The organism is Microbacterium sp. sgz311019 (assembly GCF_056135325.1).
In genome coordinates, this window is sequence record NZ_JBWAXO010000004.1 from 1 (window position 1) to 56757 (window position 56757).

A 56757-nucleotide genomic window follows, 5' to 3' on the forward strand; every position below is an offset into this window, starting at 1 on the left:
CCGACGAATGGGTCGAAGGACGCCGCTACCTCGGCCTCGAGATGCTCGCGAAGTCCAGGCTCACTCTCGTCGCCGACACCGGAATCGAGGTGAACACCGACACCCTCCTCGAACTCAGCGCCTAACCATCAAACGAAGAAGGATCACCGACCGCTACACCACGCCCCGGGGCTTGACCGCGTTCCACCGTCGCACGACGATCCAGGAGCAGGGTGGGTACCACTGCCGAACCGATGGGGCTCCAGTGGTCAGCGATTCTCCGGGCCACGACGAACTCGGTCCCGGGAATCGGGGGGAACATCGGAGTGAATCGGGCCGTGCCGCCCACGACATCCCACGACCCGGCCGTCGGGACCGGTCGACTGTCGAGCGCGAACGCGGATGCCGGGGCGACGACGAGCTCGCCGGGCTCGCTGATGCCCGCCAGCATCAGGACACCGGCATCCCAGCGAAGGGCGACCTCGGTCACAGCTCCTCGGCGCGAAGGGTCCGCAGATTTACCTCTCCGTCGATGCTCTGCACCACGACCACACTGTCCCGGCCAAGGCTCGCCATCCACGTCACCCCGGGGTGGTCGAGACTCTCGCGCGGCACACCGCGCGAGGCGCCCTCCTGGGACGCGGGGACATCGAGGTGCGGCTGCGAGGCGATGGACGCGGCCGGGATCTTCAAAAGCGGATGCCGCGTGTTCGACACCAGAAGGAACTCCTCACCGTCGCGCTCGTAGGACACGATGCTGAACGGCTGGTTCATCGGACCAAGTTCGGCGACGGTCCTCCCGCGCACGAGCCCGCCGTCGTTCAGCTCGTCGATCGCGAAGCTCACGACCGGGGTGCACGTGTAAGTGGCGAGGACACTCCTGCCGGAGTCGAAAGGAGTGAGCGCACGGATCGGCGATCCCGTCTCATACCGGCCGTGGTCCACGTGGAAGATCTCGACAGACGTCTCCACCGCAGGCTCGTCGAACGGGTAGTCGATCAGTCTCAGCCGTGACGAGAACTCTTCGTTGCTCATGCCGGCCACGATGAGACGGCCATCCGTCCACGCGAGGCCGGTGATCGTCGACCGAGCCACGGGAACCTGAACCACATCGAGCATGACGCCGTTGATCTCTCGGGGCGCTGAGCCCTCGTCGCGACCGTCGAGCCAGAAGTCCCTGCGGTCGTCCTCGTCGCTCGGGGCATCGTCCAGGACGAAGGACGCCATGGGGAGTCCTTCCAGATCCACGATCTCAACCTCGCCGCTCGCATTGGCCCGCACGACGACGGCAGCAGCTTCGGCTCCACGACCGCGCGCGATGGACAGATAGACATCGTGCGAGACGGGATGCGCGGCGATTCCGCGAATGACCACGTCATCCGGATCCACGCCCACGAGCGACGCGAGCTTGGCGCCCAGTCGATCGATCCGAATGGTTTCGGATGCCACGGTGGCGGTCTCGGCGGGGAGCTCGAAAGCATGAATGGTGGCGGCCGCGACATCTGCCGCGAAGAGCAGAACTGCGCCGCCGGGCGCGGCGTCTGCCGCAATGAGCAACGGGCCAGCCGACTGGAGGGTGGAAGTGTGGGCAATGGGCACGGCGACGCCCCCTTCTCTGAATAGTCCCTGGTGCGATCGCGCCGCCAGAGCCAGGTGGGCGGTTGAACCAACCAGTTACCATCGCAGTCTGAACCTCGACCGGCGCAACGTCAATCGACGTCGACCGACGCTTCCGGATGTGAGTCAGGACCTTCGGTCGAAGCCCCGAACGCGGTAGGACACCGCGCTGCGCCCCGGCGCCTTCTTCAGCACCACGCCACAGTTCTGACTCCGGTGCGCCGCACCCAGACCCCGATAAGCACAATCGAGCCGCCGAGCGCCTGACCCATCACTGCCCGCAGAGCAATCGCCATCGAACTCGACGTCCCCCGCCCGCCACCCGCCGGTAAGGGGCAATGCCCGGTTGGGGATGGCTGTCGGGCGTCGACTTCGTTGAGCAGGTCGCACGAAGTACTGTCGAAAACAGACTAAAGTTGCAGCGAGTCGCTCGGAAGGTGGTCGGAGCGGCTCGGGGCCCTCTACTTTGGAGTTTTGATGACGACGATTCCCACGCTGGAACGCTCCGGTGATCATGTGCGATTGCTGGTAGACGGCAAGCCGTTCTTGTGCCTCGGTGGCGAGCTGCACAATTCCAGCTCGTCGGATGCGATCCACATGGCACCGATCTGGGACGGCCTCGGGCGCTCGGGGATCAGCTCGGTCATCGCGTCCGTCGGCTGGGATCAGGTCGAGCCCGACGAGGGACGCTTCGACTTCGGGGTAGTCGATGACCTTCTGCATGGGGCGCGGTCGGCCGGGGTGCGCCTCGTCCTCATCTGGTTCGGAGCGTTCAAGAACGCGTCGTCCACGTACGCGCCGACGTGGGTCCGGGCCGATCGGGAACGTTTCCCGCGGGCGGACCGCGGCCCATCGCCGTATACGGCGCCCTTCACGTACGACGGGTCGATGCCACGACCCGTGCTGTCCGTCTTTTCCGCGGAACTCCGACGGGCGGACCTGAGCGCCTACACCGCGTTGATGCGGCATCTCCGCGAGGCGGATCCGCAGCACACAGTCGTGATGATGCAGGTGGAGAACGAAGTGGGCCTCCTCGGCGCGGCACGCGACTACTCGGCGGCCGCCGTTGAAGCGTGGAACTCTCCGATCCCTGCCGCACTGCTCTCCGCAATCGAGGAGGACAGCTTCGGCTTCCATGAGGACATCCTCAGCCTGTTCGCCGGTCCGGCCGAGCGGAGCGCGACGTGGGAGGAGCGATTCGGACCGGGAAATCCTCTCGCCGACGAGGTGTTCATGGCGTGGGGCTTCGCTCGCTACCTCGGTGCGCTCGCCGACGCCGGTAAGACCATCAAGCCGCTTCCCGCGTACGCGAATGCGTGGCTCGGCCCGCAGCCGGGGCAGGACTTGCCCGGGCAGTACCCCAGCGGTGGACCGACGGCGCGGATGGGCGGCGTCTGGCGCGCCGCGGCACCATCACTCGACTTCATCGCGCCCGACATCTACGTATCGGACAGCGCGACGGTGATGGCGGAGTATGCCTCGACAACCAACCCCCTGTTCGTTCCCGAAGCGCGCGTCCACACAGGTGACGCGTTCTTGGCCATCGGCGGATTCAACGCGATCGGCTACCACGCCTTCGGAATTGACGACGTCCGGGAAGACAGCCAGTACTTCGGCGCGATGAGGCAACTACTCGCGCTCATGCCCGAAATTCTCGCCGCACAACACGACGGACGGATCATCGGATTCGCCCTAGGCGATGAGGTCGACGCCGTCACCGCTACCGTTCAGGACGTCACCGTCACCGTCCGGAACGCCCCCAAATTGTTCGCTCGAATGCTTCTTGACGTCGGAGTTCAATTGCCGGTCCCGGCTGCACTGCCCAACGAGATGACCTCGAACAGCCACGGCGAGCAGCCCGCCGACGACCGCGCGTTCGGGATCCTCATCGCCACCGGTCGGCTGGAGTTCATCGCAATCGGCCAGAACGCGATGATCGACTTCTCCCGGAAAGAAGCCGCACTGGAAATCGACAGTGTCCGCGAGCTCCGACTAACGAACGGCTCCTGGACAGACGGACGCATCCTCAATGGCGACGAACGCCTCAACATCCTCGGCAACAACTCGATCACCGCCGCGCGTATCACCCTGCTTGCGTCCTGACGGAAGAGCCCCAAGGGTCGCAGCGGTCGTTTCCCGCCCCCGCAGGCCCATTGTCCGGAGCGTGGCGTTCTTCGTCGGCTCGCGTCGGAGCGACCGCGTGCAGGCGGATGGCAATCCTGCAGGTGACAGCTGCGCGTCCCGGGCCCGCTTGCGTGCAGTGCCCGGATACGGATGGTGTGGTGCCGCTGCGACGAACGCGATTGGATGGCGAACGTGGAGACAAGGCATCCGTGGAACCGGGTGTGGCTCATGTGGGCGGGCGTCGCAGCGGCGGCCGTCGCTTCGTTGTTCCTGGGACCGCTGATCTCGGTCGGCTGGTGCGTCCACTCGCCCAAGCCGGGACCCGTAAAGGACGGTGAGCTCTAGATTTCTTCGTTGCCGCCCGCACGCTGACCGATCGCTCCGAGCGGCAGCTCCACCTTGGGAGCCGCTTGCGAACATCGCGCGGTGTCGATCATGTTCTGACCTCGGGGGCTGTACGGAGAGCTCAAGAGGGGACTTCTCGTCGCTAATGTGACGATAGGCAAGCGTGGTTTGCCGTGCGGTATCGCGAAGGAGCGCAGGGATGCTCGAGACCACTGCCTCGGATGGGATCGATGTCGAGGCGTTCGACGAGGGCTCCGGCCCGATCATCCTTGTCGTGCCACCGGGGATGGACGACGGCTCCGGCTATGCCAGGGTCGCGGCAGCCCTGATCGACCGCTTCCGCGTGCTGCGGCTGCGCAGGCGCCAGTACCGCCTTGACCTGCCCGCACCGGTCACGATCGCCGACGAGGTGCGCGATATCGAGGCGCTGGCTCACGCCGTGGACGAACGGATGCTCCTGGTCGGCCACTCCTCCGGTGCCGTGGTCGCGCTCGAGGCACTGGTGGCGATGCCGCACGCCTTCACCGGCGCCGTGCTCTACGAGCCCCCGGTGGTCACAGATCTGCCGCTCGGCGAGCCAGCAGCCGAGGCAGCGGCCCGCGCAGCGGTGGACGCGGGCAAGCCCGGCGTGGCGTTGGCGATCTTCCTACGAGACGTCGTCCGCATCCCAACGACGGTCGCGTGGCTGACCCGCGCCGCCCTACCGTTCATGCCGAAATACAGGGCTCTCGTCCCGCGCCAGATCGACGACCTCAGCGCGCTCATCGCACTCGGCGACCGCCGTGATGTATACCGCGGCATCGCCACGCCCGTGCTCCTGCTCGGCGGGGCGAAGAGCCCCTCCCATCTCGCCGCCAGGCTGGACGCGCTTGAGCAGATCCTGCCCCATTGCAGCCGCGCCCTCATGCCGTCCCAGGGCCACACTGCAAACACCCAAGGCGTTGACGAACTCGCCACGATCATCGCCCAGTATGCCGAGACCCGCGACTGAGCGGACGAACACCTCGCCGACTCCGATTTCGGCGCGGGGCAGGTACGGCTCGCGGCGCGCTCGTTCGACATCCGTATACGGCCGTCACGGCACCTCCGGCCGGGGTGGCCCGGCCCAGCGGGGAACGGCTCAAAGAATGGATATCACACCGAGGATTGCGGCGATCGCGGCGATGGTCCACGCCATCGCGAGCCCCACATGGTTACTTACCGCTACCGTTGCGCTCCGTCACCGCCTGGCGAGCCGAGCCGCACTTGCCCACCTCGATATCCTCTCCTTGTGACGCTGCGTGACGATGTCGCTCCCGAGCGGACCAGTATGGGCCGCGGGATGGATGTGGTGTCCTGCGTCGCCGAGCTGACGGCGGCGAGCGGGCAAGGGGTGTCCGTGCAAACCATCGCCCGAGCTCTGGAGCGCGATCGGTCGCAGGTCTCTCGCACTCTTGCGGCGCTGGCGGCGGAGCGGCTGGTGGCGCGAGGACCCGACGGTCGCTACCGACTGGCGTGGGGCTGGTACGCCTCGGCGGAGCAGCTGGTCGAAAGGCGTCTCCGCAGCGAGGGCCTCACGATTCTGGACGAGCTGTCAGCGGACGTGGGGGAGGCGTGCTTCCTCGGAGTCCTCGAGGGCGATGCGACGGTCACTATCGTCGAGAGCGTGCCGCCCTCGGCTCGGTTGATCGGTTCCTGGATCGGGCGAGCGTATCCGGCGTTCTGCAGTGACGCGGGTCAGGCCGTGTTGTGGGATGCCTCCGATGAGGAGGTTCGCGGCGTATTCAGTCGCACGAGCTTCCGCAGCGCCGGCCCCAACGCCGCCGCATCGGTCGACGAGTTCCTCGTGCGCCTGACGGAGTCGCGGGCCAGGGGCTACGCGATCGTGGCGGAGGAGGCCGAACCGGGCCTGTACTCAGTGTCGGCACCGGTGTGGGACTTCCGGGGCGAAGTCATCGCTGGTCTGCAGATTGTGGGGGAACGGCACCGCCTGGAGCCGAGGTCGGAGGATCTGGGAGCGGCGTGCGCCGCGTCTGCGCAGCGTCTGTCGGCGATGCTCGGCGGGGGCGAGGCTCGGGGCGAGTGACGCGGTCCGGGTTGCTCACGAATCCTGGATGAGTTCGCTCAGCCGTGCGCAGGCGTCGTGGAGCGCACTCTGCGCTTCGGGCGCGCGGCGCTCCGAGAGCCCGACGCTGCTGATGCCGATGGACACCACGATGCCGCGCTCATCGCGGATCGGCAGCGCGAAGTCCTGCACCCCTTCGACGTATTCCTCGCGGGCATCCACCATGCCGAGCTTGCGGTCCCGCTCCAGCAGCTGCTGGAGCTGATCGACCGATCTCGCCGCACCCGGTCCGCCGACTCCGACGAATTGCACGTCGGCGAGGAGGGTTTCGAGTTCATCGCGCGTGTGGTCCCAAAGGAGGGCCCGGCCTGGTCCGGTGCACCAGATGGGGGTCAGGATGCCGGGGCGCAGGTAGTCCGCGGAGACGCCCGGGCCCTTCTCGGAACGGAGCAGGATCGCGCCCGGCCCCTCGGCGGCGACCAGTTGCGCCGAAACCCCCAACGTGGAGGCGAGCACGCGCAGACTCTCGCGTGCCGCTCGGAGCCACGGTCGGCTCAGAGCCCCGGCGGCGCGGAAGTAACCGTCGCCCGCTTTCAGCACCGCAGCGTTGTCGCGATCGAGGTAGCCGAGTTCTCGCAGCTCGCGCGTGAGTCGCGAGACGCGGCTGCGCTCGATACCCGTGGTCTCGGCAAGGCGTGAGACATTGTGTCCTTGCCTTCCCGATCGCTCCTGGGCCACCGCCGCGTCAAGGAGCGCGAGACCCTGCAGGAGTGAGGACGGGGCGCTCATGATCTGGGGTGCTTTCTGGGCCGAGGGGTGGGGCCGGTTACCGGATGGGGACGGCTTCGGGAGCCGGCACGTCGACAACGACGCGCGGGTTCAGCCGAGCCCAGGCGGTGTACGAGCCGGCGGCGATGGTTCCGCTTGCCCGTTCGATGTCCGCGGAACAGATCTGTGCGGATCCCTGCCGCCCGTAAAGTACCACTTCGTCGCCGACCTGAGCCGACGGCAATTGGGTCACGTCGATCACCAGACTGTTCATCGCCAGTCGATCGATCACGGGCGCGAACGCGCCGCGCACGAGAACCTGCGCCCGTCCGCCCAGCGTGCGCGGGTACCCGTCGGCGTAGCCGACGGGTACGACGGCCACGCGGCTCGTGCGATCGAGGCGTGCGGCCCTGTCGTATCCGACCGTGCTGCCAGCCGGATACGGGTTGATCGCCGCGATGCGCGACACGAGCCTCATGGCGGGGCGCAGGTCAGGAATCGAGGCCGAGGTGTCGCCGTAGAGCGCGGCCCCGATCCGGACCATGTCCATGCGCGAGTCGGGGACGGCCAGCGCCGCGTAGGAGGTGGCGCAGTGCTTCTCCAACCGGCCGCGCGGAGCAGCCAGCACCCGTTCGGCCGCGTCGGCCTGGTTCCGGAAGTCACGGGCGCCGGCGCGCACATCGTCGGCGTCTTCGCATGGGAAGTGCGAGCAGATTCCGACGACGCCGAGCTCGGGGCTCGCTGCGATGCGTTGCAGGTGAGACTGCGACTGAGGGTCGTCCCAGTCCATTCCATCTCGACCGAGCCCCGTGGAGTTGAGGGAGAGATGGACGCGAAGAGGACGCCCGAGCGAGCGGGCGGCTGCGGTCACCACACGCGCGTGATCGCCGCCGCCCACCCACTCTTCGATATCAAGCAGGCCACCCTCCTGGATCTCTTCGTGCAGTGCCGCCCGGAGGCGGATGATGCGTCCCGGGAATCCCAGCCGTCGTGCCTGCTCGGCCTCCTGGTTGGAGGTGATCCCGATCGTGTCGATACCGGCCGCCATCAGGATCGGCAGGACGACCGGGATGCCGTGGCCATACGCATCCGCCTTCACCACCCCGCAGAGCCGCGCGATGCCGAGCTCGCCTCGCACGACGTCGAGGTTGTGGGTGATGGCGCCGGCGTCGATCTCGACCCAGACGGGACTCGTGGTGCTCATGCGTGGCAGTCGCCTGGTCCGCGCGGTTTACCCGCGGGGCTGACCGATGGGCTCTTCGGCGGCGGGGTCGTCGGCCGGATCGACGGGAGCTTCCTCCGACACGGCGACAACCGGGCGGGCGCCACGGCGTCCGTAGCGCCACCAGAAGAACAGGTAGCACAGCCCCACGAACGGAACCCCGAAGTACAGGGCGGCGACCTGGTTCGGGTCGAACGCGATAGCCACAAGCGAGATCGACAGCAGCACGAACGCCACAATGGGGAGTGCCGGGTAGAACGGGGTTCGGTACGGCAGCGCCATGATGTCGCCACCTTCGCGCACGAACCGGCGGCGGTGGAAGAACTGCGACGCCACGATCGACATCCACACGGCGACCACGGCGAAACCCGCGATCGACACCAGCACCAGGTACACCGTCTGCGGCGCGATCACACTGGAGATCAGCGAGACGAGGCCGAGCGCGAGGCTCACCGTGAGCGCCACGAGCGGGATCCCGCGGCGGGTGAGGCGCTGCAGCACCCGTGGCGCGTGACCTTCCTCTGCGAGGGAGAACAGCATCCGGGCGCACGAGAACAGGCCGCTGTTGCCGGCGGAGAGCAGTGCGGTAATGATGACGAAGTTCATGATGTCGGCGGCGTAGGGGATGCCGACGTGCTCGAACACGTCCACGAACGGGCTGCTCGTCAGGCCGGCGTCCTCGTAGGGGACCAGCGCGGCGATGACCGTGATCGACCCCACGAACAGGATCAGAAGGCGCAAGACCGTCGACCGGATGGCCCGGGGGATGTTCTTGCCCGGGTCTTTGGTCTCACCGGCGGCGACGCCGATCAGCTCCGAACCGCTGAACGCATAGAAGACGGCGAGGGCGGTGACGACGACGCCGGCGACGCCGCCCGGGAACAGGCCCTTCGGGGTGACGAAGTTGCTGAAAAGCGGGGCGGCGGGGTGTTCGGTCGATAGCGGTGTGAAGCCGAAGATCGCCAGGCCGCCGAACACGATGAGCGCGACGATCGCGACCACCTTTATCAGCGAGAACCAGAACTCGGTCTCACCGAAGACTCGCGCCGAGATCGCGTTGATGGTGAACAGCGCCGACGCGAAGATCAGGCACCATACCCACACGTCGACGCCGGGGAACCAGCGCTGCATCAGAATGCCGGATGCCGTGAACTCCGAGCCGAGGGCGACGACCCAGCAGAGCCAGTACAGCCACGCGGTGGTGAAGCCGGTGGCGGGGCCGATGGACCGCGCGGCATAGATGTGGAACGCGCCCGAGACGGGATAGGCCAGCGCCAGTTCTCCGAGGCAGGCCATCACCAACCAGACCACGAACGCGCCGATGAGGTAGGCGATGATCGCACCGAGCGGGCCGGCTTGACTGATGGTGTAGCCCGAACTCAAGAAGAGTCCGGAGCCGATCACTCCGCCGAGGGCGATCATGATCAGGTGTCGCGCATCCATCGAGCGCTGCAGTCGGCGCAGCGGCACTTGGGTCGCGGTGGTGTGTGGGAGCGCGTTGGGAAGCGCAGCCTGTTCGGGCAGCGGGCTCATGACTTCTCGCATTCGAGTCGGAGTCGGGTGTTGTGACGGTGCCGTGCCAAATGATCACAACAATGTGTCTATGGTGCACGACATGTGTGTCGGGCAGATTACGGGGCGTCGGGGTCAGGGCACAAGGCATCCGGCACAATTCGCGGCGTGTGGGGGCGGTTCGGGCACATCTTCCGGACCATGGTCAGTGTGACATCCTTCGCGAGCGATCCGTCAGGCGCGGGCTGACGCGACCGCTGGGGATGCTGAGTCGAACCTCTTCCCGATTCTTTGAAGGAGCTCGACGTGGACCGTCATGACATTGCGCTGATCGGCTTCGGCGGCGTGAACCGCGCGCTGGCGCAGATCATCCTCGACCGTGGCGATGAACTCGCCGCCGACCTCGGCTTCGCTCTGCGTGTCGTGGCGATCACTGACCTCCGTCTGGGATCGCTCATGCAGACCGAGGGCATCGACCTCGCAGGGGTCTTCGCCATGGCGGACGGCGAGACCTTCGCCGGCACGCCCGGCGGGACAGCGGTGCCGCAGAACGATTACGTGATCCGCAACAGCACGGCCGACATCGTGGTCGAAGCCACATTCACCAACCCCATCGACGGGGAGCCGGGAATCTCGCACGTGCGTGCCGCACTGGAGAGCGGGAAGAGCGTCACCACGACCAACAAGGGCCCGGTCGCGCTGGCCGGGCTCGAGCTGAACCGCCTCGCGGCTGCGAACGGCGTCACGTTCCAGTACGAGGGCTCGGTGCTCAGCGGCACGCCGATCGTGCGGTTCGCGTCCGAGACGCTGCGGGGTCTGCGCATCAACGCGGTCGAGGGCATCCTCAACGGCACCAGCAATTACGTGCTCGGTCAGATGGAGTCGGGCATGACGCTGGACGCCGCGGTCGCGGAGGCTCAGTCGCTCGGTTACGCGGAAGCTGATCCGACGGCCGACATCGAAGGCTCCGACGTACAGCTGAAGGTCGTGATCCTCGCCAACGAGCTCCTCGGTGCCGACATCACCACGGCCGACGTGACCCGGCGCGGGATCTCCGAGGTCTCGGCCGCCGACATCATCGACGCGGCGGCGCAAGGCAAGCGTTACAAGTTGATCGGCTCGGCGTTCCGCAACGCCGCTGGAACGGTCACCGCCAAAGTCGAGCCAGTGGCGCTGCCGCTCACCCACCCGCTCGCCAGCGTCACCGGCCCGACGAACGCGGTGTCGTTCGACACCGATCTGCTCGGCACGGTGACCGTCTCGGGCCCGGGTGCGGGGCGCATCGAGACCGCCTACGCCCTGCTGTCCGACATCATCGCGATCGACGCGCATCAGCGGGCTCGCGTCGAGGCCGCCCTGTGAGCATCGTGGAGGGCACGCAGGACCTCACGTCCGGGTGCCCCGACCTGATCGTCACGAGCCCGTTCGATGGCGAATTCATCGGCGCCGTCCCGCAGAACGGTCCGAGCCAGCTCGAGCAGATTCTGCAGCGTGCTCGCACCGGGTTCCAGCTGTCGAGGTCGTTGTCGCGATTCTCACGGCACGAGATTCTCCAGCGGGCGTGTGCGCTGCTGCGCGAGCGCGCCGAGACCGCCGCCGACCTGATAGTGCGTGAGGCGGGAAAGACCGTCCGGCAGGCACGGAAGGAGGTGTCTCGTGCGGTCATGACGCTCTCGCTCTCGGCCGATGCGTCCCGCTCCGATGCCGGAGAGGTCGTCCCCTTCGATGCGTTCCAGGGGTCCGAGAACCGCCGCGGGTGGTTCACCCGCGAGCCGCTCGGCATCATCGTCGCCATCACCCCTTACAACGACGCGCTGAACCTCGTCGCGCACAAGCTGGGGCCGGCCATCGCCGGCGGCAACGCAGTCGTGCTCAAACCGTCGCAGCAGACCCCGCTGACCGCGCGGTTCCTGGTCGACCTGCTCATCGACGCGGGCCTGCCCGATGAGATCATCACCGTGGTCCACGGCGACCGTGAACTGGCGCAGGCGCTCATCTCGGCCCGCGAGGTGCGCATGGTCTCCTTCACCGGTGGGTTCGCGACCGGCGAGGCGATCGCCCGCAACGCCGGTCTGAAGAGGCTCGCGATGGAACTGGGCGGCAACGCGCCGGTCATCGTGTTCTCGGACGCGGACATTCCCGCCGCGGTCGAGGCGTGCGTGTCGGGTGCGTTCTGGGCTGCCGGGCAGAACTGCGTGGGCGCTCAACGCATCCTGGTGCAGCGCGAGGTGTACGAGGAGTTCCGCGACCGCTTCGCGGCGCAGACCATCGCTCTTAAGGCCGGCGACCCGCGCGACGAAACCACCGATGTCGGTCCGATGATCTCCATCGCGTCCGCCGAGGCTGCTGAGCGGCTCGTGGAGGATGCCGTCTCGGCGGGGGCGCGCGTGCTCGCGGGGCACCGCCGAGAGGGGGGCGTGTACTGGCCGACCGTCGTCGAGGGAGTGCCGTTCTCGTGCGAACTGTGGGCTGACGAAGCGTTCGCGCCGGTGGTCGTGCTGTCGCCGTTCGAGACCGAGGAGCAGGCGATCGCGCAGGCGAACGATGTCGACTACGCGCTGCACGCCGCCACCTTCACCCGCGACATCACACGCGCGCTGCGCGTGTCGGAGCAGCTCGACGCCGGCGGCGTGATGATCAACGATTCCTCCGACTACCGCGTGGACAGCATGCCCTTCGGCGGCTCGAAGTACGGCAGCATCGGTCGCGAGGGCGTGCGATTCGCGTACGAGGAGATGACCCAGCCCAAGGTCGTCTGCATCAACACATGAACCGCCTCGAAACCCGACTCGAGCGCGATTCGCTCGGCGAGCTGGCGGTGCCTGCCGACGCATACTGGGGCATCCACACCGCCCGGGCCCGCGTGAACTTCACGATCAGCAGCACGCCTATCTCACAGCATCCCGATCTCATCGACGCGCTCGTCACCGTGAAGGATGCTGCCGCCGCCGCCAACCATGAGCTCGGGCTGCTGCCGCCAGGCGTGGCGGAGGCCATCGCCGTCGCCTGCCGGAGGGTGCGCGACGGAGAGCTGCACGATCAGTTCTGTGTCGACGTGCTGCAGGGCGGTGCCGGCACCAGCACGAACATGAACGCCAACGAGGTGATCGCCAACGCCGCCCTGGAGCACCTGGGGCTGCCGCGCGGCCGCTACGACCAGGTGCACCCCATCAACGACGTGAACCGGAGTCAATCGACCAACGACGTATACCCGACCGCGGTCAAGATCGCCGTGGCGAGGGGCCTGCTGCGGCTCATGCCGGCGCTGGAGGAGCTCGCGGCGGCGTTCGATGAGCGAAGCGTCGCGTTCGGCTCGATCGTCAAGATCGGCCGCACCCAGCTGCAGGATGCCGTGCCGATGACGCTCGGCGACGAATTCGCCGCGTTCGCCGTCGCCATCCGCGAAGACGTGGCGCGCATCGGCGACACGGTGCCGCTTCTGCTGGAGTGCAGTCTGGGCGGGACCGCCGTGGGGACCGGAGTGACCGCCCCGGCCGGCTACCGCGATGTCGCGCTGGAACGGCTCCGCGAGCGGTCCGGGCTCCCGATGACCCCGGCGGCGAACCTCTTCGAGGCGAGCTGGGACGCCAGCGCCTTCCTTCAGTCGTCCGCGGTGCTCCGTCGCAGCGCGATCAAGTTGTCGAAGATCAGCAACGACCTGCGGCTGCTCGCCAGCGGTCCGCAGGCGGGGCTGGGTGAGATCCGCCTGCCGGCCCGGCAGGCCGGGTCGTCGATCATGCCGGGCAAGGTGAACCCCGTGATCCCCGAGGTCATGAACCAGATCGCTTTCGCGGTCATGGGCGCCGACGTGACGATCGGCGTCGCCGCCGAGAGCGGCCAGCTGCAGCTGAACGCCTTCGAGCCGATCATGGCCCACTCGCTCCTGCAGTCGCTGAGCTGGGTGACCAACGGCGTCTCGGCACTGCGCCGGTTCTGCGTGGCGGGCATCGAAGCCAACGACACCGTGCTCGAGCGCTACGTCGCCTCGTCCGTCGGTACGGTGACGGCCCTGGTGCCGTCCATCGGCTACGAGGCGGCCGCCCATGCGGCGCAGTATGCACTTCGCGCCGGCATCCCGATCGTCGACGCGGTCGCGCAGCACTCGGCGCTGTCCCAGGAAGAGGCGGCAGCGCTGCTGGCGCACTGAGACGCTGCCGCCCGGGTGCCCTGGCGGCAGCGTCATCGGCGGTCGATCGCGCGCGACAGGGAGACCGCAGTCACAGTGTCGGCCACGCCGGGCAGGGCTGCGATCTGCTCCCAGATCTGACCCACGCGGTCCATCGAGTCGGCTTCCAGCGTCACGAACAGGTCGTAAGCTCCCGACAGCACGTCGCAACGAGTGACCTCCGGGATGCCCCGCAACGCGGCGATCACCCGATCGTCCCGCATCCTGTCGACGCGATAGACCATGACCATCGCGGTCACGCGTGCCCGCGACGCGGTTCCCCTGATGACGCTGTAGCCGGCGATGACGCCGTCACGCTCCATGCGCTCGATCCGCTGCCGCACCGCATTGCGCGAGAGATGCACCTTGCCGGCCAGAGCGACCATCGGCATCCTCGCGTCCGCGGTCAAGGCTACGAGCAGCTGCTGGTCGATGTCGTCGAGATGCGATGCGGCCACGATGCCTCCGTGCAAGATTGACAATTGCAAGTGCTAATAACACACACTACTGTAGATCCGGGATGCCGTCGAAGATGGCTACCCGTGATGCCACGTCTCTTCGCCGGACAGTAAGGAATGAAGTGTCGCAACGGCCGGACCGCCGACGGGCTGAGACCCTGTCAGACCTCACCCTCGCCGTGCACGGCGGCAATCGCCTCGACTCCACGAAGGCGCTCCGGACGCCGCTGGTGATGGCGAACTCCTACGAGCTTCCCGACGACCCGAGCGACATCAGCTGGTCCGCCTCCGCGCCGGGCCTGTACACCCGCAACACGGGTGTCAACCAGGCGGGACTGCAGGACAAGCTCGCCGCCCTCGACGGCGGCGAAGACGCCGTCGCCCTGGCCTCCGGTGTCGCCGCCCTCCACGCCGTCTTCTTCACGCACGTCCGCGTCGGCGACCACGTCATCGTCAGCGACGTCACGTACGAGGCGACCTGGAGGCTGTGGACAGAACTGCTGCCGCAGCGGTACGGCATCGAGGCGACGTTCGTCGACGTCGGCGACCTGGACACGCTGCGTGCCGCGTTCCGCCCGAACACCCGGCTCGTCTGCATCGAGGCCATCGCGAACCCCACCACCAAGGTCGCGGACGTGAGCGCGATCGGCGAGATCACGCATGCCGCCGGAGCGATCCTGATGGTGGACTCCACCTTCACGCCGCCGCCCTTCTACCGTCCGATCGCCGACGGCGCCGACCTCGTCGTTCATTCCCTGACGAAGTACATCAATGGCCACGGCGACGCCATGGGCGGCGCCGTCATCGGCTCGCGCGACCTCATCGAGCCGATCAAGGCCGATGCGATGGTCGATGTCGGGGGGGTGATCTCGCCCTTCAACGCCTGGCAGATCCACCGCGGCTCGGTGACTCTCCCGCTGCGGCTGCGCCAGCACCTGACGTCGGCGCTCGCCGTCGCGGAGTTCCTGGAGAGCGATCCGCGAGTCGAGTACGTCTACTACCCCGGCCTGCCGTCACACCCCGAACACGACCTGGCGACGCGGCAGTTCGGCGGTCGCGGGTACGGTGGAATGGTCGCGTTCGCGGTCGCCGGCGATCCCGGCACACAGAACCGGTTCGTTGCCAACCTTCGGCTCATCACTTCGGGCTTCTCTCTCGGGCACGACGACTCACTGATCGTGCACACCGGGACCGAGGGCGGTCGGGTGGCCACCTACCCGCTGCCCTTCCGCACGTTCGGTCATCTGCGTCTCTCGGTCGGCATCGAAGAGACAGCTGACCTGCTCGCAGATCTCGAGGCGGCCCTCGAGGCGACGTTCCCCTCGTCGATCCACTTCTTCGAGTCGCGTGCCGCAGACTCCGCCCCGGCCCGATCGGGGAGGATGAGCGGGTGACGAACGCCACGATGCCGCCCGTGGTCGTGCTCGACGGCGGCCTCTCGAACGCGCTCGCCGAACGTGGTCACGATCTCACCGACGAGCTCTGGACCGCCAGACTGCTGCGCGATGCTCCCGGTGAGCTCGCAGCGGTGCACCGTGCGTACTTCGACGCGGGTGCTCAGGTCGCCACCACCGCCAGCTATCAGGCGAGCGTCCCCGGATTCGAGCGCAGCGGCATGACGCGCACCGAGGCGGAAAGCCTCATCACACGGAGTGTGACGATCGCCCGCGAGGTGCGCGACGACGTCGCCGAGTCAGCCGATGACGACGTAGTGCGTCTGGTGGCGGCATCCGTCGGTCCCTACGGAGCGGTGCTCGCCGACGGATCGGAGTACCGCGGTCGGTACGGGTTGACCCGCGCCGCGCTTCGCGACTTCCACGCCCCACGACTGGAACTGCTCGCGAGCGCGGGGCCCGACCTGCTCGCCTTCGAGACGATCCCGGACCTCGACGAGGTCTCGGTGCTCCTGGATCTCGCTGACGAGTTCGCGATTCCCGCCTGGTTGTCGTGCACGGTTTCCGGCGATCGACTTCGCGACGGCCGGCCGGCAGTCGAAGCCTTCGCCCTCGCGGCCGGCCATGATTCGATCGTGGCCGTCGGGGTGAACTGCTGCGCCCCCGACGATGTGCTGCAGGCGGTGCGGGCGGCGACTGCCGCGAGCAGCAAACCCGCCGTCGCCTACCCCAACTCGGGCGAGACGTGGGACGGCGCTGCACGTCGATGGATCGGCGACCCGGAATTCGACCTGGCGCTCACGACGGCGTGGGCCGAGGCGGGCTCTCAATTCATCGGTGGATGCTGTCGCATCGGGCCGTCAACCATCGCGGCGATGGTGCGCGCACTGGGTTGACGATGCGGCTCGCAGGACGGCGGCGTGGCGCCGCGGCCCGTCGCGGGCTGGCCTGCACTCTTTGCTGGTGGGATCGTGATCGAGCTCGGTGATCACGTCATGTTCAGCCCGGTGTTCAGGTCGTACATTGACGCCCGCCGCGCGTCGAGCGGTTGATCCCGCCGATCTTCGGTCGCGTGGAGCGCGTGGCACTCGTGCGCTGTCTGCGTCGGTTGATCAAGCTGCGAAACGATCACCTGATCTCGACGCTGTCCTGAAGTCTCCGGAACCAGTCCGCTGAGGGACCGGCTTTCGGTCACGTGGTGCCCCATCGACCTTGGTTATCACGCGGCCCCCTACGCTACGAGTCGGCGATGTCGCTGAGCAGCGCGCAGGCGCGGGCGATCGCGTTCTGGTCTTCAGTGCTGAGTGCGTCGAGTTGAGCGTCGAGCCAAGCGTTGCGTTGGGTGCGGGTCGCGGCGGCGAGTTCGGCGCCTTCGGTCGTCGTGCTGAACAGGACCTTCCGGCGGTCGCTGGGGTCCGGGGTGCGCACCGCGTATCCGGCCGATGTCAGCCGGTTCACGCTCTGACTCATCGACGCGGGAGCGACCTGGGCACGCTCGCTGAGCTGCGTCAGGGTATGCGGACCGTTCTTGTGCAGGAAGGTCAGAACCTCCAGCGCGGCGTCTCCGAGTGCGCCTTCGGCGCGTTCGCTGCGGAACCGCCGGTAGAGCTGCCCCACCGTCGTGCGCACGCGCGCCCCCAGCACGGACTCGTCGGCGGTGCCGAGCTGGCCTGGACTTGCACCCGTCTCCACAAGTAGTTAGTGTACCTAAAAGAAAGTCTTTAGTACACCTAAACAGTGATCGGGTTGTCGATCACGGGAGACGGGGAAAAGGAAGGACCAGATCATGCCCGCCAACCCCCTTGGCATCCTGCTGCGAAACCGGCACGCCGGAGAACAGGCCCTGGTCTGGGCCCGCCCCGACCTCGAGGCGCCCGAGAGCTTCACCCTCACCAGCCCCGCCTTCCACCATGGAACGCCCATCCCCGAGCGACACCGCGGCCACCTCCGCGGACCGAACATCTCGCCCGCCCTCGCCTGGACGCCCCCGCCGCCCGGCACCGCCGAACTCGTCCTCATCGTGCAGGACCCCGACGCGCCGACCGGTAGACCCGCCACCCACGCCCTCACCATCGGCATCGACCCGACGCGTGACGGCATACCGGAGAACGGCCTCGCCCACCCCAGCCCGATCCCAAGTCTGAAACACGGCAGGGGCGCCCTCGGCCACCGCGGCTACGCCGGCCCCCTACCCCTGCGGTCCCACGGCCCGCACACCTACGTCTTCCAGCTCTTCGCTCTCGACCAGCAGGTCGAACTCCCCGACACCTACACCCTCGACGACACCCTCAAAGCCATCAGCGGACACGTCATCGCCCGCACCCGACTCGACGGCACCTACGAAATCCGCTGAGCGCGGCACGCAGTGGCACACGGCAGACCAGAGCACCGATGTCACTCCGACCTCCCCCTGACGTTCGAGGCCCGCAAGCGGACCGTCAGCGGCGTACGCGGACTACGGTCCTGCCCGTGCGGCGCGCCGGGATCGGCATCGGGTCGCACACGAACGAGTCGGGGCATGGGTTACGGCTTGCGGGGGAGTCAATCGCTGCTCTCGCGCATTTCGAGTCCGACGGCGTCGCGCAGCTCGGCGGCCTGTGTGTCGAGTCCTTGCGCGCTCATCAGGTGGCTGAGCGAGTCCGCGATCGCGTTGAGCTTGTCTTGCGTGGCGGCATCCGAGCGTTCTTGGGTGTTCTGCAGGAGAGCGACCAGCAGGAACGTGACGATCGTGGTGAGCGTGTTGATGATCAGCTGCCACGTGTTCAGGTCACGGAAGATCAGGATCGACGGTGCCCACACCACCACGAGCAGCACGCAGCACGCGAAGAACCAGGCGCGACTGACGAATTTGGATGCGGCGGTCGCGAACCGGTCGAACCAGCCCAGCCCAGTGCCGTTCTTCGTTGTCATGTCCGCTCCGATCCTCATCGAAATGGACATGCTCGACCATGCCCGTCCGGCGCGCGAGACCCTTGACATGTGCCGTCCGGCAGGCTCCATCAGGATGAGCACTCCAGGACGGGCGGAGTCCGCCACGGCCTCCCGCGCGGGGTTGGGGCGAGGCTGCACCTGCGCGCGGCTAGCGCACCGACGCCTAGGATCGGCGAGTGACCACCGGATACGACCGATCGCGCCCCGCCACCGATCACCCCCGCGATCTCTCGCGACCATTGCCGGCGGCGCTGAGCTGGTCTGTGCTGGGCGCGTTCGTCGTCGTATTCGCAGTCGCTTTCGCCTTGCTTGAGCTTCCCTGGTGGATGCCGGTGCTGTACGGCGTCCTGAGCGTCGTAGCCTTCGCTGCATACGGGATCGACAAGGCTTCGGCCCGTGGTGACCGCCATCGGATCTCCGAACAGATGCTCCTCACGCTCGGCCTGTTCTGCGGCTGGCCGGGCGCGCTCATCGCGCAGCAGCTGTTCCGGCACAAGACCCGCAAACGCTCGTTCCGCCGCGCGTTCTGGGGCACTGTCGTGATCAATGTCGCCGCCTTAGCCGGGCTTGTCACGTTCGCGACGATCAATGGCCTCACGCTAGAGCTCCCACTGGGGGCGCTGGGGTCGCACGGGATTCCCTGATCGGTGCCTCAACCGAGGCGCAGAGTGCGATCGGCCTCCGCGCCAGAGACGTTCTCGGCGCTCAGCACCTCGGCCGCGGGCGGGAGGATGGGGGTGTGCCTTCCACGTTCACACTCGTCACGGTGACACCGTTCGCGGTCGAGGACATGTTCGACGTCTCCCTCGACATCGATGCGCACATCGCGTCGATGTCCGAGTCCGGTGAGCGGGCCATCGCCGGTGTGACGACGGGCAGGATCGGTCTGGGCGAGACGGTGACGTGGCGGGCGCGCCACTTCGGGATCTGGTTCACGATGACCTCGGAGATCGCAGAACTCGACCGGCCCTCCCGATTCGTCGATCGGCAAGTCCGCGGTCCTTTCACGTCCTTCATCCACGAGCATGTCTTCGTCCCCGACGGCAACGGATCGCGGATGACGGACAGCATCACCGTCGCGTCACCGATCTTCGGTCGCGTGGCGGAGCGCGCGGTACTCGTGCCCTACCTGCGTCGGCTGATCAAGAAGCGAAACGATCACTTGATCTCGACGCTGTCCTGAAGCCCCCGAAGCCAGACCGGTGAACGACCGGCTTGCGCCCGGTCGAGGCGGAACCTCGCGCGGAGGGTCACAGTGCGTGAACATCGAGAAGCAGGTGACGTCCCGCTGGTTGGTGGAGTTTCTCGACACCGTGCGGGTCAGCTGATGTGATTATGCCGCGGTGAGTTCGGGGATGGCCACCTCCTCTGGTTCGGCGAGGAGGAGGGCCATGGAGTGCTCGGAGAAGTAGCGGCGGTCGGCGCCGTCCCATTCGTCGTGCTGCTCGATGAGCACGTGGCCGGCCAGGCGCAGCAGCGCGGCGGGGTTGGGGAAGGTGCCGACGACGTCGGTGCGGCGTTTGATCTCCTTGTTCAGCCGTTCCAGCGGGTTCGTGGACCAGATCTGCCGCCAGTGCGCGGTCGGGAACGCGGTGAAGGCGAGCAGGTCATCGCGGGCTGCTTCGAGCATGTCGGCGATCTTCGGGTGCGAGCGGGTGAGCATCCGGACGACCTCGTCGAACTGGCCCAGGACGTGGTCGGTGTCGGGTTGGGCGAAGATCGTGCGGATGATCGACGCGACCATGGGACCTGCGGTCTTTGGGACGTTCGCGAGCACGTTGCGCATGAAGTGGACCCGGCAGCGCTGCCACCCGGCGCCGGCGAACACGGTCTGGATCGCGGCGATCAGCCCGGTGTGCGCGTCGGAGATGACCAGCTGCACCCCGCCCAGCCCGCGGGCTTTCAACGAGCGCAGGAACGTGGTCCAGAACGGCTGCGACTCGGTCTCCCCAACCTCGAACCCGAGGATCTCCCGCCGCCCGTCCGCGGCCACACCGACCGCTACCACGACCGCCTGCGAGACCACCCGCCGGCCGACACGAGCCTTGCAGTAGGTCGCGTCGAGGAAGACGTACGGGTAGGCCTGGTCGGCCAAGGGGCGGTCGCGGAACGCGGCGACGTCCTCGTCCAGGTGCGCGCAGATCCGCGACACTTCCGACTTGGAGATGCCGGTGTCCGCGCCCAGTGCCTTGACGAGGTCGTCGACCTTGCGGGTGGACACGCCGTGCACGTAGGCCTCCATCACGACCGCGAACAGGGCCTGATCGACCCGGCGGCGCCGTTCCAGCAGCGACGGGAAGAACGACCCGGTGCGCAGCTTCGGGATCCGCAACTCCAACTCCCCGGCGGTCGTGGTCAGGGTCCGGGGACGGGTGCCGTTGCGGTGCGCGGTCCGATCGGGCGAGCGTTCGAACGGGGCTGCGCCGATGAACGCGGCAGCTTCCGCGTCGATCAGCTCCTGGTAGAGCGTTTCGGTCGCCACCCGGATCCGGTCGGTGACGTCGGTGAGCTTGAGTTCCCCGAGGAGCTCGAGGAGGGCAGACTGGTCAAGAGCCATCGTGCGTTGTGTCTTTCTGTGAGTGACTTGGTCGTTGTCTCACTGACCATCGCACGATGGCTCACCACGTCCTCGACGTGACATCGAGCCCGAGATCTACACCACCCCAGGGGACGTCACCGAGAAGCAGCCACGATGCCCGAACAGTCTGGGCCTGAATTGGCGTCGTTCTTGGCGCGTGGACGGTCTATGTTCCTACCATGACCAATGCGCCTGTCGTTGCAGGAGCGATTTCGACGCCCGTGATGGGCGCTCGACGGAACCCAACCGTCGCGCTGCTGTTCGTGCTCGGCGTAGCGACCGTGATCGGGGGCGTGAGCGTCGTGCTCGTCGCGAAGCTGTCCATCGTCCATCAGCTGACGACGTCCTCTATGCCGACGCTCTCCGTATTCGGTTCCCAGTTCTCCTTCCCACCGCATAGCGCATCCGACTACCCAACCCTCGCTATTGGCCTTCTCCTTGCCGGCGCCGGAGTAATCCTTCTGCTCGCCAGCGCGATCTCCGCATTCAGCAGGCCAGGTGCGGAGTGAGGCATACAGTCAGGCGCTGCGTCGACGTCGCGTCGCTCGACGACCGGAACAGGCTGGATGCCGAGACGCGGACGTCGACGACGGGCCGGATCAGCGGATAGCCATGTACACGACGCGGCTGCTCACCGAGGACACCTGGCCCGACTTCGTCCGGCTCGTGGAGGCGAACGGCGGCGTGTGGGGCGGGTGCTGGTGCATGGGATTCCATCCGGCCGGCGTGGGCAAGCCCGGCCAGACGTACGAGCACAATCGTGAGGCGAAGCATGAACTCGTCCGCGCGGGCGCGGTGCACCAGATGCTCGTCTACGACGGGGACGACGCCGTGGGTTGGTGCCAGTTCGGCACCCCAGTCGAACTCCCGAACATCAAGAGCCGCCGCATCTACGAGCAGGCGGACGCGCCGCCCCCGGACTGGCGGATCGGGTGCGTGTTCACGTCGTCCCGGCGCCGCGAGCGCGGCATCGCGTCGGCTGCCGTGGGCGCTGTGCTCGACGAGATCCGCGCCCGAGGCGGGGGGACGGTCGAGGCATACCCGGAGCAGACCGTGGACCGCAAGCGGCAGCGCGGCGCGTTCCTCCACACCGGCCCCGAAGAGCTCTTCGCTCGCCACGGATTCACCCGCGAGCGGCAGATCGCGAAATGGCGATGGGTCATGCGGACCGAGGTTCCCGCGGCCTGACGGTGAGCTTGGCGATTGGGCCCGTCGCTCGTCCGACGCGACAACCAGGGTCTGACCAAAGCGTTCGGCGCCCGCTGCGAACGTTCCGCACCTGACTGCGGTGCGCTCATCAAGGAGAGGATCGGCCCGTCGTGGGAGGACCGCTTCGGGAGGGATGCGGTGACGGAGGCGTAGCGGCGGTGCGGCGGCAGCAGATGCTCGTTCACCGACCGAGCGTGCGCACCGCGGGGGACCGTAGGATCGCAGCGTGAGCGCCGATCACATTGCTCATCGGGTGTTCGACGGACAGCGAAACCCTCGCGACGGTTCGGTCGTCACACTGGGGTGACCTGTCCTCTTTCGTCCGGGAGTAGTGAGGCCGTCGTGCGAGGATCGGATCCATGAGCATCCTCGTCAACGTGGACAACTTCGCCCTCGCTGAAACGCATCGCATGATGCGCGATCTGCAGGCGAACGCAGGAGGCGCGGGCCGATTTCTCCATAATCGTCAGCCGGCTGCGATCGACGAGCAGACGGTGATCCGCCTGAACCGAGACACGCTGTACAGCTTCGCCGTGGTCGACATCACCGCCGGTGCCACGCTCACTCTTCCCGAGCATGGTGAGCGGTACCTGTCCGCGATGGTCGTCAACGAGCACCACTACATCGATGCCGTCTTCCACGACGCCGGCCAGTACACGCTCACCCTCGCCCAGTTCGGTACGCCTCATGTCGTGCTCGCGGTCCGCATCCTCGTCGACCCCACCGATCCGGCGGATGTGGCCGCCGTCGCCCACCTGCAGGATCAGATCGGACTGGAAACCGGCTCATCCGAGCCGTTCGTCATGCCGGACTACGACACCACGACCCTCGACGAGACGCGGGATGCTCTGCTCGCCCTGGCACGCAACCTCACCGGTTTCGACCGGACCTTCGGCGCGCGGGAGCAGGTCGACCCCGTTCGCCACCTCATCGGCACGGCCGCGGGATGGGGCGGACTGCCCTCCACCGAGGCGAGTTACATCGGCGTCGACCCGCGCCTTCCCGTCGGGCGGTACGAGCTGACCGTCGGCGAGGTCCCGGTAGACGGGTTCTGGTCGATCTCGGTGTACAACGCTGCGGGGTTCTTCGAACCGAACGATCGCGGCGCGTACACGATCAACAACATCACCGGCGTCCGCAACGGCGACGGAACCATCACCGTCCGCTTCGGCGACTACCCCGCAGACGTTCCCAACGCGTTGCCCATCACCGAGGGATGGAACTACCTCGTGCGGTTGTACCGCCCACGCCCGGAGATCCTCAACGGCGAGTGGACCTTCCCCACCCTCAGCCGATAAGCCCGCAAGGGACCGGCTCGCGCGCGGGCTGGGGTACTCCTGGGGCGCCGTACGCGGATGTGCGGCGATAGGCGCCGCGGAACCGGCTCTGGTCATTCGAGTGCGCTCCACGGCTCCGTGCGCGGGACCCATCCCCGCACGTGGCTCCGATACTGCCGATACTCATCGCCGTAAGTGCGCTCGAGTGTCGGTTCTTCATAGAACCGCACGAACAGCAGCACCGCGACGAGCACGATGCCGGCGTAGAGCGCGGTCCACCAGCTCGCGAAGAGCAGCGCCTGTCCGAGGATGATTGTCAGGACCGCGAGATACATCGGGTTGCGGACGTACCGATACGGCCCGACGACGACAAGGTGGGCGGTCGGCACGGGCGGCGCAGGCGTACCGTCGGCACGCGCGAAGCGGATGAAGGCGTCGAAGAGCACAACGATTCCGCTCAGGATCACGAGGCTCGCCACAACCGAGATCGGGAGGATCCACGCGCCAGACCACGGGATCTGCCATCCGGTGATGAGCCACGGGATCAGCCCGGCCACGATCCCGGGTGCGATCGCGAGGAAGACGATCGATCCGACCCACGCTCGAACACGCACGCGATTCATGGCCAGAGCGTACGCGCCACTGACGGTCCAGCGGCCTGTGCCGAGGTGCACGCGCTGGCGCCCAGGCGAATTCGGCCGCGTACCAACGGGAGCACGCCGACCCACTTCTGCGCGCCCTCCCCGACGCGTACCGTGTGGGTATGTTTGCTCGACTGGTCCGCACGTTCGGCCGATTCCTCGCGTGGGTCGCTGACGTGGTGGGGCAGCTTGGTGGGGCGCTTAACGGTGGCCGCAGCGCGGACAAGTACGCGACGAAGCTGTATGAGCAACCGCGAGACGAGTACCGCCCGTAAGTGTTCGCGGCCTACTCAAGGTGCCCCGTAGCGGACCGACTTAAGCGCGGTGATCGAGCTCTCAACGACCGGCTGGCACAGACTTGGCTTTCCTGCCGGGCGCGTTGGCCATCAGCATTGCGCACAGAAAGTCTCACCGATCGCGTGGAATGTGTGCAGCAGCGAGATTGCTTCAACACGTGTGAACAACGACGTCAACACGGCCCTGCACCGAAGTCAGCTCATCGACTTGACGACGACCGGTCGCCGGAGCCGGCTACCTCGCCGCATCGAGATCTTCCTCCACGATGAGGACGGCGTGCTGTTCATCACCGGGATGCCGCGTCGAGACCGCATACGGGACTGGATACACAACATCACCGCAGACCCCCAGGTCATCGTGCATTTGAAGAACGGCATCGAGGCCGACGTTCCTGCCACGGCGCGGGTCATCACCGATCCCGACGAAGCACGGCCGCTCATCGAGGCCGCCGCACGCCGATGGCGCAGAGACGATGTCGACGAGATGATCGCGCACAGTCCGCTCATCGTGCTGACCGCGGCCACCGCGCCCGCCGCCTGACGGCATCCCGAGTCACTGGCCGCGGTCCCCGGCGCGAAGGAGCAGAGCCTCCCTGAGCCGACGAACAGCGGGAAGGCAAGTGCCAGAGTGACCCCAAGCCGATACCCCACCAAGGAAGACCATGACCACCAACGAAGAAGACCGCCAGTTCGCCGCCGCCCTCGACGAAGCAGAGCGGATGCTCGGATTCCGCCTCGAGCGATTCCTCGGCGCCACCGAGACCGAACCGGCCAACGCAGCTGATTTCAAACGACTCGCCACCGTTCAGGCGTTCGGTGCCGCATGGCCCCGCACGGAACACATGGACACCCGCACCCGCGCCTTAATCTCAGTCACCATCGCCGCCACGCTCGGCGTCCTCGAACCGCTCCGTGGCCAGCTCCGTATCGCACTCAACAACGGTGTCACCAGAGAAGAAGTCGTCGAGGCCTTCATCCAAATCAGCGCGTACGCTGGCGCCGCCCGCGCCTTCGAGAGCTACGGCATCGCAGCCGAGGTATTCGCCGAATAGCACCCGCACCAGGACCACGCCCGCGTGCCACCCTCCGTTACAGTCTGCCCGAACGGGGACCGTCTGCCGGGCCCTGGTCGGCCGCCGTCTCAGGCGGTGGGGGCGACCGGGTCGGCGCTGCTACGCAGTGGCGTACTCCAACAGGCCCTCGGACTGCATCCGCTCGAGCGACTTCTGAATCGCATAGGGGGCCGGCCACGCGATTCCGACGAGTCTCTCGGAGTAGACATCGACGATGCAGCCGTCGGCGGCGAGAGCCTCCGTCGGCACACGCCAGGAGTCACCCCCGTTGCCGAACCATAGCCGGAGTTCCCTCGCGATGTGATCGCGGTAGCCAGGCTCGTCGAACGTGAGCGGAGACGGGCGACCGCCGTCAATGTGCTGGTCTACATCGCGATCAGTTCGCCCACCTCGACGCTGCCCCCGTAGGAGAGGCCGGGGCATCCTTCGGCCAAAGCGGTCGCCGCGGCCAGGTCGGTCGCATCGACCAGCGCGTAGCCGGACAATGCATTCGCTCCGGCGGACGGGCCGAAGGGTCAGACGAACTCGTCTTGTCAGTTTGTCTGTCAGCGAGGCACGGTCTGTGGCCGTGTCGACATCAGGCCGGCCGGTCATCGTCGAAACGGTGATTCAGCGGGAGCGCGCCAACACCATGTAGGCGAAGCCGAGGAAGCTGCGATGGCCTCTCAGCCAGATCGAGCGCTGCGCGTCGAGTTCTCGTCGGATCGCGTCCGCCGCGGGGTGCGCCGGGTGGTCGGCGAGCCACTGCTCGCGCTCTCGCATGTGGCCGGACTCGTACTCCTCCCACTCCTGGTCTGTGACCGAGCTCGTCGCGAGGGGGCGGAAGCCGGCGTCGATGGCGTGATCGAGCAGGTCGCTCAAGAGTTGGAAGTCGTCGCGGCGTGCTCCCTCCCAGACCCGTGCGAGTTCGTCGTCCGTGGGCACATGGCGCGCGTATTCGACGCCGAAAAGCAGCCGCCCGCCTGGCCGGGTGAGCATGTGGAGGCGTGAGAGTGCCTCGGGGATCGTGCCGAACACGTGGAACGCGCCGATGTTGAGCACGAGGTCGGCGTCGGTCGTCTCCTGCGCCGCATCCTGCGCGAGGAAGGTCGCTCGGTCGCCCAGACCGCGCTCGTCGGCCTCGCGTCGCGCGCGCTGAATATCGGGCTCATGAAGATCGATACCCGTCCCGCGCGCAGCAGGCTGATCTTCCAACACGTCCAGCAGGAGAGTGCCCCAGCCGCAGCCGACGTCGAGGACCTCGTCGACGGGACGTTCTCCGATCACCTCGACCAGCAGCCGTGCCCGCTCGGCGGACAGCGGTGAGTTGTACCGCAGCAGAGCCCCGCTGCCTGCCCGAGGTGGTTCCTCTTCGCCGAGGACACGTTGACCGCTCATGCTCGTCCACCGTAGTGCTGATGGCATCGCGCCAGGAACGGCCGCGCGCTCCCCGACTGGTCTGCGTTGCCTCGCGAGTGTTAACTGCGGGTCATGCAGGACGAGCAGGACGCCAAGCCCGAGGGTGAAGTGCGCAATCCTGGATCCGACGAGGTTGGCGCATGGTCTATTGATCAGATCCGAGCGAGGCGCTTCGCCCTGTCGGCGACGGGAGTCCTCGAGATTCTTGCGGGCCTCAGCTTCACGATCGCGATCGTCATCGTGCTGAGCGAGGAGCACCTGATCCAGCATCGGCTGCTTCTCTGGATGGGAGTCGCGTTCACCCTCACGTCGGCGATCCTGACTGTTCTGTCACTGATCCGGCGAGGCCTGAACATGCCCCTGCCGTATCGAGCCCGAGTCGACAAGCCGCTGAGCCGGCCGTGACTGCTCTGCACCTATCGCGGACTCGGCCAGAACGCGCCTGTGATCCTGACCGCTCGTTGGACGATCGATCGTGCACGCGCCTACAGGCGCGGTCATCCCGACCCGCTGTCGTCGCGTCGCGCGCCCCTGCCGGTAACGGCCCATCGGGGCCAAACGAGTGCGCGCCAGAGTGACGACCCGCTTCAGGTCGTGCCGGGAGCTCGAGGTGGTGCCGTTGATGCGCGGACAATGAGGGTCGGGTCCGTCGGCGGCAGATCGCCGACGGTCTCGCGGCCCTCGATCTGGGCGATGAGCCGCAGCGTGGCCGCCCGGCCGAGCGCCTCGAACGGCTGCCGGACGGTGGTGAGCGCGGGCGAGGCGTAGGCGGCAAGCGCGATGTCGTCGACGCTCACGACGGAGATGTCGTCAGGGACGGTGCGGCCGGCCTCGTGCAGGGCGCGGATGAGGCCGAACGCCATCTCGTCGCTGGAGACGAATACCGCCGTGGCGTGCGGAATGGCGGCGATCGTGCGCCCGGCGCGGTAGCCGGATTCCGGCGTCCAGTCGCCGGGGATGACCGGCGGCGGCGTGATGCCGCGATCCGTGAGCGTCTGCTCCCACGCCTCGCGGCGCTGCTGCGACTCCAGCCAATACTCGTCGCCGGACACGTGCCAGACGGTCTCGTGGCCGAGGTCGAGGAGATGCTCGACGGCCAGACGCGCGATCGCGCGCTGGTCGACGGCGAGGGGCGCGTCATCCGCGAGAGATACCCGCTCGCTGCGGATCGACGGGGTGCGCTCCATGCGCATCCGCATCGCGGGACGATCGAGCTCGACGGGCACGCCGATGACCACACCTTCCGCGCCTTGACGCTCGAGCCGGTCGAATGCCTCCAAGAACGCCTCGCTGGATGCATGGTCGGCCACGGCAGCCGTGGTGACCGTGTAGCCGTTCGCGGCCGCGGCCCGCTCGATCCCGACGCTGAGCGCGGCGGACGAGTAGCGGTCGGTCGAGACCACGAGGAGACCGAGCAGGCGCGTGCGGCCGGACGCGAGGGATGCGGCGGCCGCGTGCACGCGGTAGCCGAGCTGGTCGACGACGGCCATGACACGGCGCGCGGTCTCGGGGCGCACGCTGCCCTGACCGGAGATCACGCGCGACACGGTCTGCGTCGAGACACCCGCGAGGCGGGCGACGTCGACCTGGCTCGGAGACTTGTCTGGCTGGCGGGGAGACATGGTGCCAATGGTAGCGGTGAACCCCAGACAAATCAGGTGATTTCAACGATGTTCGATGCGATAATGTGAGCGCAAACATTCTGCGTTATGAGTACCTGGAGAAACATGACCGACATACTGGCCTCGACCCCGGTCGTCGTCGCCGCGGATGCACCGGCCCTGACCTGGAGCCCGGCCGGCCTGCGCCGTCACGGCCGCGAACACCGGATCCTCTCCGGTGCGATCCACTACTTCCGTGTGCATCCCGATCTCTGGGAGGATCGCCTGCAGCGCCTGGCCGCGATGGGCGCGAACACCGTCGACACCTACGTGCCCTGGAACTTCCACGAACGCAGCGAAGGCGATGTGCGGTTCGACGGCTGGCAGGATCTCGAGCGATTCATCCGGGTCGCCGGCGACGTCGGCCTCGACGTGTTCGTTCGCCCGAGCCCCTACGTGTGCGCGGAGTGGTCGAACGGCGGCATCCCGTTCTGGCTCAGCGGACGTTCGCGCGCGCTGCGCACGAGCGACGAGAGCTTCCTGGCGGCGGTGGATGCCTGGTACGACCGGCTCATCCCCCGCCTGGTGCCGCTGCAGGCCGCGTTCGGCGGTCCGATCGTCGCGGTCCAGGTCGAGAACGAATACGGGTCGTTCGGCAGCGACGCCGCCTACCTCGAGCAGCAGCGCGAGGCGCTGCGCTCGCGGGGCATCGTCGAGATGCTGACGACGGCCGACGGGGTCACGTCGGACATGGTCGAGCACGGCAGTGTTGCCGGCGCGATGGCGACCTTCACCTTCGGCACAGGGGTCTCACGAGCGATCGAACTCCAGCGCGACGGCGATGCGCTCATGTGCGCGGAGCTGTGGGGCGGGTGGTTCGACCACTGGGGCGAACGCCATCACGTGCGCTCGGCGCCGAGCGTGCGCGAGACCGTCGACGAGCTGCTCGCGGCGGGCGGATCTCTGAGCCTCTACATGGCCCACGGGGGCACCAACTTCGGCCTGTGGAACGGCGCGAACCACGATCGCGTCCTCCAGCCGACGGTCACGAGCTACGACTCGGACGCTCCCATCGGCGAGGACGGCACGCTGAACGGCAAGTTCCACGCGCTGCGCGAGGCGTTCGCGGTGTTCCACGACGGCGAGCTGCCCCCCATCCCGCCCGCGCCGGTGTTCCAGGCCCCCCAGTCGGTCGTGCTGTCGCGCCAGGCGGGCCTGCTCGACGTCGTGCGTGCCGTCGCCGTGTCGGCGACGACCGCGCGGCCGCTGACCTACGAAGAGCTCGGCGCCGAGGACGGCCTGGTCGCGTACGAGACGCAGGTCGCGTTCGCAGAGGGATCGATCCTGACGGTCGCGGGACTGCACGATCGGGCGACGGTGTTCCTGGATGACGAGCGCCTGGGAACCCTCGAGCGCGACGGCGAGACGTCGCTCCCACTTCCCGCGGTCGGCGGGTCGGGGCGCCTGACGATCGTCGTCGAGAGCCTCGGCCGCATCAACTACGGACCGCTGCTGGGCGAGGGCAAGGGGATCATGGGCGGGGTGCTCGTCGACCGACGCTATGTGCACGGGTGGGCGCACCGCATCCTGCCCCTCGATCCGCCCACGGTCGTGGGTTCGGCGTCCGCGACGGGCGGGTCCGCCCTCGCAACCGTCGAGCTCGAGGCGTCCGCCGACGCGTGGCTCGCCTTCCCCGGCGGCGAGAAGGGCATGGTCTGGCTGAACGGGTTCCTCCTCGGCCGGTACTGGAGCAGAGGCCCCCAGGAGACGCTCTACGCCCCGGCCCCCCTGTGGCGCGCGGGGCGCAACGAGGTTCGCGTGCTCGACACCGACCAGCTCGGCGTGGTCGTCGAGATCCGGGAGCGGCCGTCCTTCGGACAGACCGAGGAGTACATCGGGTCCTGACACCCGCACCGACGGAAGAAGGGGCCGCCCGTGGGCGGCCCCTTCTCTCGTTGCTCGAGGTCTGTTGATCCTCGAGGTCAGCCCTTGACGGCGCCGGCCGCGAGCCCCGAGCGCCAGTAGCGCTGGAGCGCGAAGAACAGGATGACGAGCGGGATGACACCGAGCAGTGCACCGAGCATCACCGCGCCCTTATCGGGCGCGAAGTAGCTCATCATCCCGTAGAGGCCGAGCGTGACGGGCTTGAGCTCGGGGCTCGAGATCATCATCAGCGGCAGCAGGAAGTTGTTCCACGTGGCGACGAACACGAACAGGAAGATCGTCACCATCGCGGGCGCGAGCAGGCGCAGCACGATCGTGAAGAAGATGCGGATCTCGCCCGCCCCGTCGATGCGCGCCGCTTCGAGCAGCTCCGTCGGCACCGAGGACTCGGCGTAGACCATCCCGAGGAAGACGCCGAACGGCGAGACAGCGCACGGGATGATGATCGCCCACACCGTGTTCGTCAGCCCGAGCGAGTGGAACTCGATGTAGAGCGGGATCGTCAGGATCGCCACCGGCAGGAGCAGCCCAGCCATGATCACTCCGACCGCGATGCGCTTGCCCGGGAACGCGAACTTCGCGATCGCGTATCCGGCCATCACGGCGACGAGCGTCCCGATCACGCCGGCGGCGATCGAGTACGCGATCGAGTTCCCCAGCCAGTGCCAGTACAGGCCCTGCGTCCAGGCCATGAGCTTGTCGTAGTTCGTCGCGAGGTTCCAGTTCGCGAACCAGAAGCCGAAACTGGTGGTCAGGTCGGCGTTGCTCTTCGTGGAGGCGACGGCGAGCCAGTACACCGGCACCAGGAAGTACAGGGTCGCAACCACGAGCGCGATGATCCCGAAGGTCCGCGCGACCGGGCCCGGCGCGATCGATGCCGGCAGCGCATCCACGCCCTGCGGCCTGCGAGGGCGACGCGACCCGGATGCCGAGACGACGGCGCGGGTCTCGAGGGTCGAGGTCATCATGCATCCCCCTTGCGTCGCTGCAGCAGCACGTACACGATCGCCAGCACGCCCGCGATCAGCGCCATCAGCAGCGAGTACGCGGAAGCGGGGCCGCTGCCGGACGGCGAGACCTCGCCCATCATCGAGTTGTAGGTGAGCATCATCGGCGTGTAGTCCTTGCCCATCCAGGCATTCGCGGTCTGCATCACCATCGGCTCGTTGAAGAGCTGGATCGTGCCGATGATCGACAGGAGCACGGCGAGCAGTGCTGCGCCGCGCACGAGCGGCACCTTGATGCGCGTCGCGACTTGGAACCCGCTGGCGCCATCGATCCGCGCGGCCTCGTAGAGTTCGCGCGGCACGGCCTGGAGCGCGGCCAGAAAGATCAGCATGTTGTAGCCGGTGTAGGTCCACGTCGTCATGTTGGCCATCGAGAAGAGGATCGTCCCCGGGGCCGTGAGGTCGACGCCCGCGGGGAGGAACTTCATGAGCGGCGACACCTGCGGCGTGTACAGGTAGAGCCACATCATCGCGGCGATGATGCCGGGAACCGCGTACGGCAGGAAGAACGAGAGTCGGAACAGCGCCGGGCGTCGCACGATGAACGAGTCCAGCAGCAGCGCCAGGGCGAGGGCCGCGATGATCATGACGGGGATCTGGATGACGGCGTACAGCACGACGCGACCCATGCCGACCCAGAACGCGCTGTTCCCGATCGCGGCGGCGAAGTTGGCGAGGCCGACGAACGCGTCGACCTGTGCGCCACCGCCGTACAGACCGCCGCCGGATGAGACCTGAGCGAACAGCGACGAGCGGACGGAGACCGCGATCGGCACCAGGAAGACGATGGCGAAGAGGATTGCGAAGGGGGCGAGGAACATCCACCCGGTGAGCGCCTCGCGCCTCCTGTCACGCCGTCGCCTGCCACGTCGCCGTGCAGGCGGTGGTGCAGCACCCGCCGGCCCACCCGTCCGCGCGGGCCGTGTGTCGGTCACCGTCACCATCTTCCACCCTCCGTTCGTTCGATCCCGTCTCACGCGTCCGTGCCGACGGCGGGGTGGGCACGCGTGGCGCACCCCGCCGTCGACCCGGTCATCTGATCACTGAGCGACGGGAAGTCCAAGATCCTTCAACGACGCCACTGCGGTGGTCTGCGCGGTCTGGAACACGTCCGCAACCTTGGCGGTGCCCGAAACGGCCGCCGCCGCCGTCTCATTCATCTTGGACAGCGTGGCGAAGCCCGGAGCGTACGGGAAATCCGGATTGAGGTTGCCGGTCGCCTTCGCGAGTTCGGCGAGCACGTCTTGTCCACCGAACTGCTTGAGCATCTTCGCCGGCGTCGTGACCGAGCCCTTCGCCGCCACGACCAGTCCCTGAGAGGCGAGGTCGTCGACCTGCGTGTTGAGCCAGTTGTCGAACTCCATCGCCTGCGCGGGGTACTTGCATCCCTTCATGACCGAGACGCCGGAGCCCCCGTCGGGGCCGGTCATCGCGCCCTTGCCGTAGTCGGGCAGCTGTGCGACGCGCCATTGGCCCGCGGCCGGCGTGCCGTCGAGCGAGTCGAGCATGAAGCCGGCCTCCCACGCCGCGCCGACGTGACCGATGAGTTGACCGTCGTTCAGCGCCTTGGTGAAGCCGTCGCCCCAGCGTTCGGTGGCCAGGGTCTGCTTCTTGTCGAGCAGGTTCTGCCAGAACGCCGCGACCGTGCGGGATCCGGGACCCTGAGCGTTGACGGTCCACTTGCCATCCTTGCCCGAGAACCACGTGTCGCCCGCGGCGGCAGCCTGCGCGCTCAGCCAATTCTGCGCCTCGTCGGGCGTGAACGCCGTGACGTACTTGCCGTTCGCTGCGGCCTTGGCCGAGTCGGCGGTCAGGTCGTCGAGCGTCTTCGGGACCGTCAGGCCGAGCTGCTGGAAAGCGGTCGCGTTGTAGTAGTAGACGAGGGGGCCTGTGTCCTGGGGGAGCCCGACGACCGCATCGCCGACCTTCATGCCGCTCAATGCCCCCGCGGAGAAGTTGTCCTTGTACTTGGCGGCCTCCTTCGAGACGTCCGTCAGGAGGCCCTTCGCGTACAGCCCCGGAACCTCGGAGTACCCGGTCTGTGCGAGGCAGGGGGCCGTCCCGGACTTCACATCGGTCTCGAGCTTCAGGATCATGTCACTCGACTTGCCGTCGAACTTCGTCGACTTCACCTGGATGTCCGGGTGCTCTTTGTTCCAGCGCGCGACGATGTCGGCGACCGGCGTCATACCGGCGCCGTCGGGCAGGCGGTGCATGTACTCGATGCTGACCGGACCGCTGGGCGTGGTTGCGTCCGAAGCGCCCGAGCTGCAGGCCGCGAGGCCGGCGGTGGCCAGAGCCCCCGCACCGATAACGGCTGCGGTTCGGATGATGCGGTGTGTGGATGCCATGCGTGCTCCTCGTTGAGATCGGGATCTCTCCCGTGGCCGGGGTCTGCTCTGCGACGTCGAGGTGCACGACGTCGTCCGACGGCCATTGTGCCTGAAAATGTTTGCGCTCACAAGTTCGGATCCGCGAAGTGCGCATCATCCCGCGATTTGGCTTAGTGATCCACATATCGAGCACTGCACGATCTTGAGTTTGCGCAAACATTGCTGCTAGCGTGCGAACGTCCCAGGTCAGCTTCGAAGTTGCAGCAAGGTGGAACATGTCTCATCGTCATCGCACGGGCATCGCGCTCGTCTCCCTCGTGACAGCGTCGTTGCTCGCGATCGCCCCGCTGAGCGTGGCCAGCGCGTCGGCCCAGGTGGGGGTGACCCCGACGGGGACCGTCATCCCTCATTCCCAGTACACGCTGATCGGTGCAGACTCCGAGTCGGCGCCATACCCTGCGCCCCCGTCGCTGGACGGCACTGCCGCAGGGGCGCTCGACGGCGACGTGACCACGCAGTGGGCCACGCGGTACAACGGCGGCGCCCCCGACCCGTTGCCGCACTGGATCACCTGGGACGTCGGGGGATCGTTCGACCTCACCGGACTGAACTACTCCGTGAAGGTGCAGAGCAACGGCCCCGTGAAGGACTTCTCGGTCTTCGCGACAGATGACGTCGCCGTGGCGAAGGACCCGGCCGGCAACTGGGGTCCCGCCGTCGCGACGGGAACATTCCACCAGCCCGCAGCCGCCACGGAGGTGCAGACCGTCGCCTTCGACCGCACCGTGCACGCCCGGTACGTGAAGTTCGAAGCCGACTCCACGATCAACGGCAGCGCGAACGTCTCGGCATCCGAGTTCAGTGTCTACGCGACCGGTGACACGACGCCCGCACCCGTCGACCCCGCCCCGCCCGCCGACCCCGCGACGGCGACGCCGATCACGAACGGCAGCGGGCTCACCGTGCAGGTCGCCAGCGATTTCCCGCAGGTCGTCTCGTACGACCTCGGCGGTGCGAGCCTCTCGGGCCAGCCATCACGGCTGAACACCTTCACCATCAACGGCAAGAACTACGCGGCGACGACAACGGGCAGCGTGTCGGGGCCGACGGCGACGTACACCTCGACCTTCGCCGGATACCCCGGCCTCACCGTGACCTCGACCATCACCGCGACCGATCGGAACACCGTCGAGTTCGCGATGTCGAAGCTCGAGGGACCGGCCGCATCCGGAATCGACACCATCTCGGTCCCGGGCCAGTCGCTGCTGTCGGTGGACTCCGGCGACCCGCGCTCGCAGCTCGCGCGGACGCGGATCTCCACCGACTCCACCACCACGGCCGACCAGTTCGTGAGCATCACCTCAGCAACCCCGGCCGACGCGAAGTCGGTGGGCACGCCCTACGGATTCGTCAGCAACTCCGCGCTGGCCGGTGGGCTCATCTCCAACGCGACCGACGACTCCGCGCAGGACAACAATGACAACTGGAATGCCCGGCTGCAGTCGCAGATCGTCACGGCCGGCAACGGCGCGAAGCGGGCTCAGCTCTCCGTGGGCTCGTACACCTACGCCCCGGCCGGCGCCACCGACGCGCGCGTGAGGATCTACGCCCTGCCGAAGACGACGGTCGTGCTCGCGGCCGACGTCAACGGCGACGGCGCCGTGACCTGGCAGGATGCGGCGATCGCCTACCGCAACGCCATGACGCGTCCGCTCGGCGCCGACCGGGTGGCCGACCGCGTCGTGCAGCACATCCCCTTCAACTTCGCCTCCCAGGCGACGAACCCGTTCCTGAAGACCCTCGACAACGTGAAGCGCATCTCGATGGCGACCGACGACCTCGGCCAGTGGGTGCTCGAGAAGGGGTACGCGAACGAGGGCCACGACTCCGGCCACCCCGACTACGGCGGCGACTACAACGAGCGCGCCGGCGGGCTCACCGACTTCAACACCCTGATCGACAGCGGTGCCGGCTACAACGCGGACGTCGCTGTGCACGTGAATGCGACGGAGGCCTACCCGCAGGCGAACAGCTTCTCGGCACGCATGGTGCAGGGTCAGGTCAACGGCTGGGACTGGCTGACCAGTCGTACCACATCGACCAGCGCTACGACCTCGGCAGCGGAGCGATCATCGACCGCTTCGCGCAGCTGAGGAAGGATGCTCCGAACCTCGCAGGCGTGTACATCGACGCGTACTACTCGAGCGGATGGCTCGCCGATGGCCTCGCCGCCCAGCTGCGGGCGATGAACCTGCAGGTCGCGAGCGAGTGGGCCTACAAGTTCGAAGGCACGTCGATCTGGTCGCACTGGGCCAACGACAAGAGCTACGGCGGCAAGACGAACAAGGGCATCAACTCGAACATCATCCGCTTCATCGCGAACACGGACCGCGACGTGTGGAACGTCGACCCGCTGCTGGGCGGGCAGTCCATCAAGGAGTTCGAGGGCTGGACGGGACAGAACGACTGGAACGTCTTCTACTCGAACATCTGGGTCAACGACCTGCCGACGAAGTTCCTGCAGCACTACGCGCTGCAATCATGGGTGCCGGGCAGCACCGCGACCCTGAGCGACGGGAAGGCGACGGTGACCTCGGCGATGGTCTCCGGCACACGCCGGATCACCATGGGGAACGCCGTGATCGCGATCGGTGGTGCATACCTGCTGCCGTGGGGCGACCCGACGAAGGGCAACAACGCGACGTCGCCCAGCGAGGCCGACAAGATGTACTACTACAACGCGGACTCGGGCCAGGCGACCTTCGGCCTGACCAGCCGATTCGACCCGAACGGCGTGTACACGCTGTACCGCCTGACCGACCAGGGACGAGTCAAGGTCGGCGACATCACCGCCTCGGGCGGGCAGGTGACGATCACCGCCGACAAGGGCGTGCCCTACGTGCTGGCTCCGTCGACCTCAGCCGCTCCGCACGCCGCTGCGGACTACGGGCAGGGATCAGGCCTGCGCGACCCGGGCTTCAACGCGGGTGACCTCGCCGTCTGGAATCCGACGGGCGGAGCCGCCGTCTCGCGCACCGCGACCGGGGACAACGTCGTCGTCCTCGGAAGCGCGGCATCGGAGATCTCGCAGCACCTCAAGGGCTTGACTCCGGGAGCGCAGTACACGGTCAGCGCGAACGTCGAGATCGCCGCGGGCGCGGCACGTGCCGTCACGCTCCGCGCCAATGGTGCGCAGCTGGATGCCAAGAACACCTTCGGCACCACACCGGTGGAGAACACCGTCGGGGCGGATGCCAAGTCGGGCACCTCCTCGCAGCGCGCATCCGTCACGTTCACGGCACCGCACAACGGCGGCGCCACGGTCCACATCGGCGCTGTCGCCGGCGACGCGGCGGTCACCATCGACGACGTGCGGGTGATGGCGAGCGACCTGACGTGGTCTCGCTGGACGGCGAGCACGAAGGCCTCGGACGGCACGATCGTCGCGCAGGACGACTTCGAAGGGAACCAGCCCGGCTGGGGACCGTTCGTCAAGGGTGACGCGGGCGGAACGACCGATCCCCGCACCTCCATCAGCGACCTGCATGCCCCGTACACGCAGAAGGAGTGGAAGAACTCGGCCTCCCCGTACAACGCGGGCAGCCTGAAGGGACAGGCCGTCGACGACGTCATCGACGGGCAGCACTCGCTGAAGGCGCACGAAGAGAACACCGGGCTCGTCTACCGCACCGTCCCGTCGACCGTGCCGTTCGTCGACGGACACCGCTACACCGTTTCGTTCTCGTACCAGACGAACGTCGCCGGCCAGTGGGCGTGGGTGACCGGAGCGGACACCCGCGAGGGCGCCACCGCGACCTCGACCGATGTGCGTCGCGAAACGCTCGCGCCGTCGCTCACGACGGCCACCTACTCGAGGGACATCATCGCGGGCTGCGGGGACACCTGGGTCGGGCTGCGCAAGATCGGCTCTGCCAACGGGACCGACGTCGTGATCGACGACTTCCGCGTCGTCGACCACGGACCCGCCGCGGGTGGGGCGGCCTGCGCGAATGTCGGAGCGCCGGCATCTGCCGATGTCAGCCCCGGCGTTGCCGGGACGTACACGACCACCTTCACCAACCACGAGAAGACGGATGCGACGAACGTCGCGATGACCCTCGAGAGTCTGCCGACGGGCTGGTCCGTCCAGGTCGCGACCGACAAGGGCAACCTGTTCGACACCGTGAAGCCGGGCGCGACCGTGTCGACGACGTGGATCGTCACCGCGCCGGCATCAGCGGCCGGCACGTCCGTGACGCTGCAGGCGACGGGGACGTACTTCAACTCGTGCACGACGAAGACCGTCACGGCGGATGCGTTGCTGAACGTCGCGTCGCGGCCCGTCCTGGCACCGGACAGCATGACCGCAACCGCTGACTCCGAGAACGCGACGTCCGGATCCGCGGAAGGTCCTGCCTCCAACGTGCTCGACGGCGACGCCGGGACGATCTGGCACACCCAGTACGATCCGACCACCACGCAGTACCCGCACTGGGTGACGCTGGACCTGAAGGGGACAGCAACGGTCTCCGGCTTCGGGTACCTCGACCGCCAGTCCGGCGGCCAGAACGGACGTGCGAAGGACTACACCGTCTCGGTATCCGCCAACGGGACCGACTGGACCCAGGTCGCGTCCGGGTCGCTCGTCGATTCGCCCTCGATGCAGGTGATCTCGTTCCCGTCGGTGAGCGCTTCGTACGTCAAGTTCACCGCCCTCAATGCGCTGAACGGGCAGCCCTTCGCCGCCGCTGCCGAGATGCGCGTATATGGCACGTCATCGAACGCGCTCACCGGGACCGCACCCGGAACCCGCTCAGCGGACGACGCGTGCTCGCCGTGAGCTGAGACAGCACGAGCGATGGCCCGAAGGGACTCAGGTCCCCTCGGGCCATCGCTCGTAAGAGGCGGGTGGATGGACGTCCCTCGACTTCCCGGTCGCCGGGCGAGGCCCAACCGACGGTTGACGTGCCGATGCAGCTCCCATACACTTTCACCAAGCAAAACTTCTCTTCCGTATTGTGAAAGTATGGAAGAGCCGCCAGAAAGCGATGTGACGATGACGTACACGGTCAACTGCTCGATCCTCTTCACCGAGCTGCCGCTCCTCGAGCGCCCCGCCGCCGCGAAGGCAGCCGGCTACGACGCCGTGGAGTTCTGGTGGCCGTTCGCATCCGCCGTCCCCGAGCAGGCCGACGTCGACGCGTTCGTCGGCGCCATCCAGGATGCCGGTGTGCAGCTGACCGGCCTCAACTTCTTCGCCGGCGACATGCCTGCCGGTGACCGCGGCCTGGTGTCGTGGGTCGGCCGCGAGGACGAGTTCCTGGCGAACATCCCCGTCGTCGTCGGCATCGGCGAGCGCCTCGGCACGAGGGCCTTCAACGCCCTTTACGGCAACCGCATCGAGGGCGTCGACCCCGCCGCCCAGGACGACCTGGCCGTCCGCAACCTCGTCGCCGCGGCTCGCGCGGTCGCCGCGATCGGCGGAACCGTGCTGCTCGAGCCCGTCTCGGGCATGGAGGCCTACCCGCTCAAGACCGCCGCCGACGCCCTCGCTGTCATCGAGCGCGTCGCGAACGAGGAGGGCGTCGACAACGTCAAGCTCCTCGCCGACTTCTACCACCTCGCCGTCAACGGCGACGACGTCGCCGCGGTGATCGCGGAGCACGCCGCCGAGTTCGGCCACATCCAGATCGCCGACGCCCCCGGGCGCGGCGAGCCCGGCACCGGTGAGCTGCCGCTCGCGCAGTGGATCGAGGATGCGCAGGCCGGCGGCTACGACGGTGTCATCGGCCTTGAGTACAAGGCCACGCAGTCCGACCCGTTCGCGTGGGCCGCGGCATCCACTCACTGAACCTCGCGGAAGAGAGAACGACATGACGAACATCGCGATCATCGGCCTCGGCATCATGGGGCTGCCCATGGCGAAGAACCTCGTGAAGGCCGGCTACGACGTCACCGGCTACAACCGCAGCCAGGGTCCCGTCGACGCGCTCGTCGCGGCCGGCGGGCACGGTGCGAGCAGCGTGGCGGATGCCGTGCACGATGCCGATGTCGTCATCACGATGGTGCCCGACTCGCCGGATGTCGCCGGCGTCGTCCGCGGCGAGGACGGCGTCTTCGCCCACGCCAAGGCCGGCGCGCTGTGGATCGACAACTCGTCCATCCGCCCCGACGTCGCGAAGGAGCTGGCCGAGGAGGCCGTCGCCGCCGGGTTGGGCGCCGTCGACGCTCCCGTGTCGGGCGGCGAGCAGGGCGCGATCGACGCCGCACTGTCGATTATGGTCGGCGGGTCCGCCGACGACTTCGCGAAGGCCGAGCCCGTGCTGAACGCGATCGGCAAGACGATCGTGCACGTCGGCCCGTCCGGCGCCGGGCAGACCGTGAAGGCCGCCAACCAGCTGATCGTGGCCGTCAACATCCAGGCGCTCGCCGAGGCGGTCGTCTTCCTCGAGGCGTACGGCGTCGACACCGACGCGGCTCTCAAGGTCCTCGGCGGCGGTCTCGCCGGCTCGAAGGTCCTCGACCAGAAGGGGCGCAAGATGCTCGACCGCGACTTCGCGCCCGGATTCCGCCTCGCCCTCCACAACAAGGACCTGGGCATCGTCACCGCCGCCGCACGCCAGGCCGGCATCACCGTCCCACTCGGCTCGGCCGTGGCCCAGCTCGTGACCTCCCTGGTCGCGCGCGGCGACGGCGGACTCGACCACTCCGGCCTGTTCAAGCTCACGACCGAGCTGTCCGGCCGCGACTGACACCCACTTTCTCCGAAGGAGCATCCCCATGACTCGCATGCGCGCAGTCGACGCCGTCGTGCAGATCCTGATCAAGGAGGGCGCCACCGAGGCCTTCGGCCTGCCCGGCGCCGCCATCAACCCCCTCTACTCCGCGATGCGCGCCCACGGCGGCATCCGGCACACCCTCGCCCGTCACGTCGAGGGCGCCTCGCACATGGCCGACGGCTACAGCCGGACGGCCGACGGCCGCATCGGCATCTGCATCGGCACGTCCGGCCCCGCCGGCACCGACATGGTCACGGGCCTCTACGCGGCGATCGCCGACTCCATCCCGATGCTGTGCATCACCGGCCAGGCGCCGGTCGCGAAGCTCGACAAGGAGGACTTCCAGGCCGTCGACATCGAGTCGATCGCCAAGCCCGTGACGAAGTTCGCCAAGACGGTGCTCGAGGCAGGGCAGGTGCCGGGCGCCTTCCAGAAGGCGTTCCAGGTCATGCGCACCGGCCGCCCCGGCCCCGTGCTGATCGACCTGCCGTTCGACGTGCAGATGGCCGAGATCGACTTCGACATCGACACGTATGAGCCGCTGCCGATCGCCAGGCCCGCCGCGACGCGCGCGCAGGCCGAGAAGGTGCTCGACATGCTGACGGCTGCCGAGCATCCCCTCATCATCTCCGGCGGCGGCGTGATCAACGCGGGCGCCCCCACCCAGCTCGTCGAGCTCGCCGAGCTGCTCGGCGTGCCGGTCGTCCCGACCCTCATGGGCTGGGGCTCGATCGCCGACGACCACCCGCTCGCGGCGGGGATGGTCGGCATCCAGACCTCGCAGCGTTACGGCAACGCGACCTTCCTCGAGTCCGACTTCGTGCTCGGCATCGGCAACCGATGGGCGAACCGCCACACGGGCGGCCTCGACCTGTACCGCCGCGGCCGCACCTTCGTGCACGTCGACATCGAGCCGACGCAGATCGGCCGCGTCTTCGCGCCCGACTACAGCGTGGTCTCCGACGCGCGCCTGTTCATCGACGCGCTGCTCGAGGTCGCCCGCGAGCGTCAGTCGGCGCGCACCCTGCCGTCGTACCTCGGCTGGGCGGAGGACTGCCGCATCCGCAAGGCCACCCTCCAGCGCAAGACCAACTTCGACAACGTGCCGATCAAGCCGCACCGGGTGTACCAGGAGATGGTGCAGGCGTTCCCGCGCGAGACCACGTACGTGACGACGATCGGCCTCTCGCAGATCGCCGGCGCGCAGCTGCTGCACGTCTACGGCCCGCGCAAGTGGATCAACGCCGGCCAGGCCGGCCCCCTCGGGTGGACGGGCCCCGCGGCCCTCGGCGTCGTGCGCGGCAAGCCGGGCGAGCCCGTCGTCGCGCTCTCGGGCGACTACGACTTCCAGTTCATGATCGAAGAGCTCGCGGTCGGCGCGCAGCACAAGCTGCCCTACATCCACGTCGTCGTGAACAACAGCTACCTGGGTCTCATCCGTCAGTCGCAGCGCGGGTTCCAGATGGACTTCGAGGTGTCGCTGGCCTTCGACAACGTCAACACGCCGTACGACGCCGACAGCATCGCGCACGGCTACGGTGTCGACCACGTCAAGGTGGCAGAGGGTCTCGGCTGCAAGGCGATCCGCGTCGAGCGCCCCGAGGACCTCGCCGCCGGCTTCGCCGAGGCCGAGCGCCTGAAGGACGAGTTCCAGGTGCCGGTGGTCGTCGAGGTCATCCTCGAGCGCGTCACCAACATCGCGATGGGGACTGAGCTCGACAACATGGTCGAGTTCGAGGACCTGGCCGCGACGGGTGCGGACGCGCCCGCGGCCGTCTACGCTCTGCTGGACTGACACCGACCGATCGGAGAGCCCGGCCATGCGCATCGTCATCGCGCCCGACAAGTTCAAAGGGTCGCTCACGGCCCCCGAGGTGGCCGACCGGGTCGCCGCAGGGGCACGGCGGGTCGACCCCTCGATCGAGGTCGTCGCGGTGCCTGCCGCCGACGGCGGCGAGGGAACGGTGGATGCGGCGGTCGCCGCCGGCTTCGAGCGCCGCACGGTCTCGGTCTCCGGGCCGACGGGAGAGGCGGTGGATGCCGCGTTCGCCCTGCGCGACGGCGAGGCCGTCGTGGAGATGGCGCAGGCCTCCGGTCTCGACGTGCTCCCCGGTGGTGAGAAGGATGCGCGCGGCGCGACGAGCTACGGCACCGGACAGCTGATCGCGGCCGCGCTGGATGCCGGTGCCCACCGGATCGTCCTCGGCGTCGGCGGCAGCGCATCGACCGACGGCGGCGCCGGAGTGCTCCAGGCGCTCGGCGCACGGCTGCTCGACGCCGCCGGCGCGGACGTCCCCCGGGGCGGGGCCGCGCTCGCGGGACTTGCGACCGTCGACCTCACGGACCTCGACCGGCGCCTCGCCGAGACGCAGTTCGTGCTCGCGAGCGACGTCGACAACCTGCTGCTCGGGCGCAACGGCGCCGCGGCGGTCTTCGGGCCCCAGAAGGGGGCGTCGCCCGAGGATGTCGGCGCGCTCGACGCAGCGCTCGCGCATTTCGTCGACGTGCTCTCGTCGCACGACGACCGTCTCGCCGTGCCCGCTCGGGCCGCCGCGGCCCGTCCGGGTGCCGGTGCGGCCGGCGGGGTCGGATTCGCGGCTCTCGCCCTGGGCGCGCAGCGGCGCCCGGGCATCGAGGTCGTCCTGGAGTTCACCGGGCTCGCCGAGAAGCTCGCGGGCGCGGATGCCGTCATCACCGGCGAGGGCAGCCTCGACGCGCAGAGCCTCATGGGCAAGACGCCGATCGGGGTCGCGCGCGTCGCCGCGGCGGCCGGCATCCCGGTTCACGCCGTCTGCGGACGCTCGCTGCTGGACGCCGAGCAGACTGCGGTGTTCGCCTCGGTGAACGCCCTGTCCGAGCTCGAACCCGACCCGGAGCGCAGCATGGCGAACGCCGGCGAACTCCTCGAGCAGCTCGCCGAGCGGGTGGTGGTCAGCATCCGTCAGCTCGCCTTCGACACCATCCTGCGCGGCACGGCCCTCGTCGACGGGGCGTTCACCCCCGTCGAGATCGGCGTGCGCAACGGGCGGATCTCCCGCATCGCCGCGGCCGGCACCGGCCTCGAGGGCGAGAACATCGTGGACGTCCCGGTCGACGAGGTCATCCTGCCGGGGCTCGTCGACACGCACGTGCACGTCAACGAGCCGGGGCGCACGGAGTGGGAGGGCTTCGAGTCCGCTACCCGCGCCGCGGCGGCCGGCGGTGTCACGACGATCGTCGACATGCCGCTCAACAGCATCCCGCCGACCGTGTCGGTCGAGGCGCTCGACATCAAGCGCGACTGCGCCGAGGGTCGCGTGTTCGTCGACGTCGGCTTCTGGGGCGGGGTGATTCCGGGCAACATCGCCGAGCTGCCGCCGCTCGTCGAGGCCGGCGTGTTCGGCTTCAAGTGCTTCCTGCTGCCCTCGGGCGTCGACGAGTTCCCCGACGTCTCCGTCGACGAGATGCGGGAGGCGATGGCGGTGCTCGCGCGGCACGACTCGCTGCTCGTCGTCCACGCCGAAGACGCGCACACGATCGACGAGGCGCCCCACCACGGCGGCCCGGAATACTCCGACTTCCTCGCCTCGCGGCCGCGGGAGGCGGAGGATGCGGCGATCGCCGAGGTCATCCGCGGCGCCGCCGACACCGGCGTGAAGGCGCACATCCTGCACCTCTCCAACGGAGACTCGCTGTCGCGCATCGCCCAGGCGAAGTCGGACGGCGTGCGGCTCACGGTCGAGACGTGCCCGCACTACCTGACCCTCGACGCCGAGGACATCCCGGCCGGCGCGACCGCCTTCAAGTGCTGCCCGCCCATCCGCGAGCACGCCAACCGCGACGAGCTATGGCAGGGACTTGCCGACGGGACGATCGACTTCATCGTCTCCGACCACTCGCCGGCGACGCCCGAGCTGAAGTACGCGGGCGACGGCGACTTCCAGCAGGCGTGGGGCGGCATCGCCTCGCTGCAGCTCGGACTGCCGCTCATCTGGAGCGAGGCGCGGCGCCGCGGCATCCCGCTCGAACGCGTCGTGGGATGGATGTCGGAAGCCCCCGCCGCCCGCGTCGGCCTCGCCGACAAGGGCCGCATCGCCGTCGGCAACGCCGCAGACTTCGCGGTCTTCGCGCCGGAGGCGACGTTCACCGTCGTCCCCGAGCAGCTGGAGCACCGCCACGCCGTCTCGCCCTACAAGGACCGAGAGCTGTCCGGCATCGTGCGCACGACCTACCTCGCCGGCGCGCCGATCGACCGGGAGCGACCCCGCGGACGCCTTCTGCGCCGCGGCGTCGCATGAGAGACCTCGTGGTCGGTCGTCCGGGGCGCGGAGGGGTGTCCCGGCCGGCCGACCGCGGTGGAACATTGGGAAGTCCGCGGGCAGGCGCCCGCGGCGCGACAACAGAACGGAGCGACCGATGACGGATGAGCTCGAGCTCGGCCACCTCGCCCCCGACTTCACGCTGCCCGACGCCACCGGCGTCGAGCGGTCCCTGTCCGACTACCGCGGCAGGAAGGTGATCGTGTACTTCTACCCGGCCGCCTTCACCTCCGGGTGCACGACCGAGGCGTGCGACTTCCGCGACAACCTCGGCTCGCTGGAGAGCGCCGGCTACACCGTGCTCGGCATCTCGCCCGACTCCGTCGAGCGACTCGCGGAGTGGACGGATGCGGAGCACCTGACCTTCACCCTGCTCTCCGACGACGGCGCCGAGGTCGCGAAGACGTGGGGCGCGTGGGGGCAGAAGACGATCGGCGACCGGACGTTCGACGGCCTGATCCGCTCGACCATGGTGGTCGACGAGGACGGCCGGCTCGAATCGATCGAGTACAACGTCGACCCCAACGGGCACGTCGCCCGGCTGCGCGAGGCGCTGGCTGCCTGACGAGGTTCGGCATGGACACGGACGCCCCGCTGCTCGATCAGCGGGGCGTCCTGCGTCTGCGGCCCGCGTCGTGCGCCCCGCGTCTGCGGCCCCGCGTCGCATCCGCTGACTTGCCCTATGTGCACGGCGCGCCGGCCGCGTCGCGTGCCCCTAGGGCGAGTCAGTGGGATGAAGGGGTTGTCGGGCGCCGCATCCCACGCTAGGATTGTCGCATGCTGAAATAACAGTTCCACGATACGAAACAGAAGGATTCGTATTCACTACACCGTGGATGCCAGCAGACACAGAAGGACGTCAAGCAATGCTGCTTGAGCAATTCAACGAAGCCGATCGCTCGGAAGCGATCGCTGCGCTTCGGCCGTGTGTCGACGTGTCGCGATGGTACGAGACCATCGCCGACGCTCGACCATACGCCTCGCTCGAGGCCCTGTGGGATGAGGCGGCGACCGCAGCGGATCCGTTCACCGGCGCCGAAGTCGAGGCCGCCCTCGCGCACCATCCCCGCATCGGGGAGCGCGCCGACGGGAGCAGCCGCGAGGCCGGCATGTCCCGCTCGGAGCAGGCGGGGGTCGACCCCTCCGACACCGCGGTGCAGGAGGCGCTCCGGCGGGGCAACCTGGCCTATGAGCAGCGATTCGGCAGGGTGTTCCTCATCCGGGCTGCGGGCCGCAGCGCGGACGAGATCCTCGCGAGTCTCGAGGTGCGGCTCACGCACGCGCCCGAAGAAGAGGACCGCGTCGTCGCGGGGCAGCTTCGCGAGATCGCGCTGCTGAGACTGAAGGGAACCGTCACCGCATGAGCGTGTCTCACCTGACCACCCACGTCCTCGACGCCGTGCAGGGACTGCCGGCGCCCGGCGTGCCCGTCCAGCTGCTCGCCGCCGACGGATCCCTCATCGCGGAGGCGGTGACGGATGCCGACGGCCGTGTGAAGCAGCTCGGACCCGAGCAGCTCGAGCCCGGCGTGTACCGCCTGCGCTTCGACACGGGGGCGTACTTCGCCGCCCGCTCCATCCCCACGTTCTATCCGGAAGCGGTGCTCGCGTTCGTCATCGACGACGTCGACCGGCACTATCACGTGCCGCTCCTGCTGAGCCCCTTCGCCTATTCGACCTACCGAGGAAGCTGACATGACCGACATCCTGACCACCCCTGAGACCGGAACCGGCACCATCGTCCTGGGCCCGAACCAGTACGGCAAGGCCGAGGTCCGCGTCGTCAAGGTGACCCGCGACACCGATCGTCACGAGATCGAGGACCTGAACGTCACCTCGCAGCTGCGCGGCGACCTCGCCGCGGCCCACCTCGCCGGCGACAACGCCCACGTCGTGCCGACCGACACGCAGAAGAACACCGTCTACGCCTTCGCCCGCGACGGCATCGGCTCGCCGGAGGCCTTCCTCCTGCGCCTCGCGAACCATTTCACGTCCGAGTTCGAGTGGATCACCGGCGGTCGCTGGCTCGCCGAGAGCTACGCGTGGGAGCGGATCGTCCTCGCGGGCGACGAGCACGACCACGCCTTCGTCCGCAAGGGCCAGGAGGTGCGCACGGCCGCCGTCGTCGCCGACGGCGACGACCGTCACATCGTGGCCGGCCTCAAGGACCTCAAGGTGCTGAAGTCGACCGGCTCGGGCTTCGAGGGCTACCCGAAGGACCGCTACACGACCCTGAAGGAGACGAGCGACCGGATCCTCGCGACGAGCGTCGCGACGCAGTGGCGTTACCTGCCCGGGCTGGTGGATGCCGACTTCAACGCGATCTATGACGACGTGAAGCGCATCCTCCTCGAGGAGTTCTCGCGCCGCTACTCGGCCGCACTGCAGACGACCCTGTTCGACATGGGCAAGGCCGTGCTCGAGGCGCATCCGGAGATCGCCGAGATCCGCTTCTCGATGCCGAACAGCCACCACTTCGTCGTCGACCTCTCGCCCTTCGGGCTCGACAACCCGAACGAGGTCTTCTACGCCGCCGACCGTCCGTACGGCCTGATCGAGGCGACGGTCACGCGCGAAGGTCTCGCGCCGGCTCCCGAGGTGTGGGCGTCGGTGGTGCCGTTCGTCTGAGCCGCGGACCGGGGGGGGGAGGAGGGGCGGGCCCGCGGGCCCGCCCCTTGTCGTCCTGCCTCTCAGCCCGCCAGGGCCTCGGAGAGCTTGACGCGCCCGCCCATCCGCAGGATCGAGTTCCGGTAGATGCGGGCCGCGACGAGGATCGCCCCGACGCACGTCGCGATCAGCAGCACGAGCGAGACGAACGGCTCCCACCACTGGGCGGTGCCGAGGTAGAGCCGCATCGGCATCGCGACCGGCGCCGAGAACGGCACGTACGACATGACCGTCAGCACGGCCGCGTTGTTGTTGAAGAGGATGACGAGCATGTACGGCGCGACGACGAGCAGGGTGAGCGGCGCCGTGGTCGAACCGACATCCTCCTGCCGCGAGACCATCGCACCGCCCGCCGCGAACAGCGACGCGAGCAGCACGAAGCCGAAGAGGAAGAAGACGGCGAACCACGCGACCGGGCCGCCCAGGCCCCCGATGAGCCGCGCCTGCCCGGTGAACGACAGCCCGACGATCGCGATCGCGGCGAAGCCGATGATCTGCGACATCGCGAGGATCGTGTTGCCGAGCACCTTACCCGCGAGCAGCGTCCGCACCGGGATCGCCGAGATCAGCAGCTCGACGACGCGGGTCTGCTTCTCCTCCACGACACTCTGCGCGATCGTGCCGCCGAAGGTCGAGGCGGCCATCAGGAACACGATGCCGAACCCGATCGCAACCAGATAGCGCAGGATGCTGTCCGCCGGCGACCCCTCCAGGAGCCTGACCGTCGGCGACTGGCTGAGCTGGCTCACGAGCGCCTGCGGCACGGAGTCCTTCGCGACGACCTGGTAGTCGAACGCACCGCCGGATGCGGGCGCCGGGACGAGCGCGGCATCCACCTTCCCGTTCTTCACCATCGCGAGAGCGGCGGGCACGCTCGGTGCCTGGGTCGCGGCGATGCCCTGCATCCCCTCGACGACGCTCGCGGTCTCGCTCGTGACCGCGACGGGTGTGCTTCGCACGGACTGCGCGGCGATGCTGCCCCACACGACGGCGACCAGCGCGAGGGCGAACAGGATGCCGGTCGAGATCACGAACACGCGGCTGCGCAGCTTCGACACGATCTCGCGCTGAGAGACCAGCCACACGCTCTGCGCGGTGCTCGGGCGGGTGGCGGTCATGGTCGCGGTCACTGGATGACCTCCTTGAAGATCTCGGCGAGCGAGGGATGCTTCGGCGCGAAGCTCTGCACCGGCCCCCGTTCGACGGCGTTCTCCAGCACCCGCTGCGCGTCGGCCTCGGAGGCGGCGTCGAACAGGACGGTGCCGCCATCGAGCGCGAGGACGTCGACGCCCGGCTCGTCGCGCACCCACCCGGCATCCCTCGCGACGAGCTCGTAGCGGCGCTTCGCGTGCTGGGTGCGCAGGTCGTCGCGGGACCCCGCGGCGCGGATCGTCCCGGCGGCGATGATCACGAGGTCGTCGCAGAGCCGCTCGACGACGTCGAGCTGGTGCGACGAGAAGAGGACGGATGCGCCCTGTGCCGCGCGCTCCTGCAGCACCCCGGCGACCACGTCGACCGCGAGCGGGTCGAGGCCCGAGAACGGCTCGTCGAGGATCAGCACCTCGGGCTCATGCACGAGCGCGGCCGCGATCTGCGCCCGCTGCTGGTTGCCGAGTGACAGCGTCTCGACCTTGTCGTCGAGGCGCTCACCGAGGCCCAGGCGTTCGAGCAGGGCGGTGGCGGAGGCCACCGCATCCGTCTTCTCGTACCCGTGCAGGCGCGCGAGGTAGGCGATGTGCTCGCGCGTCTTCATCTTCGGGTAGAGGCCGCGCTCCTCGGGCATGTAGCCGAAGCGGCGGCGGTCCTCGGCGGTGACGGGGGAGCCGTCGAGGACGACCTCGCCCGCGTCCGCCTCGAGCACGCCGAGCGCGATCCGCATGGCGGTGGTCTTGCCGGCGCCGTTGCCGCCGACGAAGCCCGTGAGACGGCCCGGACGGACGTCGAAGCTCACATCGTCGAGCGCGCGGCGATCGCCGTACGACTTCGTGATGTCGTGGAGTTCGAGCATGGTTCGAGGCTATTGCTCCCCGGATCGAAGGCAAGTGGCACTTGCTATTGACAAGCACGCTTGTTATTTGCAACGATCGCACCATCGAGCGAAGGAGCACGTCATGTCCACCAACCTCTTCATCAGCCTCCCCACCGGCGACCTCGAGCGGAGCAAGGCGTTCTACCTCGCGCTCGGCGCGACGTTCAAGCCGGAGTTGAGCGACGACAACGGCGTGTGCGTCGCCTGGGACGACAACGTCTTCTTCATGCTGATCACGCGCGAGTTCTTCGCGACATTCACCGACAAGCCCATCTCCGACCCGAAGGAGACCGTGCAGGTCTCGCTGAACTTCAGCCGGGACTCGCGCGAAGACGTCGACGCCGTCATCGCGGCGGGGCTCGCCAACGGCGGCACCGAGCCGAAGCCCGCGCAGGACTACGGCTTCATGTACTCGCGCGATCTCGACGACCCCGACGGCAACAACCTCGGCTTCCTCTACATGGCTCCCGAGGGCGCCGAGGCCGGCGCCGACGCGCCACTGGCTGCGCAGGCCTAGTGGCCGCCCGCAGCTATGGGCAGTACTGCGGGGTCACCTCGGCGGTCGACCTGCTCGCGGAGCGCTGGGCGCTGCTCATCATCCGCGACCTGCTCGTCGGCCCCCGGCGGTTCACCGATCTGCGTCAGGGTCTGCCCCGCATCCCTACCAACATCCTCACCGCGCGGCTGAAGGAGCTGCAGGAGGGCGGGGTGGTGCGCCGGGTGCCGCTGCACAACTGCGGCCTCGTGTACGAGCTGACGGCGTACGGGCGGGAGCTCGAGCCCATCGTGCTCGCGCTCGGCCGCTGGGGCTTCCAGCGGATGGGCGAGCCCGGCCCGGACGACATCGTCACACCGGACTCGTTCACGATGGCGCTGCGCACCGCGTTCCAGCCGGAGGTCGCCGCGGGGCTCGACCCGCTCGACGTCGAGGTGCGGATCGGCCCGGTGGCCCTGCGCGTGCAGGTCGACGGGCCCGACCTGCGGATCGCCCGGCTGGCTCCGCCGGCACCCCCCGTCCGCGGCGCGCTCCCGGCCGGCGAACCCGACCTGATCTTCACGGCGGATGCCGGCATCCGCCATGTCATCGCCGGCACGATGACTCCGACAGAGGCGGTGGATGCCGGCATCCTCACCGTGGTCTCCGGCGAGTCGACGCTCTTGGAGCGCTTCGCCGCCGTGTTCTCAATCCCCGTAGTGCCGAACACCGTGCCGCCGGCAGCGGCGGCCTGAAAGGAGTACGCCATGACCGGTCGCATCATCATCGACCTGTTCGTCACGCTCGACGGGGTCGCCCAGGCTCCGGGCGGCCCCGAAGAGGACACCTCGGGCGGGTTCCCCTGGGGCGGGTGGCAGGCACCGTTCGAAGACCCGGTGATCGGGCAGCGCATCGGCGACGGCATCCGCGGCCTGGACGCCCTGGTGCTCGGCCGCCGCACGTACGACATCTTCGCCGCGTACTGGCCGCAGCACGCCGACGGCGAGATGGGATTCATCGGGCGGAAGTTCAACGAGATCCCGAAGTACGTGGCCTCGCGCGGCAACCCGTCGCTGGAGTGGCGCGGATCGAGCCTGCTCGGCACCGATCTCGCGGCCGAGGCGGCGCGACTGCGCGAGCAGCACCAGGACATCCACGTCATCGGGAGCGTCGACCTCGTCCATACGCTGCTCGCCCAGGAGCTGTACGACGAGCTCGTCCTGTGGACGTACCCGATCGTGCTCGGCCAGGGCAAGAAGGTCTTCCCGGAGGGCTCCGAACCGCTGCGCCTCTCGCTCGCCACGGAACCGGTGCCCGGGCCGACCGGCGTGGTCGAGCTGCGCTACGCGCCCGACGGCCGCCCCACCACGGGCGACATGACCTGAGTCAGAAGACCATCGGCCGGTCGTCCTCGTCGGGACCCGCGAGGTCGAGGTCGACGACGACCGGGACATGGTCGCTCGGGATCTCGCCCTTGCGCTCGTTGCGGTGGATCTGGGCGCCGGTCACGTTGTCGGCGAGGCGGTGCGAGCCGAGGATGAAGTCGATGCGCATGCCCTCGTTGCGCGGGAAGCGCAGCTGCTTGTAGTCCCAGTAGGTGAAGCCGGTCGGCACGAGCGGGCGGACGACATCCTTCAGCCCCGCCTGCTCGAGGGCCGCGAAGGCCTCGCGCTCGGGCGGCGACACGTGGGTCGTGGCGCCGACGACGACCGTGGGGTCGCCGTTGTCCTCATCCGTGGGGGCGATGTTGTAGTCGCCGACGAGCGCCATCGGCAGGTCGGGGTTCGCCTCGAGCGTGGAGCGCGTGTAGTCCGCGAGGGCCGACAGCCAGTCGAGCTTGTAGAAGTAGTGCGGGTCGTTCAGCGAGCGCCCGTTGGGGACGTACAGGCTCCACACCTTGACGCCGCCGATCGTCGCGCCGATCGCGCGCGCCTCCTGCGGCGCATCCGGTCCGTTGTGGCCCTTCGCGAAGCCGGGCATGCCGGGGAAGGCGTGCTCGACATCGGCGATCGGCTCACGGCTCGCGATCGCGACGCCGTTCCACTGGTTGAGGCCGTGCGCGGAGACGAAGTAGCCGGCCTCCTCGAACTCCGCGTAGGGGAACTGCTCGGGCGTGCACTTGATCTCCTGCATGGCGAGCACGTCTATGTGCTCGCGCACGGCGAAGGCGACGGTCCGCTCGACGCGGGCGCGGATCGAGTTCACGTTCCAGGTGGCCAGGCGCATGGGATCCAGCCTATTCGGGGCCGCCGACGTCCCTTGACTCCGCGCTGCCCTGCGCCCGGCCCTGCGCCCGCCCATTCCGCGAGCCCGCATTCAATTGCCGAGCCCGCATCCGTTTCGCGTGAATCGGATGCGGGCTCGGGAATCGGGTGCGGGCTCGCGAAGAGTCGCGAAGAGCCGCGCGGGGTCAGAGGGCCTTGAGGATGTCCTCCACCCGGTCCTTGGCGTCACCGAAGAGCATCTGGCTGTTCTCGCGCCAGAAGAGAGGATTGGCGACGCCGGCGTAGCCGGAGGCCATCGACCGCTTGAAGACGATGACGTTCTCCGCCTCCCACACGCGCAGCACCGGCATCCCGGCGATCGGCGAGCCCGGGTCCTCGGCGGCGGCCGGGTTGACGGTGTCGTTCGCGCCGATGACGAGGACGACCGACGTCGACGCGAGGTCGTCGTTGATCTCATCCATCTCGAGCACGATGTCGTACGGCACCTTGGCCTCGGCGAGCAGCACGTTCATGTGTCCGGGCAGGCGCCCCGCGACCGGATGGATGCCGAAGCGGACGTCGACCCCCCGCTCCCGCAGCTGCTTGGCGAGCTCGGCGACGGGGTACTGCGCCTGGGCGACGGCCATCCCATATCCGGGGGTGATGACGACGCTGGATGCGCCGGCCAGCATCGCCGCGGCACTCTCGGCGTCGATCTCGCGGTGCTCGCCGTGCTCCTCGTCGTCCTTCTTGGGCGCTTCGATGCCGAAGCCGCCGGCGATGACGGAGAGGAAGGACCGGTTCATCGCCTTGCACATGATGTACGACAGGTAGGCGCCGGAGGATCCGACGAGCGCGCCGGTGACGATGAGCAGGTCGTTGTTCAGTAGGAAGCCGGCCGCGGCCGCCGCCCATCCGGAGTAGCTGTTGAGCATCGAGACGACCACGGGCATGTCGCCGCCGCCGATCGAGGCGACCAGGTGCCACCCCAGGGCGAGGGCGATCACGGTGACCACGACGAGCAACCAGATCGACGGGGTGACGACGTACCAGACCGTGAGCGCGACGAACACGACGAGCGCGCCGACGTTGAGGACGTTCTTGCCGGGCAGCATCAGCGGCCGCGACGACATCCGCGCGGAGAGCTTCAGGAACGCCACGATCGAGCCGGTGAAGGTGACCGCGCCGATGAAGACGCCGATGAACACCTCAGCGTGGTGGATGCCCTCCAGGTTCGGCGGGATGCCGACCGTGTACAGGGCGCCGTTCCAGCCGACGAGCACCGCGGCCAGTCCCACGAAGGAGTGGAACAGCGCGATCAGCTGCGGCATCGCGGTCATCTCGACGACCCGGGCGCGCCACAGGCCGATCACGGCGCCGATGAGCACGGCGATCACGAGGAGCGTGAATCCGAGGGTGGCCTGCGGCTGCCCCCATGCCCCGACCACGACCAGCCACACGGTGGCCAGCAGCGCGATGGTCATGCCGGTGATGCCGTACGTCACGCCGAGGCGGGCGGACTCGTGCTTGCTGAGCCCGGCGAGGCTCATGATGAACAGCAGGCCGGCGACCACATAGGCGGCGGTCGCGACGGCGGAGGCGAGGGCGATGGCGGTCATCGGTCACCCTTCTGAAACATGGCGAGCATGCGGCGGGTCACGGCGAAACCGCCGAAAACGTTGATGGATGCCAGCAGCACGGCGATCGCGGCGAGGATCTGCACGATCAGCGACGGCGCCACGATCTGCAGCATCGCGCCGACGACGATGATGCCCGAGATCGCGTTCGTCACGCTCATGAGCGGCGTGTGCAGCGCGTGCGCGACGTGCCCGATGACGTAGAACCCGACGACGACTGCGAGGGTGAGCACGAGGAAGTGCTGCGGCAGTGGAGGCGGCGCGAACGCGCACACCGCGAACAGCGCCGCGATCCCGAGGGCGATGAGACCCGTCTTGGCACCCGTCGACAGGGTGCGCTTGGGCTTCGGCGGCGCGACCTCAGCGGGCGCCTTCGCGACCGGCGCGGCGGAGACCTGCACGGGCGGCGGCGGCCAGGTGACGGCGCCATGCTGCACCACGGTGACCGCGCGCTGCACGACGTCGTCGAAATCGATCACCAGCTGCCCGTCCTTGCCGGGCGTGAGCAGCGTGATCAGGTTCAGCAGGTTCGTGCCGTACAGCTGCGACGCCTGCGCGGGCAGCCGCCCGGCGAGATCCGTGTAGCCGAGGATGATCACCCCGTTGGCGGTCACCGTCCGCTCACCGGCGACCGAGCCCTCCACGTTCCCGCCCTGCGCGGCGGCCATGTCGACGATCACCGAGCCCGGCTTCATGGATGCGACATCCGCGGCCGTGATCAGCCGCGGCGCCGCGCGGCCCGGGATCAGCGCGGTGGTGATGATGATGTCCACATCCGCCGCCTGCTCGGAGTAGATCTCCGCCGCCCGCCGGTCGTACGCCTCGCTGGTCGCCTTCGCGTAGCCGTCCGTGGACTGCTCGACCGCGACATCCACCGGCAGATACTCCCCGCCGATCGAGCGCACCTGGTCGGCGACCTCCGGCCGCGGGTCGGTCGCCCGGACCACCGCGCCCAGGCTCGACGCCGCGCCGATCGCCGCGAGGCCCGCGACACCGGCACCCGCGACGAGCACCTTCGCCGGCGGCACCTTGCCCGCCGCGGTCACCTGACCGGTGAAGAACCGGCCGAACTCGTTCGCCGCCTCCACCACCGACCGATACCCGGCGATGTTCGCCATCGACGACAGCACGTCCATCGACTGCGCTCGCGAGATGCGGGGCACGGCATCCATCGCCAGCGCCGTCAGGTCCCGCTGCGCCAGCGCCTCGAGCAGCTCCGGCCGCAGCGCCGGGCTCAGCAGGCCGGCGACGGTCGCGCCGTCCTTGAGCCGGGCGATCTCGTCGGTGGTCGGTGCGTCGACCTTCAGGACGACATCCGATGACCACGCTGTGTCGCGGTCGACGACCGTCGCCCCGGCGGTCTCGTAGGCCGTGTCGGGGAACGACGACGCCGCCCCCGCGCCTCGCTCGACGACGACGTCGTAGCCCAGGCCGCGGATCTTCGCGACGGTGTCCGGAGTCGCGGACACGCGGGTCTCTCCCGCGCGCTCCGCGACGATGCCGATGCGCATAGCTGCCTCCCTGGCTGGGGGGTGGATGAGTCAGTTGAGTATATGGGAGCAGATGCCGCGATATGGAATACGAATTTCATACAACGGAATAATGGATGCGTCGATCCGGACTCGCTGAGCGCTCCCGTCCTCAGATCCAGACTGTAGGGGAGCAGCGTCCCCGGGAGTCGCATAAGACGCCGGAGCGGAGCGAAACATCGCCGGTTCTTACGAATCCGTGCAGGATGCGGCGCATCCGTAGACTCGTGGGCATGACCGCCGCCAGCACGCCCGAGATCGAAGCCGACCGCCAAGCCCTCATCGGACTCATCAACGACGAGGCCGTCTTCCACGGCGACTTCACCCTCTCGAGCGGCAAGAAGGCGACCTACTACGTCGACATGCGGCGGCTGACGCTCGACCACCGCGCAGCGCCGGCCATCGGCCGCATCATGCTCGATCTCATCCGCGACGGGCTCGCCGACCCCGACGCCGTCGTCGCCGTCGGCGGCCTCACGCTCGGCGCCGATCCCATCGCCAACTCGGTGATGCACGAGTCGGTGCGCGCGGGGCGGCCGCTCGACGCGTTCGTCGTGCGCAAGGAGCCGAAGGACCACGGCCGCGGTCGCCAGGTCGAGGGCGCGGATGTCGCGGGCAAGCGCGTCGTCGTCGTGGAGGATACCTCCACCACCGGTCAGTCCGCTCTCAAGGCCGTGGAGGCGCTGCGTCGCGAAGGCGCCGAGCCCGTCGCGGTCGCCGTCATCGTCGACCGAAAGACCGGCGCGCAGGCCGCCGTCGAGGCCGAGGGCCTGCAGTGGCTCGCCGCGATCGACCTCGATGACCTGGGTCTCGAGCCTCAGTAACCCGATCTGTCACACATCGGCGTCGGCCGGTGTCTCCATGTCGAAGGAATGATCCATCGACACGTTCATCGGCATGGAGGAAGACATGATCACCCAGACCCGCATCCCCACGGCAGAGGTCACCGGCATCTACGGCGCACTCGTGAAGGTCGCCGCGAAGAAGATGCTGGGCCGCATGCCCGAGTCGATCGGCGTGCTGTGGAACCACCCCGGCGTCATGAAGGACTCCATGTCCATCGGCCGCAAGGTCGAGGGCTGGCACGAGCTCGACTCCGACCTCGCCTCGTATGCCGCCATGGCGTCCGCCGCGACGATCGGCTGCAGCTGGTGCCTCGACTTCAACTACTTCGCGGGCCACAATCACGGACTCGACGTGGAGAAGATGCGCGAGGTGCCGCGC

General features: G+C 68.3%; 52 protein-coding genes and 1 pseudogene (1 of these 53 only partly in view). 32 read left to right on the plus strand and 21 right to left on the minus strand.

The window, feature by feature from the left end; genetic code table 11:
• Nucleotides 1-465: 465 nt before the first annotated feature.
• Nucleotides 466-1536: a hypothetical protein gene (locus AC0NZN_RS07330; RefSeq protein ID WP_474591628.1), complete on the minus strand. Its 1071-nt coding sequence runs from the start codon at nt 1534-1536 to the stop codon at nt 466-468.
• 657 nt (nt 1537-2193) lie between these two features.
• On the opposite strand from AC0NZN_RS07330, the gene AC0NZN_RS07335 reads away from it, so the two are divergent.
• The 3 genes from AC0NZN_RS07335 to AC0NZN_RS07345 all read left to right on the plus strand — a co-directional run bounded on the left by AC0NZN_RS07335 (nt 2194) and on the right by AC0NZN_RS07345 (nt 6130).
• Entirely contained in the window at nt 2194-3699 is a 1506-nt protein-coding gene (locus AC0NZN_RS07335) for a DUF5597 domain-containing protein (RefSeq protein ID WP_474591939.1), read from the plus strand.
• 565 nt (nt 3700-4264) lie between these two features.
• Nucleotides 4265-5056, plus strand: a complete 792-nt coding sequence (locus tag AC0NZN_RS07340) for an alpha/beta fold hydrolase (RefSeq protein ID WP_474591629.1) — start codon at nt 4265-4267, stop codon at nt 5054-5056.
• A gap of 279 nt (nt 5057-5335) precedes the next feature.
• On the plus strand, nt 5336-6130 hold the full coding sequence (locus AC0NZN_RS07345) for an IclR family transcriptional regulator (RefSeq protein ID WP_474591630.1): 795 nt from the start codon (nt 5336-5338) through the stop codon (nt 6128-6130).
• 15 nt (nt 6131-6145) lie between these two features.
• On the opposite strand, the gene AC0NZN_RS07350 is transcribed toward AC0NZN_RS07345, so the two are convergent.
• Genes AC0NZN_RS07350 through AC0NZN_RS07360 form a run of 3 tightly spaced genes read right to left on the minus strand, consistent with a single transcriptional unit; the run spans nt 6146 to nt 9632 of the window.
• Entirely contained in the window at nt 6146-6898 is a 753-nt protein-coding gene (locus tag AC0NZN_RS07350) for an IclR family transcriptional regulator (RefSeq protein ID WP_474591631.1), read from the minus strand.
• A 37-nt stretch (nt 6899-6935) separates the two neighbouring features.
• Nucleotides 6936-8081, minus strand: coding sequence for an alanine racemase (alr, locus tag AC0NZN_RS07355; RefSeq protein WP_474591632.1), 1146 nt, complete (start codon nt 8079-8081; stop codon nt 6936-6938).
• A 27-nt stretch (nt 8082-8108) separates the two neighbouring features.
• Nucleotides 8109-9632 (minus strand): amino acid permease, encoded by a 1524-nt coding sequence (locus AC0NZN_RS07360; protein WP_474591633.1) that lies wholly within the window; start codon nt 9630-9632, stop codon nt 8109-8111.
• A gap of 285 nt (nt 9633-9917) precedes the next feature.
• Here AC0NZN_RS07360 and AC0NZN_RS07365 point away from each other — a divergent pair, with 285 nt between their 5' ends.
• Genes AC0NZN_RS07365 through AC0NZN_RS07375 form a run of 3 tightly spaced genes read left to right on the plus strand, consistent with a single transcriptional unit; the run spans nt 9918 to nt 13758 of the window.
• On the plus strand, nt 9918-10973 hold the full coding sequence (locus AC0NZN_RS07365; protein ID WP_474591634.1) for a homoserine dehydrogenase: 1056 nt from the start codon (nt 9918-9920) through the stop codon (nt 10971-10973).
• Entirely contained in the window at nt 10970-12382 is a 1413-nt protein-coding gene (locus AC0NZN_RS07370) for an aldehyde dehydrogenase family protein (RefSeq protein ID WP_474591635.1), read from the plus strand. The genes AC0NZN_RS07365 and AC0NZN_RS07370 overlap by 4 nt, the downstream gene beginning before the upstream one ends.
• Nucleotides 12379-13758, plus strand: coding sequence for an aspartate ammonia-lyase (locus tag AC0NZN_RS07375; protein WP_474591636.1), 1380 nt, complete (start codon nt 12379-12381; stop codon nt 13756-13758). Before AC0NZN_RS07370 ends, AC0NZN_RS07375 begins: the two co-directional genes overlap by 4 nt.
• 32 nt (nt 13759-13790) lie before the next feature.
• Here AC0NZN_RS07375 and AC0NZN_RS07380 read toward each other — a convergent pair whose 3' ends face one another.
• Nucleotides 13791-14234, minus strand: coding sequence for an Lrp/AsnC family transcriptional regulator (locus AC0NZN_RS07380; RefSeq protein WP_474591637.1), 444 nt, complete (start codon nt 14232-14234; stop codon nt 13791-13793).
• A gap of 122 nt (nt 14235-14356) precedes the next feature.
• Here AC0NZN_RS07380 and AC0NZN_RS07385 point away from each other — a divergent pair, with 122 nt between their 5' ends.
• Entirely contained in the window at nt 14357-15628 is a 1272-nt protein-coding gene (locus AC0NZN_RS07385; protein WP_474591638.1) for a trans-sulfuration enzyme family protein, read from the plus strand.
• Complete coding sequence (mmuM, locus tag AC0NZN_RS07390; RefSeq protein ID WP_474591639.1) at nt 15625-16524, plus strand: homocysteine S-methyltransferase; 900 nt, start codon at nt 15625-15627, stop codon at nt 16522-16524. Before AC0NZN_RS07385 ends, mmuM begins: the two co-directional genes overlap by 4 nt.
• A gap of 92 nt (nt 16525-16616) precedes the next feature.
• Here the strand turns inward: mmuM and AC0NZN_RS07395 are convergent, their stop codons facing one another.
• Together AC0NZN_RS07395 and AC0NZN_RS07400 are read right to left on the minus strand one after the other, a co-directional pair.
• Nucleotides 16617-16823 (minus strand): hypothetical protein, encoded by a 207-nt coding sequence (locus tag AC0NZN_RS07395; protein WP_474591640.1) that lies wholly within the window; start codon nt 16821-16823, stop codon nt 16617-16619.
• Between the two features lie 41 nt (nt 16824-16864).
• Nucleotides 16865-17257, minus strand: coding sequence for a MarR family winged helix-turn-helix transcriptional regulator (locus AC0NZN_RS07400; RefSeq protein WP_474591641.1), 393 nt, complete (start codon nt 17255-17257; stop codon nt 16865-16867).
• A 157-nt stretch (nt 17258-17414) separates the two neighbouring features.
• On the opposite strand from AC0NZN_RS07400, the gene AC0NZN_RS07405 reads away from it, so the two are divergent.
• Nucleotides 17415-17981: a YbhB/YbcL family Raf kinase inhibitor-like protein gene (locus AC0NZN_RS07405; protein WP_474591642.1), complete on the plus strand. Its 567-nt coding sequence runs from the start codon at nt 17415-17417 to the stop codon at nt 17979-17981.
• A 188-nt stretch (nt 17982-18169) separates the two neighbouring features.
• Here AC0NZN_RS07405 and AC0NZN_RS07410 read toward each other — a convergent pair whose 3' ends face one another.
• On the minus strand, nt 18170-18538 hold the full coding sequence (locus AC0NZN_RS07410; RefSeq protein ID WP_474591643.1) for a low affinity iron permease family protein: 369 nt from the start codon (nt 18536-18538) through the stop codon (nt 18170-18172).
• A 197-nt stretch (nt 18539-18735) separates the two neighbouring features.
• Between AC0NZN_RS07410 and AC0NZN_RS07415 the strand changes: the two genes are divergently transcribed.
• On the plus strand, nt 18736-19203 hold the full coding sequence (locus tag AC0NZN_RS07415; RefSeq protein ID WP_474591644.1) for a DUF1294 domain-containing protein: 468 nt from the start codon (nt 18736-18738) through the stop codon (nt 19201-19203).
• Nucleotides 19204-19298: 95 nt separating this feature from the next.
• Nucleotides 19299-19742 carry an SRPBCC family protein gene (locus tag AC0NZN_RS07420; protein ID WP_474591645.1) on the plus strand — a complete coding sequence of 148 codons (444 nt, stop codon included), beginning with the start codon at nt 19299-19301 and terminating at the stop codon, nt 19740-19742.
• A gap of 150 nt (nt 19743-19892) precedes the next feature.
• On the opposite strand, the gene AC0NZN_RS07425 is transcribed toward AC0NZN_RS07420, so the two are convergent.
• The gene (locus AC0NZN_RS07425) at nt 19893-21116 is read right to left on the minus strand and encodes an IS256 family transposase (protein WP_474591646.1); all 1224 of its coding nucleotides are present in this window, start codon (nt 21114-21116) and stop codon (nt 19893-19895) included.
• Between the two features lie 200 nt (nt 21117-21316).
• Between AC0NZN_RS07425 and AC0NZN_RS07430 the strand changes: the two genes are divergently transcribed.
• The 3 genes from AC0NZN_RS07430 (at nt 21317) to AC0NZN_RS07440 (ending at nt 23644) form a co-directional block, all read left to right on the plus strand.
• Nucleotides 21317-21646, plus strand: coding sequence for a hypothetical protein (locus AC0NZN_RS07430; protein ID WP_474591647.1), 330 nt, complete (start codon nt 21317-21319; stop codon nt 21644-21646).
• A gap of 103 nt (nt 21647-21749) precedes the next feature.
• Complete coding sequence (locus AC0NZN_RS07435; protein WP_474591648.1) at nt 21750-22325, plus strand: GNAT family N-acetyltransferase; 576 nt, start codon at nt 21750-21752, stop codon at nt 22323-22325.
• A 380-nt stretch (nt 22326-22705) separates the two neighbouring features.
• A complete protein-coding gene (locus tag AC0NZN_RS07440) occupies nt 22706-23644 on the plus strand; it encodes a DUF1214 domain-containing protein (RefSeq protein ID WP_474591649.1) in 939 nt (312 codons plus the stop codon).
• Between the two features lie 92 nt (nt 23645-23736).
• Here AC0NZN_RS07440 and AC0NZN_RS07445 read toward each other — a convergent pair whose 3' ends face one another.
• Nucleotides 23737-24246, minus strand: a complete 510-nt coding sequence (locus AC0NZN_RS07445) for a methyltransferase family protein (protein WP_474591650.1) — start codon at nt 24244-24246, stop codon at nt 23737-23739.
• A gap of 342 nt (nt 24247-24588) precedes the next feature.
• On the opposite strand from AC0NZN_RS07445, the gene AC0NZN_RS07450 reads away from it, so the two are divergent.
• Nucleotides 24589-25101, plus strand: coding sequence for a nitroreductase family deazaflavin-dependent oxidoreductase (locus AC0NZN_RS07450; RefSeq protein WP_474591651.1), 513 nt, complete (start codon nt 24589-24591; stop codon nt 25099-25101).
• 121 nt (nt 25102-25222) lie between these two features.
• A complete protein-coding gene (locus tag AC0NZN_RS07455) occupies nt 25223-25612 on the plus strand; it encodes a carboxymuconolactone decarboxylase family protein (RefSeq protein ID WP_474591652.1) in 390 nt (129 codons plus the stop codon).
• A 120-nt stretch (nt 25613-25732) separates the two neighbouring features.
• Here the strand turns inward: AC0NZN_RS07455 and AC0NZN_RS07460 are convergent, their stop codons facing one another.
• Both AC0NZN_RS07460 and AC0NZN_RS07465 read right to left on the minus strand, forming a co-directional pair.
• Entirely contained in the window at nt 25733-25882 is a 150-nt protein-coding gene (locus AC0NZN_RS07460; protein ID WP_474591653.1) for a hypothetical protein, read from the minus strand.
• Nucleotides 25883-26242: 360 nt separating this feature from the next.
• Entirely contained in the window at nt 26243-27010 is a 768-nt protein-coding gene (locus AC0NZN_RS07465; protein ID WP_474591654.1) for an SAM-dependent methyltransferase, read from the minus strand.
• 93 nt (nt 27011-27103) lie between these two features.
• Here AC0NZN_RS07465 and AC0NZN_RS07470 point away from each other — a divergent pair, with 93 nt between their 5' ends.
• A complete protein-coding gene (locus AC0NZN_RS07470) occupies nt 27104-27436 on the plus strand; it encodes a hypothetical protein (RefSeq protein ID WP_474591655.1) in 333 nt (110 codons plus the stop codon).
• Between the two features lie 182 nt (nt 27437-27618).
• On the opposite strand, the gene AC0NZN_RS07475 is transcribed toward AC0NZN_RS07470, so the two are convergent.
• Nucleotides 27619-28653, minus strand: coding sequence for a LacI family DNA-binding transcriptional regulator (locus AC0NZN_RS07475; protein WP_474591656.1), 1035 nt, complete (start codon nt 28651-28653; stop codon nt 27619-27621).
• A 105-nt stretch (nt 28654-28758) separates the two neighbouring features.
• On the opposite strand from AC0NZN_RS07475, the gene AC0NZN_RS07480 reads away from it, so the two are divergent.
• Nucleotides 28759-30537 carry a beta-galactosidase gene (locus AC0NZN_RS07480; protein ID WP_474591657.1) on the plus strand — a complete coding sequence of 593 codons (1779 nt, stop codon included), beginning with the start codon at nt 28759-28761 and terminating at the stop codon, nt 30535-30537.
• A gap of 77 nt (nt 30538-30614) precedes the next feature.
• Here AC0NZN_RS07480 and AC0NZN_RS07485 read toward each other — a convergent pair whose 3' ends face one another.
• The 3 genes from AC0NZN_RS07485 to AC0NZN_RS07495 all read right to left on the minus strand — a co-directional run bounded on the left by AC0NZN_RS07485 (nt 30615) and on the right by AC0NZN_RS07495 (nt 33934).
• The gene (locus AC0NZN_RS07485; protein ID WP_474591658.1) at nt 30615-31544 is read right to left on the minus strand and encodes a carbohydrate ABC transporter permease; all 930 of its coding nucleotides are present in this window, start codon (nt 31542-31544) and stop codon (nt 30615-30617) included.
• Nucleotides 31541-32404 (minus strand): carbohydrate ABC transporter permease, encoded by an 864-nt coding sequence (locus AC0NZN_RS07490; RefSeq protein ID WP_474591659.1) that lies wholly within the window; start codon nt 32402-32404, stop codon nt 31541-31543. The genes AC0NZN_RS07485 and AC0NZN_RS07490 overlap by 4 nt, the downstream gene beginning before the upstream one ends.
• A gap of 219 nt (nt 32405-32623) precedes the next feature.
• Complete coding sequence (locus AC0NZN_RS07495) at nt 32624-33934, minus strand: ABC transporter substrate-binding protein (protein ID WP_474591660.1); 1311 nt, start codon at nt 33932-33934, stop codon at nt 32624-32626.
• Nucleotides 33935-34184: 250 nt separating this feature from the next.
• On the opposite strand from AC0NZN_RS07495, the pseudogene AC0NZN_RS07500 reads away from it, so the two are divergent.
• From AC0NZN_RS07500 to pucL, 9 genes and pseudogenes are all read left to right on the plus strand, one after another.
• Nucleotides 34185-38753: pseudogene (locus AC0NZN_RS07500) on the plus strand (endo-alpha-N-acetylgalactosaminidase family protein); the annotation flags it as partial.
• Nucleotides 38754-38972: 219 nt separating this feature from the next.
• Nucleotides 38973-39767, plus strand: a complete 795-nt coding sequence (locus AC0NZN_RS07505) for a hydroxypyruvate isomerase family protein (RefSeq protein WP_474591661.1) — start codon at nt 38973-38975, stop codon at nt 39765-39767.
• Nucleotides 39673-40668 carry a 2-hydroxy-3-oxopropionate reductase gene (locus AC0NZN_RS07510; RefSeq protein WP_474591662.1) on the plus strand — a complete coding sequence of 332 codons (996 nt, stop codon included), beginning with the start codon at nt 39673-39675 and terminating at the stop codon, nt 40666-40668. Before AC0NZN_RS07505 ends, AC0NZN_RS07510 begins: the two co-directional genes overlap by 95 nt.
• 28 nt (nt 40669-40696) lie before the next feature.
• The gene (gene gcl, locus AC0NZN_RS07515) at nt 40697-42490 is read left to right on the plus strand and encodes a glyoxylate carboligase (protein WP_474591663.1); all 1794 of its coding nucleotides are present in this window, start codon (nt 40697-40699) and stop codon (nt 42488-42490) included.
• A gap of 25 nt (nt 42491-42515) precedes the next feature.
• Nucleotides 42516-44972, plus strand: a complete 2457-nt coding sequence (allB, locus tag AC0NZN_RS07520; RefSeq protein WP_474591664.1) for an allantoinase AllB — start codon at nt 42516-42518, stop codon at nt 44970-44972.
• A gap of 118 nt (nt 44973-45090) precedes the next feature.
• Nucleotides 45091-45558: a thioredoxin-dependent thiol peroxidase gene (gene bcp / locus AC0NZN_RS07525; RefSeq protein ID WP_474591665.1), complete on the plus strand. Its 468-nt coding sequence runs from the start codon at nt 45091-45093 to the stop codon at nt 45556-45558.
• A 301-nt stretch (nt 45559-45859) separates the two neighbouring features.
• Nucleotides 45860-46357, plus strand: a complete 498-nt coding sequence (uraD, locus tag AC0NZN_RS07530) for a 2-oxo-4-hydroxy-4-carboxy-5-ureidoimidazoline decarboxylase (RefSeq protein ID WP_474591666.1) — start codon at nt 45860-45862, stop codon at nt 46355-46357.
• Complete coding sequence (gene uraH / locus AC0NZN_RS07535) at nt 46354-46686, plus strand: hydroxyisourate hydrolase (RefSeq protein ID WP_474591667.1); 333 nt, start codon at nt 46354-46356, stop codon at nt 46684-46686. Before uraD ends, uraH begins: the two co-directional genes overlap by 4 nt.
• Before the next feature lies 1 nt (nt 46687).
• Complete coding sequence (pucL, locus tag AC0NZN_RS07540; RefSeq protein ID WP_474591668.1) at nt 46688-47620, plus strand: factor-independent urate hydroxylase; 933 nt, start codon at nt 46688-46690, stop codon at nt 47618-47620.
• 62 nt (nt 47621-47682) lie between these two features.
• Here the strand turns inward: pucL and AC0NZN_RS07545 are convergent, their stop codons facing one another.
• Both AC0NZN_RS07545 and AC0NZN_RS07550 read right to left on the minus strand, forming a co-directional pair.
• Nucleotides 47683-48777, minus strand: coding sequence for an ABC transporter permease (locus AC0NZN_RS07545; RefSeq protein ID WP_474591940.1), 1095 nt, complete (start codon nt 48775-48777; stop codon nt 47683-47685).
• 8 nt (nt 48778-48785) lie between these two features.
• Nucleotides 48786-49667 (minus strand): ABC transporter ATP-binding protein, encoded by an 882-nt coding sequence (locus AC0NZN_RS07550; RefSeq protein WP_474591669.1) that lies wholly within the window; start codon nt 49665-49667, stop codon nt 48786-48788.
• Nucleotides 49668-49770: 103 nt separating this feature from the next.
• Here AC0NZN_RS07550 and AC0NZN_RS07555 point away from each other — a divergent pair, with 103 nt between their 5' ends.
• From AC0NZN_RS07555 to AC0NZN_RS07565, 3 genes are read left to right on the plus strand one after another with little or no spacing between them, the layout of a single operon-like run.
• Nucleotides 49771-50205 carry a VOC family protein gene (locus AC0NZN_RS07555; protein WP_474591670.1) on the plus strand — a complete coding sequence of 145 codons (435 nt, stop codon included), beginning with the start codon at nt 49771-49773 and terminating at the stop codon, nt 50203-50205.
• On the plus strand, nt 50205-50918 hold the full coding sequence (locus AC0NZN_RS07560; RefSeq protein ID WP_474591671.1) for a winged helix-turn-helix transcriptional regulator: 714 nt from the start codon (nt 50205-50207) through the stop codon (nt 50916-50918). The genes AC0NZN_RS07555 and AC0NZN_RS07560 overlap by 1 nt, the downstream gene beginning before the upstream one ends.
• Nucleotides 50919-50930: 12 nt before the next feature.
• Nucleotides 50931-51548, plus strand: a complete 618-nt coding sequence (locus AC0NZN_RS07565) for a dihydrofolate reductase family protein (RefSeq protein WP_474591672.1) — start codon at nt 50931-50933, stop codon at nt 51546-51548.
• 1 nt (nt 51549) lies between these two features.
• Here the strand turns inward: AC0NZN_RS07565 and AC0NZN_RS07570 are convergent, their stop codons facing one another.
• The 3 genes from AC0NZN_RS07570 to AC0NZN_RS07580 all read right to left on the minus strand — a co-directional run bounded on the left by AC0NZN_RS07570 (nt 51550) and on the right by AC0NZN_RS07580 (nt 55515).
• Nucleotides 51550-52389: an exodeoxyribonuclease III gene (locus AC0NZN_RS07570; RefSeq protein WP_474591673.1), complete on the minus strand. Its 840-nt coding sequence runs from the start codon at nt 52387-52389 to the stop codon at nt 51550-51552.
• 184 nt (nt 52390-52573) lie between these two features.
• Nucleotides 52574-53986, minus strand: a complete 1413-nt coding sequence (gene pntB / locus AC0NZN_RS07575) for a Re/Si-specific NAD(P)(+) transhydrogenase subunit beta (RefSeq protein ID WP_474591674.1) — start codon at nt 53984-53986, stop codon at nt 52574-52576.
• On the minus strand, nt 53983-55515 hold the full coding sequence (locus tag AC0NZN_RS07580) for a Re/Si-specific NAD(P)(+) transhydrogenase subunit alpha (RefSeq protein ID WP_474591675.1): 1533 nt from the start codon (nt 55513-55515) through the stop codon (nt 53983-53985). The genes pntB and AC0NZN_RS07580 overlap by 4 nt, the downstream gene beginning before the upstream one ends.
• Before the next feature lie 251 nt (nt 55516-55766).
• Here AC0NZN_RS07580 and pyrE point away from each other — a divergent pair, with 251 nt between their 5' ends.
• A complete protein-coding gene (gene pyrE / locus AC0NZN_RS07585) occupies nt 55767-56357 on the plus strand; it encodes an orotate phosphoribosyltransferase (protein ID WP_474591676.1) in 591 nt (196 codons plus the stop codon).
• A gap of 85 nt (nt 56358-56442) precedes the next feature.
• Nucleotides 56443-56757, plus strand: the 5' portion of a protein-coding gene (locus AC0NZN_RS07590) for a carboxymuconolactone decarboxylase family protein (protein WP_474591677.1). The gene runs 285 nt beyond the window's last position; the window shows 315 of its 600 coding nt (coding positions 1-315); it begins with the start codon at nt 56443-56445; its stop codon lies beyond the right edge, outside the window.

Excerpts from the sequence above, each read along its gene's own strand:
- AC0NZN_RS07335 (WP_474591939.1), top strand. The coding sequence starts at position 2,194 with ATGGCACCGATCTGGGACGGCCTCGGGCGCTCGGGGATCAGCTCGGTC.
- bcp (WP_474591665.1), top strand. The coding sequence starts at position 45,091 with ATGACGGATGAGCTCGAGCTCGGCCACCTCGCCCCCGACTTCACGCTG.
- AC0NZN_RS07550 (WP_474591669.1), bottom strand. The coding sequence starts at position 49,667 with ATGCTCGAACTCCACGACATCACGAAGTCGTACGGCGATCGCCGCGCG.
- AC0NZN_RS07470 (WP_474591655.1), top strand. The coding sequence starts at position 27,104 with ATGCAGGACGAGCAGGACGCCAAGCCCGAGGGTGAAGTGCGCAATCCT.
- AC0NZN_RS07440 (WP_474591649.1), top strand. The coding sequence starts at position 22,706 with ATGAGCATCCTCGTCAACGTGGACAACTTCGCCCTCGCTGAAACGCAT.
- AC0NZN_RS07480 (WP_474591657.1), top strand. The coding sequence starts at position 28,759 with ATGACCGACATACTGGCCTCGACCCCGGTCGTCGTCGCCGCGGATGCA.
- pucL (WP_474591668.1), top strand. The coding sequence starts at position 46,688 with ATGACCGACATCCTGACCACCCCTGAGACCGGAACCGGCACCATCGTC.
- AC0NZN_RS07410 (WP_474591643.1), bottom strand. The coding sequence starts at position 18,538 with ATGACAACGAAGAACGGCACTGGGCTGGGCTGGTTCGACCGGTTCGCG.
- AC0NZN_RS07425 (WP_474591646.1), bottom strand. The coding sequence starts at position 21,116 with ATGGCTCTTGACCAGTCTGCCCTCCTCGAGCTCCTCGGGGAACTCAAG.
- AC0NZN_RS07465 (WP_474591654.1), bottom strand. The coding sequence starts at position 27,010 with ATGAGCGGTCAACGTGTCCTCGGCGAAGAGGAACCACCTCGGGCAGGC.
- allB (WP_474591664.1), top strand. The coding sequence starts at position 42,516 with ATGCGCATCGTCATCGCGCCCGACAAGTTCAAAGGGTCGCTCACGGCC.
- AC0NZN_RS07375 (WP_474591636.1), top strand. The coding sequence starts at position 12,379 with ATGAACCGCCTCGAAACCCGACTCGAGCGCGATTCGCTCGGCGAGCTG.
- AC0NZN_RS07475 (WP_474591656.1), bottom strand. The coding sequence starts at position 28,653 with ATGTCTCCCCGCCAGCCAGACAAGTCTCCGAGCCAGGTCGACGTCGCC.
- AC0NZN_RS07445 (WP_474591650.1), bottom strand. The coding sequence starts at position 24,246 with ATGAATCGCGTGCGTGTTCGAGCGTGGGTCGGATCGATCGTCTTCCTC.
- AC0NZN_RS07505 (WP_474591661.1), top strand. The coding sequence starts at position 38,973 with ATGACGTACACGGTCAACTGCTCGATCCTCTTCACCGAGCTGCCGCTC.
- gcl (WP_474591663.1), top strand. The coding sequence starts at position 40,697 with ATGACTCGCATGCGCGCAGTCGACGCCGTCGTGCAGATCCTGATCAAG.
- AC0NZN_RS07435 (WP_474591648.1), top strand. The coding sequence starts at position 21,750 with ATGTACACGACGCGGCTGCTCACCGAGGACACCTGGCCCGACTTCGTC.
- AC0NZN_RS07490 (WP_474591659.1), bottom strand. The coding sequence starts at position 32,404 with ATGTTCCTCGCCCCCTTCGCAATCCTCTTCGCCATCGTCTTCCTGGTG.
- AC0NZN_RS07340 (WP_474591629.1), top strand. The coding sequence starts at position 4,265 with ATGCTCGAGACCACTGCCTCGGATGGGATCGATGTCGAGGCGTTCGAC.
- AC0NZN_RS07455 (WP_474591652.1), top strand. The coding sequence starts at position 25,223 with ATGACCACCAACGAAGAAGACCGCCAGTTCGCCGCCGCCCTCGACGAA.
- AC0NZN_RS07555 (WP_474591670.1), top strand. The coding sequence starts at position 49,771 with ATGTCCACCAACCTCTTCATCAGCCTCCCCACCGGCGACCTCGAGCGG.
- AC0NZN_RS07485 (WP_474591658.1), bottom strand. The coding sequence starts at position 31,544 with ATGATGACCTCGACCCTCGAGACCCGCGCCGTCGTCTCGGCATCCGGG.
- alr (WP_474591632.1), bottom strand. The coding sequence starts at position 8,081 with ATGAGCACCACGAGTCCCGTCTGGGTCGAGATCGACGCCGGCGCCATC.
- AC0NZN_RS07405 (WP_474591642.1), top strand. The coding sequence starts at position 17,415 with ATGCCCGCCAACCCCCTTGGCATCCTGCTGCGAAACCGGCACGCCGGA.
- AC0NZN_RS07495 (WP_474591660.1), bottom strand. The coding sequence starts at position 33,934 with ATGGCATCCACACACCGCATCATCCGAACCGCAGCCGTTATCGGTGCG.
- pntB (WP_474591674.1), bottom strand. The coding sequence starts at position 53,986 with ATGACCGCCATCGCCCTCGCCTCCGCCGTCGCGACCGCCGCCTATGTG.
- AC0NZN_RS07565 (WP_474591672.1), top strand. The coding sequence starts at position 50,931 with ATGACCGGTCGCATCATCATCGACCTGTTCGTCACGCTCGACGGGGTC.
- AC0NZN_RS07360 (WP_474591633.1), bottom strand. The coding sequence starts at position 9,632 with ATGAGCCCGCTGCCCGAACAGGCTGCGCTTCCCAACGCGCTCCCACAC.
- AC0NZN_RS07430 (WP_474591647.1), top strand. The coding sequence starts at position 21,317 with ATGACCAATGCGCCTGTCGTTGCAGGAGCGATTTCGACGCCCGTGATG.
- AC0NZN_RS07545 (WP_474591940.1), bottom strand. The coding sequence starts at position 48,777 with ATGACCGCCACCCGCCCGAGCACCGCGCAGAGCGTGTGGCTGGTCTCT.
- AC0NZN_RS07350 (WP_474591631.1), bottom strand. The coding sequence starts at position 6,898 with ATGAGCGCCCCGTCCTCACTCCTGCAGGGTCTCGCGCTCCTTGACGCG.
- AC0NZN_RS07580 (WP_474591675.1), bottom strand. The coding sequence starts at position 55,515 with ATGCGCATCGGCATCGTCGCGGAGCGCGCGGGAGAGACCCGCGTGTCC.
- AC0NZN_RS07510 (WP_474591662.1), top strand. The coding sequence starts at position 39,673 with ATGCGCAGGCCGGCGGCTACGACGGTGTCATCGGCCTTGAGTACAAGG.
- uraH (WP_474591667.1), top strand. The coding sequence starts at position 46,354 with ATGAGCGTGTCTCACCTGACCACCCACGTCCTCGACGCCGTGCAGGGA.
- uraD (WP_474591666.1), top strand. The coding sequence starts at position 45,860 with ATGCTGCTTGAGCAATTCAACGAAGCCGATCGCTCGGAAGCGATCGCT.
- AC0NZN_RS07570 (WP_474591673.1), bottom strand. The coding sequence starts at position 52,389 with ATGCGCCTGGCCACCTGGAACGTGAACTCGATCCGCGCCCGCGTCGAG.
- pyrE (WP_474591676.1), top strand. The coding sequence starts at position 55,767 with ATGACCGCCGCCAGCACGCCCGAGATCGAAGCCGACCGCCAAGCCCTC.